The 57,377-nt window shown below is 69.6% G+C and carries 55 protein-coding genes and 2 tRNA genes (1 of these 57 running past the window's edge); 39 read left to right on the top strand and 18 right to left on the bottom strand.

Features of this window, described 5'->3' with window-relative positions; genetic code table 11:
* Positions 1–27: the 3' end of an Lrp/AsnC family transcriptional regulator gene (locus AS25_RS00400; RefSeq protein ID WP_035959259.1), read on the top strand. It extends 1,014 nt beyond the left edge of the window; the window shows 27 of its 1,041 coding nt (coding positions 1,015–1,041); its start codon lies beyond the left edge, outside the window; the stop codon is at positions 25–27.
* A gap of 133 nt (positions 28–160) precedes the next feature.
* Here AS25_RS00400 and AS25_RS00395 read toward each other — a convergent pair whose 3' ends face one another.
* The 3 genes from AS25_RS00395 to AS25_RS13680 all read right to left on the bottom strand — a co-directional run bounded on the left by AS25_RS00395 (position 161) and on the right by AS25_RS13680 (position 3,112).
* Complete coding sequence (locus AS25_RS00395; protein ID WP_035959255.1) at positions 161–1,789, bottom strand: amidohydrolase; 1,629 nt, start codon at positions 1,787–1,789, stop codon at positions 161–163.
* Between the two features lie 214 nt (positions 1,790–2,003).
* Positions 2,004–2,594, bottom strand: coding sequence for an aminotransferase class I/II-fold pyridoxal phosphate-dependent enzyme (locus tag AS25_RS13685; protein ID WP_253270425.1), 591 nt, complete (start codon positions 2,592–2,594; stop codon positions 2,004–2,006).
* A 53-nt stretch (positions 2,595–2,647) separates the two neighbouring features.
* Positions 2,648–3,112, bottom strand: coding sequence for an aminotransferase class I/II-fold pyridoxal phosphate-dependent enzyme (locus tag AS25_RS13680; protein WP_052160577.1), 465 nt, complete (start codon positions 3,110–3,112; stop codon positions 2,648–2,650).
* Between the two features lie 37 nt (positions 3,113–3,149).
* Between AS25_RS13680 and AS25_RS00385 the strand changes: the two genes are divergently transcribed.
* The 4 genes from AS25_RS00385 (at position 3,150) to AS25_RS00370 (ending at position 6,382) form a co-directional block, all read left to right on the top strand.
* Entirely contained in the window at positions 3,150–3,545 is a 396-nt protein-coding gene (locus tag AS25_RS00385) for a hypothetical protein (protein WP_035959252.1), read from the top strand.
* A gap of 103 nt (positions 3,546–3,648) precedes the next feature.
* Positions 3,649–3,984 (top strand): rhodanese-like domain-containing protein, encoded by a 336-nt coding sequence (locus tag AS25_RS00380; protein ID WP_035959249.1) that lies wholly within the window; start codon positions 3,649–3,651, stop codon positions 3,982–3,984.
* Complete coding sequence (gene pheA, locus AS25_RS00375) at positions 3,981–4,982, top strand: prephenate dehydratase (protein WP_035959247.1); 1,002 nt, start codon at positions 3,981–3,983, stop codon at positions 4,980–4,982. Before AS25_RS00380 ends, pheA begins: the two co-directional genes overlap by 4 nt.
* 5 nt (positions 4,983–4,987) lie before the next feature.
* Positions 4,988–6,382: a GntP family permease gene (locus AS25_RS00370; RefSeq protein WP_035959240.1), complete on the top strand. Its 1,395-nt coding sequence runs from the start codon at positions 4,988–4,990 to the stop codon at positions 6,380–6,382.
* A gap of 123 nt (positions 6,383–6,505) precedes the next feature.
* Here AS25_RS00370 and AS25_RS00365 read toward each other — a convergent pair whose 3' ends face one another.
* Entirely contained in the window at positions 6,506–7,447 is a 942-nt protein-coding gene (locus AS25_RS00365; protein WP_035959238.1) for a diacylglycerol/lipid kinase family protein, read from the bottom strand.
* Positions 7,448–7,573: 126 nt separating this feature from the next.
* On the opposite strand from AS25_RS00365, the gene serS reads away from it, so the two are divergent.
* The 3 genes from serS (at position 7,574) to AS25_RS00350 (ending at position 10,565) form a co-directional block, all read left to right on the top strand.
* Positions 7,574–8,878 (top strand): serine--tRNA ligase, encoded by a 1,305-nt coding sequence (gene serS / locus AS25_RS00360; RefSeq protein WP_035959235.1) that lies wholly within the window; start codon positions 7,574–7,576, stop codon positions 8,876–8,878.
* 87 nt (positions 8,879–8,965) lie between these two features.
* Positions 8,966–9,880, top strand: a complete 915-nt coding sequence (locus AS25_RS00355) for an HAD family hydrolase (protein WP_035959232.1) — start codon at positions 8,966–8,968, stop codon at positions 9,878–9,880.
* Between the two features lie 73 nt (positions 9,881–9,953).
* On the top strand, positions 9,954–10,565 hold the full coding sequence (locus AS25_RS00350; RefSeq protein ID WP_035959229.1) for a hypothetical protein: 612 nt from the start codon (positions 9,954–9,956) through the stop codon (positions 10,563–10,565).
* Between the two features lie 120 nt (positions 10,566–10,685).
* Here the strand turns inward: AS25_RS00350 and AS25_RS00345 are convergent, their stop codons facing one another.
* Together AS25_RS00345 and AS25_RS00340 are read right to left on the bottom strand one after the other, a co-directional pair.
* Entirely contained in the window at positions 10,686–11,480 is a 795-nt protein-coding gene (locus tag AS25_RS00345) for a hypothetical protein (protein WP_253270421.1), read from the bottom strand.
* A 224-nt stretch (positions 11,481–11,704) separates the two neighbouring features.
* On the bottom strand, positions 11,705–12,220 hold the full coding sequence (locus AS25_RS00340; protein WP_035959224.1) for an inorganic diphosphatase: 516 nt from the start codon (positions 12,218–12,220) through the stop codon (positions 11,705–11,707).
* 219 nt (positions 12,221–12,439) lie between these two features.
* Here AS25_RS00340 and dacB point away from each other — a divergent pair, with 219 nt between their 5' ends.
* The 20 genes from dacB to AS25_RS00240 all read left to right on the top strand — a co-directional run bounded on the left by dacB (position 12,440) and on the right by AS25_RS00240 (position 33,008).
* Positions 12,440–13,945: a D-alanyl-D-alanine carboxypeptidase/D-alanyl-D-alanine endopeptidase gene (gene dacB, locus AS25_RS00335; RefSeq protein ID WP_156960852.1), complete on the top strand. Its 1,506-nt coding sequence runs from the start codon at positions 12,440–12,442 to the stop codon at positions 13,943–13,945.
* 85 nt (positions 13,946–14,030) lie between these two features.
* Positions 14,031–15,125 (top strand): zinc-dependent metalloprotease, encoded by a 1,095-nt coding sequence (locus tag AS25_RS00330; protein WP_035959219.1) that lies wholly within the window; start codon positions 14,031–14,033, stop codon positions 15,123–15,125.
* 53 nt (positions 15,126–15,178) lie between these two features.
* Positions 15,179–15,640, top strand: a complete 462-nt coding sequence (locus AS25_RS00325; protein ID WP_052160576.1) for a DNA-binding protein — start codon at positions 15,179–15,181, stop codon at positions 15,638–15,640.
* Between the two features lie 4 nt (positions 15,641–15,644).
* Positions 15,645–16,847 (top strand): tRNA lysidine(34) synthetase TilS, encoded by a 1,203-nt coding sequence (gene tilS, locus AS25_RS00320; protein ID WP_035959215.1) that lies wholly within the window; start codon positions 15,645–15,647, stop codon positions 16,845–16,847.
* Positions 16,844–17,395 (top strand): hypoxanthine phosphoribosyltransferase, encoded by a 552-nt coding sequence (gene hpt / locus AS25_RS00315; RefSeq protein ID WP_035959210.1) that lies wholly within the window; start codon positions 16,844–16,846, stop codon positions 17,393–17,395. The genes tilS and hpt overlap by 4 nt, the downstream gene beginning before the upstream one ends.
* Positions 17,396–17,629: 234 nt before the next feature.
* Positions 17,630–19,750, top strand: coding sequence for an ATP-dependent zinc metalloprotease FtsH (gene ftsH, locus AS25_RS00310; protein WP_035959205.1), 2,121 nt, complete (start codon positions 17,630–17,632; stop codon positions 19,748–19,750).
* A complete protein-coding gene (folE, locus tag AS25_RS00305) occupies positions 19,750–20,406 on the top strand; it encodes a GTP cyclohydrolase I FolE (protein ID WP_084117912.1) in 657 nt (218 codons plus the stop codon). The genes ftsH and folE overlap by 1 nt, the downstream gene beginning before the upstream one ends.
* Positions 20,403–21,350, top strand: a complete 948-nt coding sequence (gene folP / locus AS25_RS00300; RefSeq protein WP_084117911.1) for a dihydropteroate synthase — start codon at positions 20,403–20,405, stop codon at positions 21,348–21,350. The genes folE and folP overlap by 4 nt, the downstream gene beginning before the upstream one ends.
* Before the next feature lie 7 nt (positions 21,351–21,357).
* Positions 21,358–21,774, top strand: a complete 417-nt coding sequence (gene folB, locus AS25_RS00295; protein ID WP_035959202.1) for a dihydroneopterin aldolase — start codon at positions 21,358–21,360, stop codon at positions 21,772–21,774.
* On the top strand, positions 21,771–22,295 hold the full coding sequence (folK, locus tag AS25_RS00290) for a 2-amino-4-hydroxy-6-hydroxymethyldihydropteridine diphosphokinase (RefSeq protein WP_035959198.1): 525 nt from the start codon (positions 21,771–21,773) through the stop codon (positions 22,293–22,295). The genes folB and folK overlap by 4 nt, the downstream gene beginning before the upstream one ends.
* Complete coding sequence (locus AS25_RS00285) at positions 22,283–22,837, top strand: DUF3180 domain-containing protein (protein ID WP_035959195.1); 555 nt, start codon at positions 22,283–22,285, stop codon at positions 22,835–22,837. The genes folK and AS25_RS00285 overlap by 13 nt, the downstream gene beginning before the upstream one ends.
* Positions 22,821–23,336: a PH domain-containing protein gene (locus AS25_RS00280; protein WP_035959190.1), complete on the top strand. Its 516-nt coding sequence runs from the start codon at positions 22,821–22,823 to the stop codon at positions 23,334–23,336. The genes AS25_RS00285 and AS25_RS00280 overlap by 17 nt, the downstream gene beginning before the upstream one ends.
* Positions 23,336–25,198, top strand: coding sequence for a PH domain-containing protein (locus tag AS25_RS00275; RefSeq protein ID WP_052160575.1), 1,863 nt, complete (start codon positions 23,336–23,338; stop codon positions 25,196–25,198). The genes AS25_RS00280 and AS25_RS00275 overlap by 1 nt, the downstream gene beginning before the upstream one ends.
* A gap of 51 nt (positions 25,199–25,249) precedes the next feature.
* A complete protein-coding gene (locus AS25_RS00270; protein ID WP_035959186.1) occupies positions 25,250–26,239 on the top strand; it encodes a Rossmann-like and DUF2520 domain-containing protein in 990 nt (329 codons plus the stop codon).
* Positions 26,236–27,078 (top strand): pantoate--beta-alanine ligase, encoded by an 843-nt coding sequence (gene panC / locus AS25_RS00265; RefSeq protein WP_035959181.1) that lies wholly within the window; start codon positions 26,236–26,238, stop codon positions 27,076–27,078. Before AS25_RS00270 ends, panC begins: the two co-directional genes overlap by 4 nt.
* A gap of 24 nt (positions 27,079–27,102) precedes the next feature.
* Complete coding sequence (gene lysS, locus AS25_RS00260) at positions 27,103–28,635, top strand: lysine--tRNA ligase (RefSeq protein ID WP_035959178.1); 1,533 nt, start codon at positions 27,103–27,105, stop codon at positions 28,633–28,635.
* Between the two features lie 61 nt (positions 28,636–28,696).
* Positions 28,697–28,972, top strand: coding sequence for a hypothetical protein (locus AS25_RS00255; protein ID WP_253270420.1), 276 nt, complete (start codon positions 28,697–28,699; stop codon positions 28,970–28,972).
* Between the two features lie 224 nt (positions 28,973–29,196).
* Entirely contained in the window at positions 29,197–29,538 is a 342-nt protein-coding gene (locus tag AS25_RS00250; RefSeq protein WP_035959173.1) for a histone-like nucleoid-structuring protein Lsr2, read from the top strand.
* Positions 29,539–29,755: 217 nt separating this feature from the next.
* Positions 29,756–32,374 (top strand): ATP-dependent Clp protease ATP-binding subunit, encoded by a 2,619-nt coding sequence (locus tag AS25_RS00245; protein ID WP_035959171.1) that lies wholly within the window; start codon positions 29,756–29,758, stop codon positions 32,372–32,374.
* Between the two features lie 115 nt (positions 32,375–32,489).
* Positions 32,490–33,008, top strand: a complete 519-nt coding sequence (locus AS25_RS00240; protein ID WP_172644382.1) for an amino-acid N-acetyltransferase — start codon at positions 32,490–32,492, stop codon at positions 33,006–33,008.
* Here AS25_RS00240 and AS25_RS00235 read toward each other — a convergent pair.
* Positions 32,992–34,002, bottom strand: a complete 1,011-nt coding sequence (locus tag AS25_RS00235) for an HhH-GPD family protein (RefSeq protein ID WP_156960851.1) — start codon at positions 34,000–34,002, stop codon at positions 32,992–32,994. The two genes, AS25_RS00240 and AS25_RS00235, sit on opposite strands and share 17 nt — an antisense overlap.
* On the opposite strand from AS25_RS00235, the gene AS25_RS00230 reads away from it, so the two are divergent.
* A complete protein-coding gene (locus AS25_RS00230) occupies positions 34,001–34,726 on the top strand; it encodes a DUF4232 domain-containing protein (protein ID WP_035959164.1) in 726 nt (241 codons plus the stop codon). The genes AS25_RS00235 and AS25_RS00230 overlap by 2 nt on opposite strands.
* Before the next feature lie 153 nt (positions 34,727–34,879).
* On the opposite strand, the gene disA is transcribed toward AS25_RS00230, so the two are convergent.
* From disA to AS25_RS00215, 3 genes are all read right to left on the bottom strand, one after another.
* Complete coding sequence (gene disA / locus AS25_RS00225; protein ID WP_035959163.1) at positions 34,880–35,956, bottom strand: DNA integrity scanning diadenylate cyclase DisA; 1,077 nt, start codon at positions 35,954–35,956, stop codon at positions 34,880–34,882.
* A gap of 189 nt (positions 35,957–36,145) precedes the next feature.
* Positions 36,146–37,537 (bottom strand): DNA repair protein RadA, encoded by a 1,392-nt coding sequence (gene radA / locus AS25_RS00220; RefSeq protein WP_035959309.1) that lies wholly within the window; start codon positions 37,535–37,537, stop codon positions 36,146–36,148.
* Positions 37,538–37,594: 57 nt separating this feature from the next.
* Entirely contained in the window at positions 37,595–38,752 is a 1,158-nt protein-coding gene (locus tag AS25_RS00215) for an FUSC family protein (RefSeq protein ID WP_035959161.1), read from the bottom strand.
* Positions 38,753–39,004: 252 nt separating this feature from the next.
* Here AS25_RS00215 and pstS point away from each other — a divergent pair, with 252 nt between their 5' ends.
* The 4 genes from pstS (at position 39,005) to pstB (ending at position 43,145) form a co-directional block, all read left to right on the top strand.
* Complete coding sequence (gene pstS / locus AS25_RS00210) at positions 39,005–40,117, top strand: phosphate ABC transporter substrate-binding protein PstS (protein ID WP_035959158.1); 1,113 nt, start codon at positions 39,005–39,007, stop codon at positions 40,115–40,117.
* 149 nt (positions 40,118–40,266) lie between these two features.
* A complete protein-coding gene (gene pstC / locus AS25_RS00205; protein WP_035959156.1) occupies positions 40,267–41,214 on the top strand; it encodes a phosphate ABC transporter permease subunit PstC in 948 nt (315 codons plus the stop codon).
* The gene (gene pstA / locus AS25_RS00200) at positions 41,214–42,329 is read left to right on the top strand and encodes a phosphate ABC transporter permease PstA (protein WP_035959152.1); all 1,116 of its coding nucleotides are present in this window, start codon (positions 41,214–41,216) and stop codon (positions 42,327–42,329) included. Before pstC ends, pstA begins: the two co-directional genes overlap by 1 nt.
* Before the next feature lie 36 nt (positions 42,330–42,365).
* On the top strand, positions 42,366–43,145 hold the full coding sequence (gene pstB, locus AS25_RS00195) for a phosphate ABC transporter ATP-binding protein PstB (RefSeq protein WP_035959148.1): 780 nt from the start codon (positions 42,366–42,368) through the stop codon (positions 43,143–43,145).
* Between the two features lie 208 nt (positions 43,146–43,353).
* Here the strand turns inward: pstB and AS25_RS00190 are convergent, their stop codons facing one another.
* The 4 genes from AS25_RS00190 to glsA form a co-directional block, all read right to left on the bottom strand.
* Positions 43,354–44,385 carry an inorganic phosphate transporter gene (locus AS25_RS00190; RefSeq protein WP_035959146.1) on the bottom strand — a complete coding sequence of 344 codons (1,032 nt, stop codon included), beginning with the start codon at positions 44,383–44,385 and terminating at the stop codon, positions 43,354–43,356.
* A gap of 6 nt (positions 44,386–44,391) precedes the next feature.
* Positions 44,392–45,009: a hypothetical protein gene (locus tag AS25_RS00185; protein WP_035959144.1), complete on the bottom strand. Its 618-nt coding sequence runs from the start codon at positions 45,007–45,009 to the stop codon at positions 44,392–44,394.
* A gap of 262 nt (positions 45,010–45,271) precedes the next feature.
* Positions 45,272–45,892, bottom strand: coding sequence for a hypothetical protein (locus AS25_RS00180; RefSeq protein ID WP_035959140.1), 621 nt, complete (start codon positions 45,890–45,892; stop codon positions 45,272–45,274).
* 43 nt (positions 45,893–45,935) lie between these two features.
* Complete coding sequence (gene glsA / locus AS25_RS00175; protein WP_035959135.1) at positions 45,936–47,777, bottom strand: glutaminase A; 1,842 nt, start codon at positions 47,775–47,777, stop codon at positions 45,936–45,938.
* A 156-nt stretch (positions 47,778–47,933) separates the two neighbouring features.
* Between glsA and AS25_RS14460 the strand changes: the two genes are divergently transcribed.
* Positions 47,934–48,071 carry a hypothetical protein gene (locus tag AS25_RS14460; protein WP_156960850.1) on the top strand — a complete coding sequence of 46 codons (138 nt, stop codon included), beginning with the start codon at positions 47,934–47,936 and terminating at the stop codon, positions 48,069–48,071.
* Between the two features lie 101 nt (positions 48,072–48,172).
* Positions 48,173–48,248 (top strand) — tRNA-Lys (locus AS25_RS00170).
* A gap of 143 nt (positions 48,249–48,391) precedes the next feature.
* Here AS25_RS00170 and AS25_RS00165 read toward each other — a convergent pair.
* Positions 48,392–48,790 carry an SRPBCC family protein gene (locus tag AS25_RS00165; protein ID WP_035959134.1) on the bottom strand — a complete coding sequence of 133 codons (399 nt, stop codon included), beginning with the start codon at positions 48,788–48,790 and terminating at the stop codon, positions 48,392–48,394.
* A gap of 98 nt (positions 48,791–48,888) precedes the next feature.
* On the opposite strand from AS25_RS00165, the gene AS25_RS00160 reads away from it, so the two are divergent.
* The 3 genes from AS25_RS00160 (at position 48,889) to AS25_RS00150 (ending at position 53,899) form a co-directional block, all read left to right on the top strand.
* Positions 48,889–49,932, top strand: a complete 1,044-nt coding sequence (locus AS25_RS00160) for a hypothetical protein (protein WP_216594089.1) — start codon at positions 48,889–48,891, stop codon at positions 49,930–49,932.
* Between the two features lie 595 nt (positions 49,933–50,527).
* A complete protein-coding gene (locus AS25_RS00155) occupies positions 50,528–52,684 on the top strand; it encodes a RecQ family ATP-dependent DNA helicase (RefSeq protein ID WP_035959123.1) in 2,157 nt (718 codons plus the stop codon).
* 81 nt (positions 52,685–52,765) lie between these two features.
* Entirely contained in the window at positions 52,766–53,899 is a 1,134-nt protein-coding gene (locus AS25_RS00150) for a glycosyltransferase (protein ID WP_052160574.1), read from the top strand.
* Between the two features lie 22 nt (positions 53,900–53,921).
* On the opposite strand, the gene AS25_RS00145 is transcribed toward AS25_RS00150, so the two are convergent.
* Positions 53,922–55,421: a lipopolysaccharide biosynthesis protein gene (locus tag AS25_RS00145; protein WP_035959120.1), complete on the bottom strand. Its 1,500-nt coding sequence runs from the start codon at positions 55,419–55,421 to the stop codon at positions 53,922–53,924.
* A 13-nt stretch (positions 55,422–55,434) separates the two neighbouring features.
* The gene (locus tag AS25_RS00140) at positions 55,435–56,556 is read right to left on the bottom strand and encodes a glycosyltransferase (protein WP_035959119.1); all 1,122 of its coding nucleotides are present in this window, start codon (positions 56,554–56,556) and stop codon (positions 55,435–55,437) included.
* Positions 56,557–56,756: 200 nt separating this feature from the next.
* Here AS25_RS00140 and AS25_RS00135 point away from each other — a divergent pair.
* A tRNA-Ser gene (locus tag AS25_RS00135) sits at positions 56,757–56,845 on the top strand.
* Between the two features lie 111 nt (positions 56,846–56,956).
* Here AS25_RS00135 and AS25_RS15425 read toward each other — a convergent pair.
* Positions 56,957–57,377: integrase core domain-containing protein (locus AS25_RS15425; RefSeq protein WP_035959118.1), on the bottom strand; the 421-nt coding region annotated here is incomplete at its 5' end.

The raw sequence follows: 57,377 nt of genomic DNA, 5'->3' as shown, positions 1-57,377 counted from the left end.
GTGGCCCCGCACCTACACCTGAGCTGAGCGCGCGGCCAGTCCGCGCGATTTCGGGGTACGATGCCGGCGGGTCGCCCGCCCGGACGACATCGCCCGGGGACGCACGCGGGCGACGTCGTCCGTGGAACGTGCGTGAGCGACGTCGTCGTGCCCCGCGCGGTCAGTCCTCGCGCTGGTAGCGGATCTGGGCGCCCACCACGGTGGCCTCGACCACGGTGTCCTTCACGGCCTCGGCGTCCTCGGAGAAGATGTCGCGGTCCACGCTCACGAAGTCCGCGAGCATCCCCGGGGCCAGGCAGCCCTTGAGGTTCTCCTCGTAGGAGGCGCGGGCCACCGCGTGGGTGTAGTAGTACACGGTCTCGGCGCGCGGGAGCCGCTCGTGGGGTTGCCACCCGCCCTCGGGCGCTCCGTCCCGGGTGCGGGTGATGGCCGCGTGGATGCCCTGGAACGGGTTGGGGTCCTCCACGGGGCCGTCGGAACCGAACACGAGCTCGGCGCCGGCCTCGCGCAGGCTGTTCCACCCGTAGGCCACGAGGTCGCGCTCGGCCAGGAAGTCGTTCATGGGGATGTCCGCCGTGCAGTGCATGGGCTGCATGGACGCGGTGACCCCCAGCTCACGGAACCGGGGGACGTCCGAGCGCTTCATGTACTGGGCGTGCTCCACACGCTGACGCAGGCCGAAGACCCGGGCGATCGACTGACTCTTGGCGAACGCGTCCAGCACCTCCGTGGTGGCCTGGTCACCGATCGCGTGGACCGCCGTGGCGATCCCGGCGGACGCCGCCAGGCCGATCCAGTGCTCGAGCTCCTGGGGGGACGTGACCGTCATGCCGTGGTTCTCGGTGCCCGGCCACGCCTCGGACATGTGGCACGTGTGCGAACCCAGGGCGCCGTCCGCGAAGAGCTTGAGCGGGCCGATCGAGACCCATTCGTCCCCGGAGGCCGTGCGGATCCCGCGCCGGATGAAGTCGTGGACCTGTTCCTGGCGCAGCACCTTGTGGATGCGGATGTCCAGCTCACCGCTTTCGCGCAGCTTCTGGTACGCGTACAGGCAGTCCGCGCCGTCGATGTCGTGGATGGACGTGATGCCCCGCTTGAGCAGTTCGCGCTGACCCAGGGGCAGGTAGTCGTCGATGTTGCCGGAGACGTCCGACTGCATGAGCCCGTCCCGGATGGGGATGGCCGCGGCCTCCCGGATCACGCCGGTGAGCTCACCGTGCTCGTCCCGCACGAACTCGCCGCCGTCCGGGTCCTTGACGTTGCGGTCCAGGCCCAGTTCCTGCAGGGCCTTGGAGTTCAACCACAGGGTGTGCCAGTCCAGGGACCCCAGGGCCACGGGGATGTCTGGGGCCACGGTGTCCAGGGCGTGGCGGTCCGGCAGCTCGGGGACGTCCCACGCGTTGACGTTCCACTGCCCGCCGAAGATCCACGTGATGGACTCGTCCGCCATGCCCCGCTCCACGAAGGGGCGCAGCACCTCGAGCGCGGACTCCAGGGACGTGCAGTGGCGCATGTCCGGCTCGATGAGCGAGCGGGAGTACATGGCCGAGTGGATGTGGCCGTCGCCCATGCCCGGGAGCACGTAGGTGCCGCCGAGATCGGTGCGTTCGGTGCCGAGCGGCGCGAGGTCCTTGAGCCGCTGGTAGTCGCCCACGGCCACGATGCGGTCGTCGGAGGTCAGGATGGCGTCCGGGTGGGGCATGTCGTGGGAGTGCCACTGGGCCTGGGGGGTCCATCCGGTGGCCGGATTCATGGCGTGCACCGTGGCATTGTGGAAGAGACGGAACATGGAACGGGCTCCTAACGGCCGGCCCCGGCGCCGACACAGTTGCGTGATGGTGCGCCGACCCCCGCGACGGCGCCCCCACGGAGCGGGGCGCAAGGATCGGGCAACCGCGGTCCTCGATCCATCAGTCTAGGTCGCAGCGGATACGGCCCGGCAGAACGACGGCGCCGGGCCACAGGATTGTTGACACCGGCGCCGTGGCGTTCGGGCGAACCGATCAGGCGTTCATGGCCTTCTTCAGGGTGATGGTGAAGATCTCCGCACCCTTGTCGATGCCCTTCATGCACAGGTCGTAGGAGTCCACGTCCTGCGGCAGGGTGATCCACGAGTAGAAGCCGCCCTCGGGGCGGGTCCAGGTCACACCGTCGGGCATGTGCTCGTCGAACGCGTCCATCAGGGCCTGGGCCCACTTGCCGTACAGCACGCGGTACTCGTCCCGCACGGAACGCCAGTCGTACTTCTCGAGGCACCCGGCGACCACTTCCTGAGCGAAGACCGAGGGATTGAGCGCAGCGGCCTCACTCTGCAGACCCAGGATCGTGGCGAGCGAATCGGGGGCCACGGTCCAGCCCACGCGCAGACCCGGCGTGAACATCTTGGACGCCGAGCCCAGGTAGACCACGTTCTCGTCGTCCGCGCGCACGGCACGGGCAGTCTGACCCTCGAAGCCCAGCAGGCCGTAGGGGTTGTCCTCCGCGATCAGCACGTGGTGCGCGGCGCAGACCTCACAGATCCGGTCGCGGCGCTGTTGCGGCATCATGGTCCCGCCCGCGTTCTGGAAACTCGGGATGGTGTACAGGAACTTGATGCGCCGGCCCTGGGACTCGAGCTCCTCGATGGTCTCCTCGAGTTCGTCCGGGGTCAGCCCTCGTGGTCGATCGCCACGTGGACGACCTCCGCTTGGGCGCCCGCGAACACGGCCACGGCGCCCGAGTAGGAAGGCGCTTCCACGAGGATGACGTCCCCCGGATCGATCATCACTCGGGCGAGGGTGTCCAGACCGTTCTGGGAACCGGTGGTCACGAGCGCGTTCTCACGCGTGACGTTCTCGATGCCCTCGATCTTCATGAGCTCGATGAGCGGGTCCTTGAGGTGGTCCGCGCCGGTGAACGTACCGTACTGCATGACCTCGTTGCCGCGGTGGCGCATCAGATCGGACGCGATGTCCGCGAGCGCGTCCAGCGGCAGGGAGCGCAGTTCGGGCATGCCCGAGGCGAACGAGATCATTCCAGGTTTCGCGGACATCGCGAAGCCCTTGCGGACCACGGACGGCTTGGCGCTGCGCACGCCCGCCGAACAGTCGTCGATGGTGAATTCCTGAGTCATGTGAACTTCCTGGAGAAAGCGTACGAAGCGCCGGTCGGTGCCCCACAGGGACGGGGCACCGACCGGCGGCGTGCTCGTGCTCGTGGTGCTGACCGCCGCTATCTCCGGCGTGAACGCCACGCTGTACGCGTGCCCCCGCTCGCTGCGCAACCTCGCGGCCCACGGTCAGGTGCGCGGCGTGTCCTTCAAGCTGCCCGACGCTCCCGTGACCACCTACGGGTGCCTCGCGTTCCTGATCCTGCTGAGCCTGTACATCATGTTCGGCATGACCAACCCGCACTGGTACTACAGCCTCATCGCGGGCATCGTGATCCTCGTGGGCACCAACATCGGCTACGAGATCTCCACGCGTCACGTGGCCAAGCACGGCCTGTCCGAGCTGGGGCGCTCGCACCCGTCCGAGCACGACAAGACCGGCGCCGACGTGCGCTGAGCGACGTCGCCCGAGGCACCCCGCGCCGTCGGCGCCGAACACCGCGCCCTGCCGCTATGGTGGGGGTCCGAGTGAACTGAGCAGTCGAACGACGAGGGACGCCATGGACAACGTGAACAACTTGCCGTCCGCCACCGTGGACGAGATCCCGGCGGGCGCACCCATCCTGGACGTGCGCGAACAGGACGAGTGGGATGCCGGGCACATCGACGGTGCCCAGCACCTGCCACTGTCGCAGCTCGCGGAGCGCACGGACGAGGTCCCGCTGGACCAGGACGTCTACGTGATCTGCCGTTCCGGCGGCCGCTCGCTGCGCGCCACCGCGTACCTCGCGCAGTACGGGTACGACCCCGTCAACGTGTTGGGCGGCATGGGCGCGTGGGCGGACGCGGACAAGCCCATCGTGTCCGAGACCGGGGAAACGGCGCGCGTTCTGTGAACGCAGCACTGTCCGGCGTGGCCTCGGGTCCTGTGGACCCGGGGCCATGCGCTCGTGAGTACGCCTTCCTGGGCCCCGAGGGCACGTTCACCGAGGCGGCACTGAGGCAGGTCCCGGGGGTCGACGACGCCGCGTGCACCCCCATGAGCTCCGTCCCGGCCGCGCTCGCGGCCGTTCGAGAGGAACGTGTGGACGCCGCCGTGGTGCCCATCGAGAACTCGGTGGAGGGCGGCGTGACCGCCACGCTCGACGACGTCTCCTTCGGTGCCGAACTGCGGATCCTGCGCGAGATCCTGGTGCCCATCCAGTTCGTCCTCGTGGCCCCGCCGGGCGTGAGCCTGTCCGACGTCCACGCCGTGGCGACCCACAGTCACGCCTGGGCGCAGATCCGCGGCTGGGTCGAGCAGAACCTCCCAGGCGTGAGCTACGTCCCCGCGTCCTCCACGGCGGCCTCGGCCATGGACATGCTGGACGGCGCGGGCGGGGTGAGCACCGAGGGCCTGGGCTACGACGCCGGCGTGTGTTCCCCCGTGGTCGTGCAGCGCCACCCCGAGCTGAACGTGCTGGCCGAGGACATCGGGGACAACAAACAGGCGGTCACCCGTTTCGTGCTCGTGGCCCGACCGGACGCCCCCATGCCCGAGCCCACCGGGGCGGACAAGACGTCCCTGGTGATCCCCCTGTGGGAGGACCGTCCCGGGGCCCTGCTGGAGATCCTCGAGCAGTTCGCCGCGCGCGGGGTCAACCTGACCCGCATCGAGTCCCGCCCCACGGGCACCCACCTGGGCGACTACTTCTTCTCGGTGGACATCGACGGCCACATCCGGGAGGACCGGGTCTCCGAAGCCCTCATGGGTGTGCGCCGGATCTGCCCCCGCACCCGATTCCTCGGGTCCTACCCCCGCGCCGACGGGCGCGCGGTCCACGTGGCCAAGCACTACACCGACGCCACCTTCATCCAGGCCCGTTCGTGGGTCAACAACCTGAAAGGACATTGACGTCCATGGAGATCGAGGGCTGGAGTCAGACACTGACAGCCGGGCCGTTGCTGCTGATCGCGGCGGCGGCCATCGCGGTGTTGTTGGTGCTGATCATCAAATTCCGCGTGCACGCCTTCCTCGCGCTGATCATCATCTCGGCGCTCACGGCGTTCGCCACGGGCATCCCCACCTCCCAGGTGGTGCCCGTCCTGCTCTACGGCTTCGGTAACACGCTCGCCAGCGTGGCGCTGCTCGTGGGGCTGGGGGCCATGCTGGGCCGGTTGCTCGAGACCTCGGGCGGTGCCCAGGTGCTCGCGGACCGGCTCATCCGCGCGTTCGGGGAGAAGCGCGCACCGCTCGCACTGGGTGTGGCCTCCCTGCTGTTCGGCTTCCCCATCTTCTTCGACGCCGGTCTGGTGGTCATGCTGCCCGTGGTCTTCTCGGTCGCGCGTCGACTGGGCGGCAGCGTGCTCACGTACGCGCTGCCCGCCGTGGGTGCGTTCTCCGTGATGCACGTGTTCCTGCCGCCCCACCCGGGTCCGGTCACCGCCGCCACGTTCTTCGAGGCGAACGTGGGCTACATCATCCTGGTGGGCCTGATCTGCGCGATCCCCACGTGGTACGTCTCCTCCTACCTCTTCGGCAAGTTCTCGGGGCGCCGGATCAAGCTCCCGGTCCCCGCGATCCTGGGTCAGGCCGAGGACGTCCGCAACCCCCCTGCGGTGGGCACCGTGGTGGCCATGCTGTTGCTGCCCATGCTGCTGATCTTCCTCAACACCGGCCTGGGCACGCTCGCCAAGTCCGGAGCGGTCTCCGAGGAGACCTCGTCCCGGTTGTGGTTCGAGCTGCTGCGCGCGATCGGTGAGACGCCCATCGCCCTGACGCTCACGCTCATCATCGCGGCGCTGACCATCGGCAAGGCCCGCGGGGTCAGCGGTTCCGCGATCGAGAAGACGTTCGAGTCCGCCCTGGGCCCCGTGTGCTCGGTCATCCTGATCACCGGCGCCGGCGGCATGTTCGGCGGTGTGCTGCGCACCTCCGGGATCGGCAACGCCCTCGAGGACGTGCTCGCGGACCTGGGCATCCCCGTGATCATCGCGGGCTTCCTGATCGCCGCGGTCATGCGCGTGGCGCAGGGTTCCGCCACGGTCGCGCTGACCACGGCCGCGGGTCTGATCGCCCCGGCGGTGCTGGCCGCCGACTACAACGTAGTGCAGCTCGCGGCCATGGTCGTGGCCGTGGCCGCCGGTTCCGTGGTGCTCTCCCACGTCAACGACTCCGGGTTCTGGCTCGTGGGCCGGTTCCTGGAGATGGACGTGCGCACCACGTTCAAGACCTGGACGGTGCTCGAGACCATCATCGGTGTGCTGGGCTTCGCGATCGCCGCGGCGATCTTCGGACTCGCAGGCGCGGTCTGAGCCGGCGCGGTGCGTGGCGCCTGTGCGGGGCGTGGCGCCCGTGCGGCGTCCTCGGCCCTGAGGCCCGCCTGAACGAACGGCCCGGTCCCTCCGAGAGGAGGGACCGGGCCGTTCGCGTGCGGATCAGTCGGCCTGGGTTGGTGGCACGCGGACCTGCAGGGACTTGTGGTGCATGGTGGTCTCGAACGCCTTGATCCGCCCCAGAGGATCGCCGTCCACCTGGTACTCGATGGGTTCGTGGAACTCCACCCGGACCTTCTTGCCGCTGCGGTAGTCGATCACGGGCAGCTCGTGGCGGTGGCGGAACGCGACCTTGGCAACCATGCCCAGCCAGCCCACGAGCGAGCGCGGGGTCATCACCACGAGGTCCAGCACGCCGTCGTCGATCTTGGCCTCCGGCACCAGGATCAACCCGGCGGTGAGTTCGCCGCAGTTGCACACCATCACGGAGCGTACGAGCTTGGACTCCCAGGGGCCGTCGTCGATGCTGTAGCGCGCCCAGCGGGGCCGGTTGAACAGGTGCCGGAAGCCGGCTTCGCCGTAGGCGGCCCACCCCACGAGGTCCTTGAGGTCGTCCTTGGTGTCGGCCATGATCTGGGCGTCGAAACCCGCGCCGCCCATGACCAGGAAGCGGTGGTCCTCGGTGCGGTCGTCGTCCGTCTCGAGGTGCACGGCCACGGTGTCGATGGCCTTCTGGGACCCGAACAGCGCCACGTCCACGGAGTGGTGCGGGTCCGCGAGGTCCGCCTTGAGGTTGCGCGCCAGCAGGTTGCCGGTGCCCAGCGGCACGAGCCCCAGCGGGACGTCCCCGCCGGCCAGCGACTCGCCCACGGCCCGGATGGTGCCGTCACCGCCCGCGGCGAGCACGACGTCCGCGCCCTCCTCGACGGCGCGGCGCGCCATGGAGAACCCGGGATCGTCCTCCTCGGTCTCGTAGAAGACGGGATCCGCCCAACCACCCTTGCGGCACGCGATGATCACCGCGTCCCGTGCTGCGTCTGCCTGGGCCTTGATGGGGTTGATCACCACGGCCACTCGCTGGGGTTCCACTGTGTACTGCGGCACGGGAGTCCCCTTCCTGGATCGTTCGAAAGGCGGCTGTCGGACGTGGCCAGTCTACTGGCGCGCGGGCCGGGCGCCGCCCCGACGTCGGATCGCGCACCCGCACGTTTCGTTGGATACCCTGGACGGGTGATCGACATCAACGACCTGCGCGCCGACCCTGAGACCTATCGTGCTTCCCAGACCGCCCGGGGGGCGGACGCGGGACTCGTGGACCGCATCCTCGAGGCGGACGAGCGGCGTCGCGGGGCGATCACCGACTTCGAGTCCCTGCGCGCGGAGCAGAACGCGTTCGGCAAGAAGGTGGCCAAGGCCCAGGGTGAGGAGAAGCAACAGTTGCTCGCCCAGGTCAAGCAGCTCGCCGCGGACGTGAAGTCCGCCCAGGCGGAGGCCGACGCCGCCCAGCTCACCCAGCAGGAGCTCGTGGCCCAGTTCCCCAACGTGATCGTGGAGGGCATCCCGTCCGGCGGCGAGGACGACTTCGTCCTGCTGCGCACCGAGGGCACCCCGCGCGACTTCGAGGCCGAGGGCTTCGAGCCCCGCGACCACCTGGAGCTGGGGGAGTTGCTGGACGGGATCGACATGGAACGCGGGGCCAAGGTCTCCGGCTCGCGCTTCTACTTCCTCAAACGGGACGTCGCCCGGCTCGAGACGGCCCTGTTGCTCGCGGCCCAGGACCTCGCCCTGGACAACGGGTTCATCCCCATGTCCACGCCCAACCTGGTGCGCCCGGCCATCATGAACGGCACGGGATTCGACGTGGAGCACGACGACGAGATCTACCGCGTGGGCAAGGACGACCTCTACCTCGTGGGCACGTCCGAGGTCGCGCTCGCGGGCTACCACGCGGACGAGATCCTGGACCTCAGCGACGGGCCGCTGCGCTACGCCGGCTGGTCCTCGTGCTACCGCCGCGAGGCCGGTTCCGCGGGCAAGGACACCCGCGGGATCATCCGCGTGCACCAGTTCAACAAACTCGAGATGTTCGTCTACTGCCACCCCGAGGACGCCGCCGCCGAGCACGAGCGGTTGCTCGCGTGGGAGGAGCAGATGTTGCGGGCGTGCGGGCTGAGCTACCGCGTGATCGACACCGCGGCCGGGGACCTCGGGACCTCCGCGGCCCGCAAGTTCGACTGCGAGGCGTGGATCCCCACCCAGGGCAAGTACCGCGAGCTGACGTCCACCTCCAACTGCACCACGTACCAGGCGCGCCGGCTCAACATCCGGGAACGCCTGCCCGAGACCACGGATGCCCAGGGCAGGACCAAGAAGGGTGGGACCCGCGCGGTGGCCACGCTCAACGGGACGCTCGCCACGACCCGCTGGCTCGTGGCGATCCTCGAGACCCACCAGCAGCAGGACGGTTCCGTGGTCGTCCCCGAGATCCTGCGCCCGTACCTGCGCGGCCAGGAGGTCCTGCGCCCGGTCGGGTGACGCACATCGCCCGGGAACTTCACGTTCCCGTCACCGGGCGGTCCATCGCAAGACATGCACCGATGGTGATGTGACACCATGACTGTCATGACTGATATCCAGGCCGGCATCGATGACCGGCACACCGACGAGAAGGCGCAGAGTGCCGCAGCGGCGTTCGCGCCCATGGAATTGCAGACCCCCCGTTCGAGTTCCTGGACCAGGGAAGAGGGCGTCCAGTACCTCGTGGCGCTGGACGTGGACGGGACCCTCGTGGACCACGACGGCCACATGTCCCGCGGCGTGAAGGACACCCTGCGCGCCGTCGTGGGCGCAGGCCACCACGTGGTGATCGCCACGGGCCGATCCAAGGGCGCCACGCTGCCCGTGATCCGCCAGGGCCACATCCACTCCGGGTTCGCGGTGTGCTCCAACGGGGGCGTGACCCTGCGCTTGGACCCGCAGCTCGAGCAGCGTTATGAGATCACCGACCGCGTGAGCTTCGACCCCTCCAATGCGCTGCGGGCGCTGTCCAGCAAGCTGCCCACCGCCAAGTTCGCCCTCGAGGGCGTGGACGGCCAGTTCTACTCGACCGAACGCTTCCAGGACTCGTCCTTCGGGATCGAGGCCGTGGGCGTGGACCTCCAGGAGCTCTCCGAGATGCCCGCGGTGCGGCTCGTGGTCTACAGCGCCACGGACGCCCCCGGGGACTTCGCCCAGGCCATCGAGCAGGCCGGTCTGCACGGCGTCGCGTACTCCGTGGGCTGGTCCTCGTGGCTCGACGTCGCCGCGAACGGCGTCTCCAAGGCCAGCGCCCTGGAGCAGATCCGCAAGCAGCTGGACGTGGACCCCGCGCACACCGTGGCCATGGGGGACGGGCGCAACGACATCGAGATGCTGCAGTGGGCCGCGCGCGGCGTGGCCATGGGTCAGGCCCCGGACGAGGTCGAGCAGGTCGCCCGGGAGGTCACAGGCAGCGTGTACGACGACGGCGCCGCGGCCATCCTGCGCACGCTGCTCTGAGCGGGACGTCCGGTTCGGGAAGCACGCGGCGTCGTCGCCGGGTTGCCGGGTGCGGAACTGCGATACTGGAACCGTGTTCGTCCTGACCCTGACCCAGCGTGTGGCGGACGCGTCCCGCCCCGACCCCGCCATGGACCACGAGCTGTGTCGGCGCCTGCGTGACGTGCCCGCGCGCGCCCCGTTCCAGCCCACGGCGCCGGGTGAGGTGCGCGGTCTGACCGAGGACGCCCACGCCGCGGTCGCGGCGGCCATGATCGCCGTGCGCGAGGACCGCTACGCGGTGGGCATCGGCGTGGGGGACGTGTTCCTCACGCGCGTGGACCATGAGGACGGCCGCGTGGCCGTGACCGCCGAGGGGCCGGGCATGAGCCACGGTCACCTCGCCGCGCAACCGGGCCGTGACACCGAGCGGGCGGCCGTGCGGGTCAGCGCGGCGGACGCGACGGCCGCCGAGCAGGCCCAGGCGGTGCTCAAGCTCGTGGGCCGGATCGTGAGCGAGCGCAGTGAGGCCGAGTGGCGCGTGGTGGACCTGTTGGTCCCCGGAGCCAGAGGTCAGCAGAAGACCGTGGCGCAGCAGCTCGGGATCACACCCCAGGCGGTGTCCAAGGCCGTGGTGCGGTCCCTGTGGAACGAGGAGTGGCAGGCCCGTCCGGCGGCCGCGACGCTGTTGCGCCTGTGCGAGTGAGCCGTGGGCCAATGGGTACCCGCGCTATAGGCGTCCGAGGCGATGCCCGGTCGGGGAACGGCGGCCGGGTCAGCGGTCGAACACGTCAATGCCCGCTCGCGTGAGCGGGTGGCTGCGGCGTCACCACCACGTGTCCACGGCATAACCCGCGCTCGCGAGGTCCGCTTCCAGGACGGGCAGGCACGGGGACGGCAGCCGCAGTGACCCGGCGACGTCCCGGACGTCGAAGTACCCGGTAAGCCACGTGAAGGCGGGGTGGTCGGTGGCGAGCGCTTCGCAGCGCGCCATGATGTCCGCGACGTCCGCCTCGGGGGCGAAGACCCAGAAGGACTCGAGGTCCGTGAGCTGGAACAGCCCCACGCCGGTGCCTCCGGGCTCCGGGCGGGCGGGATCACCGGGCCGGTCAGAGGGGTCGCGGGGAACCGCGGGCTCCCCGGAACCCCACGCCCGCGCGGGACTGCGTACCCACCCGCCCGACGCCGCGGGGCCGAGTGCCGGAGCCAGGGGATCGAGTTCCCATCGCGGGGCGCGCACGAGCCAGTCCGGTGCGCTGGGCGGGAACAACGGTCCCCCCGGGGGATCGGGCCAGCGGTCCTGCCACGTGGCCCAGCTGCCCTTGTCCACCCGGTCCCAGAAGGCGTCCGCCCCGAGGTCCACGGAGACTTCCGTGACCGTGCTACGCACGTGCATCCAGTGTTCGGGTGCCGGGTCACCGGGATCCTGCTGGGATTCCGAGGTGTAGGGGCGCGGGACGATGTCCGGGTGCAGGGACGGCTCGGGCGCCGGATCGGTTCCGGCCGCCGACAGCAGCGTGCGCACCTGACCCATGAGGTGCTCGGGGCCCAGGACCTGCGTGGACTCGGTGCCGTGGAAGACGTAGACGTGCCCGTGTTCACGTGCGTGCGGATCGAACACGGGTACCACCTTTCCGAAGCGCAGGGGACCGCCGGGTTCTCGCGGCCGCGTCCCGCAGGATAATCCCACCACGGCCCGCCGACAGGCATAAGCGCCCGCGGTTCCGAGGGGCGCGGGATGCGCAGTCACCGGGCGTGACCGTCCCCGAGCCGGTGTGCGCGGGTGAGGTCCCCGTGCTCGGTGCGCGCACCGGCCACGGGGACCCCGGGTGGGGGAGACCGGACTCAGTCGTCCTGCTCGGCCTCCGCTGCGCTGTCGTAGTGGGACTGCTCGAAGCGCTGCTGGGCCTCCACGATGAGCCGCTCCGCGGCCTCCTTGCCGTCCCAGCCCTCGCCCTTGACCCACTTGTTGGGCTCCAGGTCCTTGTAGCGCTCGAAGAAGTGCTGGATCTCCTTCTGCTTGAACTCGTTGACGTCCTCGAGACCCTGGATCTCGTCGTAGCGCTTGTCCGTGGACACGCACAGGATCTTGGCGTCCCCGCCGGCCTCGTCCGTCATGTTGAACACGGCGATGGGCCGGGCCTCCACGATCACACCGGGAACCACGTCCACGTCCAGGATGACCATGGCGTCCAGCGGGTCGCCGTCCTCGCCCAGGGTGTTCTCGAAGTAGCCGTAGTGCGTGGGGTACTGCATGGAGGTGAAGAGCACGCGGTCCAGGCGGAGCCGACCGGTCTCGTGGTCGATCTCGTACTTCACACGGGAATACCGCGGGATCTCGATGGTGACGTCCAGCTCCATGGTCAAACTCCTCGGGTCGTTGTGCTGTGTGCCGGGCGGTTCGCGCACCCGGGCACCGCGCGGGACAGCGCCGAGCCGCCGCGCGTTCGATCGGATGCTCCCACGATACCGGCCGCGGCCGCGCCGTAGGGCAGCGCCCGCTCGCAGCGGTCCGGTGTTCGGCGTACGACGGCGCTCGGTGCGTTGTCCGTGTCGGGCGGGTACGGGAGAATGAGGGCCATGCCCGCACCCCCACCGAGCACCGCCGCGCGTCGCCGATTCTGGCCCCTCGCGTGTGCACTGCTCGCGCTCTCGGTGCTCGTCGCGGCAACGTTCGCGGTGCCCGCGGTCGTCGCGGAGCTACGACCGGCGTGGCAGCACGCGCAGGACGGCCCGGGCGCCGGGGCGCCGGGCGCGTCGTCGGCGGAGGACGCCTCGGAAAGAGAGGCGCACGGCGCGGACGACGCCGCGGCGTCGCCCGATCCCGCTGCGGCCGGTCTGGCGGCAGCGTCCGGGACGGTGGATGCCGCGGGCGTGACGGAGGCCCTGGACGCGGGTCTGACCGGGGCCCCGGGAACCGTGGCAGCCGCCGTGGCGGTGGCGGGGGAGGACACCGTGGTCGCGGGGCGGTCGCAGGAGCGGCCCATGGTGCCGGCGTCGAACCAGAAGGTGCTGACCGCCCTGGCGCTGGCCGCGACCGTGGACCCGTACGAACGGTTGGAGACCACCGCGGTCCGGGGGGATCAGCCGCGGGAACTCGTCCTCGTGGCCGGTGGTGACACCCTGCTCGCTCCGGGCGAGGGGCGGGCGGATGCGGTCAACGGTCATGCGGGACTGGGGACGCTCGCGGAACGCACCGCGCAGGCACTGCGACAGGACGATCCCGACGCCGCGGCCTCCGGGCAGTGGACCGTGGAACTGGACACGGACCTGTTCGCCGGACCGGAGCTGAACCCCGCGTGGGAGGGGGAGGACATCGCCGCCGGGGAGATCACCCGTGTGGCGCCCGTGGCCCTGTATTCCCACCGGGTGCCCACCGCGGACGGCGCGGACCCGGGCTCCCGGGGCGAACGGCCCGAGGACCCCGCGGCCGCTGTCGCGAGGGAATTCGCGCGCCAGCTCGAACAGCGCCTGGGTTCCGGGGCGAGCGTCACCGTGGGAGGCACCGCGAGCGCCCCGGAGGACGCCGTGGAGCTCGCGCGCGTGGAATCCGCGCCGGTGTCCGAACAGAGCGCCTACATGCTCGCGCACTCGGACAACTCCCTCGCCGAGACCCTCGCGCGGGTCGCCGCGGTGGCCTCCGGACGCGAGGGCAGCGTGACGGGTGTGCAGGAGCTGATCCCCGCCGCCCTGGCCGAGCACGGGATCGACACCGGGGGCCTGCGGGCCGTGGACGCGAGCGGGATGGCGCAGCAGGACAGGGTCAGCGCCACCACGCTCGCCCGCGCGGTGGACACCCTGGTCACGGATCCCCGCTACGGTCCGTACGGCCGGGGGCTGCCCGTGGCGGGGGCGGAGGGAACGCTCTCGGAGCGCTTCGACGACCCGGCGGAGGCCGCGGCGCGCGGTGTCACCCGGGCCAAGACCGGGACCCTGCTGGACGTGGTGGCGCTGTCCGGGTACGTGCAACGCGCGGACGGCAGCGTGCTCGTGTACTCCCTGGTGCTCAACGGGGTCAGCGGAGGCACCACCCGGGCCAAGGACACCGTGGACCGCACGGTGGCCGCGCTCGCGGGATCTGGGTGAGCCGGCCGCGCGGAACGCGCCGTGCCCCGGGAGTTTCCAGCCTTCGCCCATTCGCGTGACCGCCCGGGTGTGATTGAGTGAGCGCATGAGCCAAGAACTGACACGTCGTTCGCTCGTGGACTGGGACGCAGCCGCCCAGATCGCCGCCAAACTGACCCCGCCGGGCCCCACGCCCGGGCCGCGTGAGATGTCCCGCGCCGTGGAGTCCCTGCGCTACTTCGCGCACGAATCGGTGCACCACGTCCACGCGATCACGCGTCTGGACGCCGCGGAGAACCTGCGGGACTCCACCGTGCTCGTGGTGGACCGCGCGGGCTGGGCCAAGGCCAACACGCAGACGTTCTCCGTGCTCGTCCAGCCCGTCTTCGACCGGTTGCGCGCCAAGGACCCGGCCAAGTTCGACGCCGCCCTGCGGGGCGTGGCACCCACGGCGACCGCCGCGGAGATGGGGGCCCTGGTGGGCTTTCTCTCCGCCAAGGTCCTGGGGCAGTACGACCCCTACGCCGGGCTCGTCTCCGAACAGGCGGCCCGTTCCCACCCCGGGGGCCGGCTCATGTTCGTGGCACCCAACGTGTTGTGGACCGAGCACGAACTCAACGTGGCCCCCGAGGACTTCCGGTTGTGGGTGTGCCTGCACGAACAGACCCACCGCGTGCAGTTCGCGGCGGCGCCGTGGCTGCGTGATCACATGCTCGAGCAGATCTCCCGCCTGGGTTCGCTGGACGCCTCCGCGTGGGATCGCGTGCGCGCCGCCGCGGCGTCGATCACGGGCCGCTCCGCCGGCCGCCCGGACGCGGGCCTGGGCCCCATGACCCATCTGCTCACGGACGCCGAACGTGACACGGTCTCCCACGTGACGGCGGTGATGTCCCTGCTCGAGGGCCACGCCAACGCCGTCATGGACGCCGTGGACTCGTCCATCGTGCCCTCCGTGAAGACCATCCGCCGCCGCTTCGACGACCGCTCCGCGACCCACGGCGCCCTGGACCGGTTCATCCGTTCCCTGCTGGGCATGGACGCCAAGATGCGCCAGTACAGCAACGGTCAGAGGTTCGTGGAGTACATCGTGGAGCGTGCGGGCATGGACCGCTTCAACACGGTGTGGACCTCACCCGAGACCTTGCCCACCGAGACGGAGATCCACGACCCGCAGGCCTGGATGGATCGCGTCCTGGGCTGAGTCCGGCACGTGCTCTCGGGTTTTCCCCCGGTTGTCTGTGCCAAGATGACCGTGTGAGCTCTGAAAACATCAATCAACAGATCCGGCTGTACGGTCAGCCGCTGTCAGAGCGTTTTGGCGCCGTGGTGGGGGCCTACGGTATTACGCAGCGCAGGCTGGCCCAGGTCCTGGGCCTGTCCGCGCCCATGCTCTCCCAACTCATCAGCGGCAGACGCATCAAGATCGGTAACCCGGCGGTCTACGAACGCCTGGTCATGCTCGAGGACAGCGCAGGGTCCTCGGACCAGGAGGCCGTCCTGAACAGGGTGGAGGCATCCCAACCGGTGCTGTCCACGTCACAGATCCGCACGGGGATCACCACGGACACGGATGCCGTGTCCGCGCTCGCCTCGGTGGTTCCGGTGGGGGAACTGGAACGCGCCCTGGTCATGCTCGGTGACACCACTCCTGTGCTGAGCAAGGTCCTGGGGATGGCCGAGGAAACGGCGCAGCGCGCCAAGTCCGCCCAGGACTGACGGGGTGCAGCACGGACGGGCCGGTCGCCTCAACCCCGTGGTCGCCCGCGCCCGGCGCGCGGTGGCCCGCGCCGTCGACCACCTACCCCGTGAGACGTCGGCTGGGGGAGCGGACGCACGTGATCCGATGCGTCCGGACCCCTCGACGACCCCGCGGGAAACGACTACCGAGCACGCGGGGGCGGGCACTGATCCCCGCCCGCCCCTCGTGCTCGTGGCATGCAGCGGTGGCGCCGATTCCCTCGCGCTCGCCGCGGCCGCCGCGCACCTCGCGCGGCGCGGCCGCGTGCGGGTGGGCGCCGTCGTGGTGGACCACGGACTCCAGGAGGGCTCGGCCGAGGCTGCCCGTGACGCGGCGCGCACCGTGCGGGAGCTCGGGCTCGAGCCCGTCGCGGTCGAGCGGGTCACGGTGGTGCGCGAGCACCACGGCCCCGAGATGGCCGCGCGCCTCGCCCGCTACGGCGCCCTCAACGACGTCGCGCGCCGCACCGGTGCTGCCGCCGTCCTGCTCGGTCATACGCGGGACGACCAGGCGGAGACCGTGCTGCTGGGCCTCGCTCGGGGCTCGGGAACGCGCTCGCTGTCCGGGATGCCCGAGCGGCATCATGTCGACGACGTGCTGTACCTGCGTCCGTTCCTCAACGTCACGCGCGCTGAGACCGAGACGATGTGCGCGGCCGAGGGGCTGTCGCCGTGGCACGACCCCACCAATGCGGACACCGCGCTGACCCGCGGGCGTGTGCGCCACGAGGTGCTGCCCTATCTCGAGTCCCAGCTGGGCCCGGGGGTGGGCAGGGCGCTGGCCCGCACGGCATCGGTGCTCGGCGCGGACGCTGACTACCTGGACGAACAGGCGTCCCTGGCGTTCGACGCCGCCCTGGTGCCCGCGGCCTCGTCCGGCTCGTCGGTCGTGCTGGACGGTGCCGCCGTCCAGGGGACCCCGGCGGCACTGCGTCGACGCATGCTCGCGAAGGCATGCGTCCTCGCGGGCGGGGAGACGCCCACGTTCGAACGGTTGAGTGCGCTCGAGCAGTTCGCGCTCGGGTACGGGGCGGCCGGGCCGGTGCAGATGGCGGGTAAGGTGGCAGCGTGGCGGCACCGCTCGGACGCGACCCATGCGCGAGGGTGCCTCGAGCTGCGCGGTGAGCGCGGACCTCGCCCGCAGGAGACAAGTCCACCCACGAACGACCCCGGGAGTGCACAGTGAAGGCCGAACACGTCCACGACGACCTGAGCAACGTCCTGTTCACCAAGGAACAGATCGCGCAGAAGGTCCGTGAACTCGCCCAGCAGATCGACCGCGACTACGAGGGGCGGGACGTGCTGCTCGTGGGGGTGCTCAAGGGTGCGGTGATGGTCATGGCGGACCTCATGCGCGAGCTCGAGGGGCAGTACCCCATGGACTGGATGGCGGTGTCCTCCTACGGTTCGGGCACCAAGTCCTCCGGTGTGGTGCGCATCCTCAAGGACCTGGACACGGACCTGCACGGCAAGGACGTGCTGATCGTGGAGGACGTCATCGACTCGGGCCTCACGCTGTCCTGGCTGCGCACCAACCTGGAGTCGCGCGGACCCGCCTCGGTGGAGATCTGCACGCTGCTGCGCAAGCCCGACGCCGCCAAGACGGACATCGACGTGCGTTACGTGGGCTGGGACATCCCCAACGAGTTCGTGGTGGGTTACGGCCTGGACTTCGCCGAGCAGTACCGCAACCTGGACTGCATCGCCACGCTCGCACCGCACGTCTACGAGTGAGTCGCGCACGGACCCGCACGCACAGCCAATGTCGGGCAGAGGCGTGTACCGTGGCCCAATCGTGTGCGCTGTGAAAGAACGGACCGCACGCACGGCGTCGCAGCGCCATTCGAAGCGATAGATTGTGCCATACACGTCACGGCCACCGTTCCCCACCCCTCCACCCCATGGAGACAGGTGCACATGTGAGCGGGCCGTGACGAAACGTGTCACGTCCACGGGAGGATCAACGGCTTGGCCACGGCAAAAAAACCCACGAGTTTCTTCAAGGGTCCACTCTTCTGGATCCTGCTGGCCATTGTGGTCCTGGTGCCCGTGGGCGCCAGCGTGTTCAGCCCCACCTCGTCCCGCGTGGACACCAACGTGGGTCTGGAACTGCTCAGGGACCACAAGGTCAACGAGGCCAAGATCTACGACGGCGAGCAGAAGGTGAAGCTCTCCCTCAAGGACGATCTGAACCGGGACGGCCAGAACCTCGGTAAGGACGTGGAGTTCTTCTACGTCCAGCCCCGCGCGGAAGAAGTCGTGCGGACCATGAACGACGCCCAGCTGAGCGGCTTCACGGATCAACCCGTGGAGAACAACTGGTTCCTGTCGCTCGTACGCTTCCTGCTCCCGTTCCTGATCATCCTGGGTATCTTCTGGTTCATCTTCGCCCGCATGCAGACCGGCGGGCAGGCCATGAAGTTCGGCCGGTCCAAGGCCAAGATGTTCAACAAGGAGAACTCCGAGGTGACGTTCGCGGACGTGGCCGGCGCGGACGAGGCCGTCCAGGAGCTCGACGAGATCAAGCAGTTCCTGGTGGAGCACGACCGCTTCACCGCCGTGGGCGCCAAGGTCCCCAAGGGTGTGCTGCTCTACGGCCCTCCGGGTACCGGTAAGACCCTGCTGGCCAAGGCCGTGGCGGGTGAGGCCGGCGTCCCGTTCTACTCGATCTCCGGTTCCGACTTCGTGGAGATGTTCGTGGGCGTGGGTGCGTCCCGTGTGCGCGACCTGTTCCAGCAGGCCAAGGAGAACTCCCCGGCCATCGTGTTCGTGGACGAGATCGACGCCGTGGGCCGCCAGCGCGGTGCCGGTATGGGCGGCGGCAACGACGAACGCGAGCAGACCCTCAACCAGTTGCTCGTGGAGATGGACGGCTTCGACGCCAACACCAACGTGATCCTGATCGCCGCGACCAACCGCCCGGACGTCCTGGACCCCGCGCTGTTGCGCCCGGGCCGCTTCGACCGCCAGATCGGCGTGGACGCCCCGGACATGAAGGGCCGCGAGCAGATCCTGCGCGTGCACTCCCAGAACAAGCCGCTCGCGAACAACGTGGACCTGGCCTCCGTGGCCAAGCGCACGCCCGGGTTCACGGGTGCGGAACTCGCGAACGTGATGAACGAGGCCGCGTTGCTGACCGCCCGCTCCCACGCGCAGCTGATCGACGACCGCGCGGTGGACGAGGCGATCGACCGCGTGATCGCCGGCCCGCAGAAGCGTTCCCGCGTGATGAAGGAACTCGAGCGCAAGGTCACCGCGTACCACGAGGGTGGCCACGCGCTCGTCGCCGCGGCACTGCGCAACACGGACCCCGTCACCAAGATCACCATCCTGCCGCGCGGGCGCGCGCTGGGCTACACCATGGTGATGCCCTCGGACGACAAGTACTCGACCACCCGCAACGAGCTGTTGGACCAGATGGCCTACGCTATGGGCGGCCGCGCGGCGGAGGAGATCGTGTTCCACGACCCCTCCACGGGTGCGTCCAACGACATCCAGAAGGCCACGGACACCGCGCGCAAGATGGTCACCCAGTACGGGATGAGCTCGCGGATCGGCTCCGTCAAGATCGGCGGGGACAACTCGGACCCGTTCGTGGGCCGCGAGATGGGCTCCGGCTCCAAGGAGTACTCGGACCACACGCTGGCCGTCGTGGACGACGAGGTGCGGGCGCTGCTCGACCAGGCCCACACCGAGGCGCACCAGATCCTGCTCGAGAACCGTCCCGTTCTGGACCGCCTGGCCCTGGAACTGCTCGAGAAGGAAACCCTCAACGAGGCCCAGATCCAGGAGATCTTCCGGGACGTCACCAAGCGGGACCTGCGCCCGGTGTGGCTCTCCGGGGAGGAGCGCGAGGTCTCCGACATCCCGCCGGTGGTCACATCCGCCGAACGGGAGGAGGCCCGCCGCAAGAACCTCCAGGACCCCAGCACCATGGCACCGCAGGACCAGGCCGTGGCCGCCAAGCCGGAGCACCCGCTCGAGGTGCCCGAGCACCAGGACCCGCAGCCCGGGGCCGACGCCTCCGGCACGGGCCCGGACGGGCCGTCCGGACAGGGACCGGGCGGTGTGCGGCGGGAGAACCGCTGATGCACGGCACACACCGGGACGATCCGCACGAGCCGGTGTCGGGGTCCTACGCGGACTACGCCGATGCCCCCCAGCTCGATCCCGCGATCGACCAACCCCGGATCGCGGCCGCGGTGCGCGAGATCCTGTTGGCCGTGGGGGAGGACCCGGACCGCGGTGGTCTGCGGGACACCCCGGCCCGGGTGGCACGCGCGTACGCCGAGGTCTTCGCGGGTCTGCACCAGGACCCCGTGGACCTGCTGGCCACGTCCTTCGACATCGGCCACTCCGAGATGGTGCTCGTGCGGGACATCCCGTTCTACTCCACGTGTGAGCACCACCTGGTGCCGTTCCACGGGCTCGCTCACGTGGGGTACATCCCGGGCCCGGAAGGCAAGGTCACGGGCCTGTCCAAGCTCGCGCGGCTCGTGGACCTCTACGCCAAGCGTCCCCAGGTCCAGGAGCGGCTCACCACGCAGGTTGTTGAGGCCCTGAGCGAGCACCTGCACCCGGCCGGGGCGATCGTGGTGATCGAGTGCGAGCACCTGTGCATGTCCATGCGGGGGGTTCGTAAACCCGGTGCCAAGACCGTGACGTCGGCCGTGCGCGGTCAACTGCGTAACCCGGCAACCCGCGCCGAGGCCATGAACCTGATCCAGGCGGGGCGCGCGCAATGAGCGCGCCGCACGACGCCGCGAGCCCGCCCGACGGCGCTCTGGACCACGACGCCGTGCCCGCTCGGCACGCGCTCGGCTGGGGTTCGTTCGACGCGCTGCCCACCGGACGCACACTCGTCATGGGGATCCTCAACGTGACCCCCGATTCGTTCAGCGACGGCGGTCGCCACGACACCGAGTCCGCCGCCGTGGCGCACGGGCTGCTGCTCGCCGAACAGGGCGCGGACATCGTGGACGTGGGCGGGGAGTCCACCCGGCCCGACTCCGAGCGGGTGGATCCGCGGGAGGAACAGCGGCGCGTGCTGGCCGTGATCCGCGAACTGAGCGACCGCGGCGTCGTCGTGAGCGTGGACACCCTGCACCCGGACACGGCCGAGGCCGCCCTGGACGCCGGGGCGCACATCATCAACGACGTCTCCGGGACGAACCTGGACCCCCGCATGATCGAGCTGGCCGGGGACCGGGGCGTGCCGTACGTGCTCATGCATTCGCGCGGGACCCCGCAGACCATGACGTCCCTCGCGCACTACGACGACACCGTGACCGAGGTGCTCGCCGAGCTCGAGCAGCTGCGGGAGCGCTGCCTCGCCGCGGGGATCAGCCCGGAGCACCTGATCGTGGACCCGGGACTCGGCTTCGCCAAGGCGGGGGAACAGAACTGGGAACTGCTGCGTGCCCTGCCCCGGCTGGCCGGTCTCGGCAAGGTCCTGATCGCCGCATCCCGTAAACGCTTCGTGGGCGCCCTGCTGGCCACGCAGGACGGACCGCGCCCCGTGGCTGAGCGGGACACGGCCACGGCAGCCATCAGCGCACTGTCCGCGTTCGGGGGGGCCTGGGCCGTGCGCGTTCACGACGTCCCGACCACGGTGGACGCGGTGGCCGCGGCCCACGCGTGGTGCGGCGTCGCCCCGCCCGTACTGCACCCCCGGGATATGGGAAACTGAGCCCGCCATGAACACACCCGCCCCTGACAAGAACCATCGCGATCGGATCACCCTCACCGGCCTGGGCGCGGTGGGCTATCACGGCGTGTTCGAGAAGGAACGCCGCAGCGGTCAGCCGTTCTTCGTGGACCTCGTGCTCTCCGTGGACCTGCGACCGGCCGGGACCACCGACGACCTCACCCGCACCGTGCACTACGGGGAGGTCGCGGAAATGGTGCGGGAGATCATCATCGGGACCCGGTTCCAGCTGATCGAGGCCCTCGCGGAGGAGATCGCGCGGGCGCTCGTGGAGAATTTCCCCGCGGTGGCCGAGCTCGAGGTCACGGTGCACAAACCCAAGGCGCCGATCGACGTGACGTTCTCGGACGTGGCCGTGAGCATCCACCGCCGCCGAGGACACTACGAGGCGGGCGCGGACGGATGACGGCCCGGTGTGTTGTGGCCCTGGGGGCGAACCTGGGGCAGCGGTTGACGGTGCTGCGGCAGGCCGTGCGGGCGCTGGACGCGACACCCGGGATCAGTGTCACGGCGGCCTCACCGGTCGTGGAGACCCGCGCGGTGGGTGGACCGCAGGACTCCCCGGACTACCTCAACGCGGTCGTGGAACTGCGCACCCGGCTCACGCCGTTCGAGGTGCTCGCGGTGTGCCAGCGCATCGAGGCCGAGCACGGTCGCACGCGTGATGTGCGCTGGGGGCCGCGCACCCTGGACCTGGACGTCGTGTGGTTCGAGGGCGCCCACAGCAACGATCCACGCTTGCAGTTGCCGCACCCGCGGGCACACGAACGCGCGTTCGTGCTCGAACCGTGGGCCCTCATGGATCCGCAGGCCCACCTCGACGGCCGTCCCGTCCGCGAGCTGGCCCGTGAGGCCCCGGACTTCGCGGATCTGATCGTGACCGAGCACCGCGTGCGACCGGAGGTGGAGTCCCCGTGCGATACCTGAACGTGTTGTCCCTCGTGGCGGCCGCCGCGGTCGCCGCGGCCGTGGGGTGGAGCCTCAATCACGTGGTGAGCGGGCGGCACCAGAGCCTGCTCATCCTGCCGTGGCTCAGTCTGTTCGCCGAGCTCGCGGCCGCGCTCGTGGTGGGGTACCTGGGGCTGCGGTTGCGCGCCTACCGGGACCCCGAACGCGGGGCCGGGCGACGTGGCGACCCGGCTCGGCGCAAACCGTACGATCCCGTGTGGGCCGTGGGTACGGCAGCGGCGGCGCAGGCGATCGCGTACTACGGTGCCCTGACCGCCGGGTGGCACGCCGGGATCGGCGTGGACCAGCTGACCCTGCTCGGGGTGCGTTCCACGCAGGAACCGTTGTGGCTGTGCGTCGCCCAAGTCGTGGCGGGGATCGTGCTGGCGGTCGTGGGCTGGATCGTGGAGAAATCGTGTCGGCTCCCACCCGATGACCCGGACGCGGAGGAGGAAACCCCCTACGGTGGACGGCGGGACCCGTACGCCCCAGGAGAGGGAGGATATGCCCGCCACCGATGAACTGTCACCCCCGGGACTGACCTGGCAGCGGGTGTCGCCCAAGTACGTCTCCGTGCGCCTGATCAGCTCCGCCATCTCCACCCTCGTGTGGACCGCGATCTTCTCGATCCCCTTGATCCTGGGTCTGCTCGGGACCTGGGGCGACCGCCCGCAGTGGTGGATGTGGGTGCTGTCCGGGGTCGTGCTCGGGCTGGGTCTCGTGAACCTGGCCCTGATCCCGCGCCGGGTCCGGGCCATCGGTTACGCGGAAGCCCCCACCGAACTGTGGCTGCGCAAGGGCCTGTTCTTCCGCAGCGTGACCGTGGTTCCCTACGGGCGGATGCAGTACGTGGACATCAAGACCGGCCCGGTGCTCAACGCGTTCGGGCTGGCCACGCTCACCCTGCACACCGCGTCCGCGGCCACGGACGCCGTGCTGCCCGGGTTGCCCCGCGCGGAGGCGGACCGGTTGCGTGAGCAACTCACGGAGCGCGGGGAAGAGCACATGGTGGGGTTGTGATGAGCCCGGACCCGTCCCACCGCCACGCGCAACCGGGGCCGTCGGCGGACCCGGGCTCCGGCCCGCTCCCCGGGCCCGCCCCGGGCGCTGGCACGGGCTCACGCCCCGGAGCGGACGCCGACGGCGCGTGGCACCGGGTGCACCCCCTCACGCCCTTCGTGCGCAGCTGGCTGCTCGTGGTGGCCCTCGCGTGGGGCTTCGGCAACGTGTTCCTGGACGACCTTGTCACCGCGGTGCTCAACGGGGACCCCATCGAGATGGACGTGGGCGGGGCGGTGCAGCTCGCGGGCGCGGGTCTCGCGATCGCGATCCTGTGCGGTGTGCTCGGTCTGCTCATCGGCCTGGGCCTGCTCTCGTGGTGGTTCATCCGTTACCAGATCACGGACGAACACGTGCGCCTGCGCACCGGGTGGCTGTTCCGCACGCACCGCCAGGCCCGCCTGGACCGGGTCCAGGGCATCGACATCGAGCGCAAGTTCGTCCCCCGGATCCTGGGTCTCGCGTCCTTGAAGTTCGACGTCGCCGACGGCGGGTCCAGCGTCCTCGAACTGTCCTACCTGCGCCGCGACCACGCCCGCCAGCTGCGGCAACAACTGCTCGTGGCCGCGCACCACGCGTTGGACGCGCCGATCCCGCGCACCGCCCCGGACGCCCACGAGGCGCCGGCCCCTCATGACGGCCGGGCGACGGGGGAGACCCCGGCCGGCCGGTACCGGGATCCGCACGTCACCCGCCCCGGGCGCGTGGCGCCGTGGGACCGCTCGGCGGCGAGCGCCGTCGCCCCCGCCGTGGACTCCGGCGCGACCGACCGGGACCCCGAGTACCCGGGGGACCCGGCGCACCCGGCGCACCCGGGGGACCCCGCGGGCGGTACGGGCGAGCGCGGCCGGCGCGACGCCGTGGACGTGCGGGCCGCCCGGAAGTACGGCCTGTTGGGCGAGCAGGACGAGCTGCGGCGCGTGTTCACGGTGCCCACGAGCCGGGTGCTGCTGTGCCTCGTGTGTTCCCCGCCCGCCGTGATCCTGCTGCTCATGGCCGTGGCGGCGGTGATCGCCGCGTTCTGGAACGCCCAGGTGCTGCGGGTCATGATCCCCAGTTTCGTCCCCCTGCTGCTCGGCGTGCTCTCCACGGTGTACTCGCGGCTCGAGAAGAGCTGGGGGTTCACGCTCAGCGTGGTCCCCTCCGGGGTGCGCACCCGATCCGGGTTGTTCAACGAGCGCTCCTCCACGATTCCCACGGGCAGGGTGCAGGCCCTGGAGGTCGGTAAGCCCCTGATGTGGCGCGGTTTCGACGGCCATCACGTCCGGGTGATCACCGCGGGCAAGGGCGGTTCCGAGGGCACCGAAGGGCTCGGTTCCACCGTGCTGCCCGTGGGCACGCTCGAGAACGTGCACGAGATCCTCGACCTCGTGCTGCCGCTCGAGCACGCGCCCACCGAGCTCGTGGACCAGGGACTCACGGGGATCGGCGACTCGGAGGACTTCACCACGAGCCCCCGGAGGGCCCGCTGGCTGGATCCGCTCACGTGGCGCCGCACGGGCTTCGCCCTGAACACGTCCGCGCTCGTGCTGCGGTGGGGCAGACTCGCCCGGCACGCGAGCGTGATCCCGCACCACAAGACGCAGTCCGTGGCAGTGACCCAGGGCCCCGTGGACCGGCGGTTGCGGCTGAGCGGTTTCGCGGTGCACGTGACCCCCGGATCGGTGACCACGTCCGTGCACCACCTGGACACCGCACAGGTCCGCGAGCTGCAGGCACGCCACACGGACCTTGCCCGCGCGGCGCGCGACCGCGTCAACGGTCGGGGCCGCGAACAGCACGCCACTGCGCTGGCTGGCACGCCCGACCCGCGGGGGAGCTGACGTGCGTGCGCTACTCTGTGCGTGCCGTCGTCCCCGTCGAGGAGAATTTCCGTGAGCCAACCCAGTGACCGCCCGGGCCGGTTGGGCGTGGGCGTGATCAGTGCCGGCAAGGTGGGCGCGGTGCTGGGCGCCGCGCTGCGGGCCGCGGGGCACGCCGTCGTGGGTGTGCATGCGTCCTCCGAGCAGAGCCGGGAGCGCGCGGGCGCCCTGTTGCCGGACGTGCCCGTGTTGGACGTCCCCACGATCGTGGAACGCAGTGAACTCGTACTGCTCGCGGTCCCGGACGACCAACTACCAGGTCTGGTGAGCGGGCTCGGTGCCACGGGCGCGTGGCAACCCGGTCAGCTCGTGGTGCACACCGCGGGGCGTTACGGCACGGATGTGCTCGAACCCGTGCGCCGCGCCGGGGGGATTGGCCTGGCCGTGCACCCCGCCATGACTTTCACGGGGCTGAGCCTGGACCTGCACCGGCTCGCGGACTGCAGCTTCGGCGTCACCGCCGCGGCACCCGTCCTGCCCATCGCGCAAGCCCTCGTGGTGGAGATGGGCGCCGAGCCCGTGGTGATCGCGGAAGCGGATCGCCCCCTGTACCACGCGGCGCTCGCCCACGGTTCCAATCACGTGATGACCCTGCTGGGCGAGTCCATGCAGGTGCTCGGGCAGATCGGGGTCAGCCACCCGGAGCGCGTCCTGGGCCCCCTCGCGCGCGCCACGGTGGACAACGCCCTGGCCTCCGGGGAGGACGCCCTGACCGGTCCCGTGGCCCGCGGGGACGTCGCCACGGTGGCCGCCCACGTCGCCGCCCTGCGGGAGCTGTCCCGGGACGGGGTCTCCGCCGCCGACGCCGCCCGCTCACCCGAGCGCGCGGCACCCGACGCCTCCGGGCGGGGAGCGCGCCAGGCGGACGTCGGGGAACAGTTGCTGGCGGGGTACCGCGCACTGGCGCGGCAGACCGCGGCCCGCGCGGCGTCGTCGGGCCGGATCGACGAGACGACCTATCGCGCGGTGCTCGCCGCGCTCGACGGAGAGGAACGCCCGTGACGGGACCCGTGGTGTGCACCACCGTGGCGCAGCTGCGCGAGGAGATCGGGGCGCGCGTGACCCGCGGCGCCCGCACCGTGGGGTTGTTCCCCACCATGGGTGCCCTGCACGAGGGGCACGTGCGGATCGCCCAGTGCACGCGTGCGGAGAACGACCTCGCGGTGGTGTCCGTGTTCGTCAACCCGCTGCAGTTCGGTCCCGGCGAGGACTTCGAGAACTACCCGCGGGACCTGGACGGGGACGTGGCGCGGCTCGCCGAGGTGGGTGTGGACCTGGTCTTCGCGCCGTCTGTCGAGCAGATGTACCCGGACGGGACACCCGTGGTGTCCGTGACGTCCGGGCGGGCGGGATCGATCCTGGAGGGGGCCACGCGCCCCGGGCACTTCGACGGCGCCCTGACCGTGGTCAATAAGCTGTTGACGATCGTGGCCCCGGGCCCCGCCGCCGAACTGCGGGCCTATTTCGGGGAGAAGGACGCGCAGCAACTGCTGCTCATGCAGCGGATGGTGCGTGATTTCGATCACCCCGTGGAGATCCGTGCGGTGCCCATCGTGCGCTCGGAGCAGGGGCTCGCCCTGTCCTCGCGCAACCAGTACCTCTCCGCCGAGCATGCCGGCCACGCCCTCGTGCTGCACCGGACGTTGCGCGCGCTCGCGGCGGGGGAGCTCACGCTCGAGCAGGCGCGCAGCGCCATCGACGCCGAGCCGGAGGTGCGCCTGGACTACCTCGTGACCGTGGACCCGGGAGATCTTTCCCTCGTGGAACCCGGCCCCGGGACCCTCGCGCTCGTGGCGGCGTGGGTGGGCCCCACCCGCCTGATCGACAACATGCGGATCTGAGCGCGGGCGGTATCCTGGTCCATTGTGACCGAGCAGCCCGAATCCACCGTTCCCGCAGACCCCGCCAGCACCGATCCGGAGCTGAGCGCCCACGAGCTCAACGACCAGATGGCCGTGCGCGCCGCCAAGCGCCAGGCCGCGCAGGACGCCGGGATGGCGCCCTATCCCGTGGACGTGCACCGCACCACGACCCTCGCCGCGGTCCGTGAGCAGTTCGGTCAGCTCGAGGCCGGGGAGGAGACCGAGCACGTCGTGACCGTGGCCGGGCGGGTGGTCCACGTGCGCAACACCGGCAAACTGTGCTTCGCGACCCTCCAGGAGGGGGACGGCACCCGGCTGCAGGCCATGCTCTCCAAGGCCAACGTGGGGGACGACTCCCTCGCGCAGTGGAAGGCCCTCGTGGACCTCGGCGACTTCGTGGCCATCACCGGCCGCGTGATCAGCTCGCGGCGCGGGGAGCTGTCCGTGATGGCGGACTCGTGGACCATGGCCTCCAAGGCCCTGCGCCCCCTGCCCACCATGCACAAGCAACTCAACGAGGAGACCCGGGTGCGCCAGCGCTACCTGGACCTGATCGTGCGCCAGGAGGCCCGCGACGTCGTCCTCACGCGCTCCACGATCACGCGCACCGTGCGCCGGGTCATGGAGGAACAGGGGTACGTGGAGATCGAGACCCCCATGCTCCAGCTCGTGCACGGCGGGGCCGCGGCGCGCCCGTTCGGCACGCACCTCAACGCGTTCGACCAGGACATGACGCTGCGCATCGCCACCGAGCTGTATCTCAAGCGCGCGGTCGTGGGCGGTATCGACAGGGTGTTCGAGATCGGCCGGGTCTTCCGTAACGAGGGTGTGGATTCCTCCCACAGCCCGGAATTCACCACGCTCGAGGCATATGAGGCCTATGCCGATCAATTCGTCATGGCGCAGCGGATCCAGGAGATCATCCAGGAATGCGCCCGCGCGCTCGGTGTGGACGGGGTGGACACCGAGGACGGCCGCATTGAATTGTTCGGGGAATGGGCATGGGTTTCCGTGTATCCGGGACTGTCCGAGGCCGTGGGGCGGGAGATCACCCCGGACACGGATGTCACGGAACTGCGGGAGATCGCCGCTCAGCGCGATATTCAGGTGAATCCCGCATGGGACGCACAGAAACTCGTCATGGAACTCTTCGAGGAAATCGTGGAGCCCACCCTGATCCAACCCACGTTCGTGTACGACTATCCGCCGGCCGCACAACCGCTCGCCCGGCCCCACCGCGAGAAGCCGGGGTTGATCGAGGCGTGGGACCTGATCATCGGCGGGATGGAGCGCGGCACCGCGTTCTCCGAGCTCGTGGACCCGGTGGTGCAGCGCGATCGGCTCACGGAGCAGTCCCGGCTCGCCGCGGCGGGGGACGACGAGGCCATGCAGTTGGACGAGGACTTCCTGCGGGCCCTCGAGTACGGCGCGCCGCCCATGGGCGGGCTCGGCCTGGGGCTGGACCGGCTCATCATGCTGTTCACCAACCTGGGCATCCGGGACACCATCCTCTTCCCCCTCATGAAGCCCGAGTGAACCGGCCCGGCGCAGTACCGCGTCCAGCCGCCGTCCAGTCCCGGAGAGGATGATCACCGTCATGGATTACCTGGCCGTCTTCGTACCCTCACTCGGTGTGGGTGTGATCTTCTACCTCGTGATGCGCTGGTTGCTGCGCGGGGACAGGACCGAGCGCAGTGCGCAGGCACAGGCCCGCGACGACGCCGAGCAGTGGTACCGCTCGGTACGCGAACGCGAGGGGGACAAAGCCCCGTTCGGATATCAGGAGGATAAGCCCCGGCAACAACGGGGTCTGGGCTTACGCAACAGCATTCCTATTCGTGAATCCCCGGAAGATCCCAATCGTCCGCAATAGCTCGTGATGACAATTATTCGAATATCTGCCATGATAGGACCGTGAATCCGCGGTCCCTGCATTTCATTCCGGGGACGTTCCCATGGGTGAATCCGAACAGTTTCCACGGGGAATGGAGATCGGAATCACACGGGGACAAATTCCTGTGTTTCACCCCACAGCATGAATTTGCTAGCGCGAATAATTGATCGACGAGCCCGTAGGGCGTTTGGAGGAGCTGGACCATGGCTCAGACCGTGAAAATCATTCTCGAAGACGATATCGACGGCGGCGAGGCCAATGAGACCGTGCGTTTCGGTCTGGACGGCGGCCAGTACGAGATCGACCTGAGCTCGGCCAATGCCACCAAGCTGCGCGACGCCCTGCGTCCCTACGTCGCGGCCGGTCGCCGCGCGTCCGCCAAGAGCGGGCGCAGCCAGAACACCACCACGCGCCCGAACCGCTCGGGCAACCCCGAGACCCCCAAGATCCGCGCGTGGGCCAAAAAGCAGGGCCTGCAGGTCTCGGACCGCGGCCGCATCCACCAGGACATCCAGGACAAGTACTACGCCGCTCACAACGACTGAGTTCGTAGCACACCCCGGCATCACGGCCGGAACACGCCGCAACAGGCGTGTTCCGGCCGTTGTCGTCGGTACCGGGGAGCACGGGACGGGGAGTTGCGAAAGGCCCCCCGGGGGGAATTTTGCTGAGGGCTGGATACCGTGCGCCAGTGGCGAACAGTGCCGGAAACGCCGCGCGGGATGCCTAGCATCGTTGACAGAGATCAATGAAGGAGTATCCATGTTCGAACGCTTCACCGACCGCGCCCGCAGGGTCGTCGTGCTGGCCCAGGAAGAGGCCAGGATGCTCAACCACAACTACATCGGGACCGAGCACCTGCTGCTCGGCCTGATCCACGAGGGTGAGGGCGTCGCCGCCAAAGCCCTCGAGTCCATGGGCATCACCCTGAGCGCCGCCCGCGAGCAGGTCCAGGACATCATCGGCCCGGGCCAGCAAGCGCCCTCGGGTCACATCCCGTTCACGCCCCGCGCCAAGAAGGTGCTCGAGCACTCGCTGCGCGAGGCCCTGCAGTTGGGGCACAACTACATCGGGACCGAGCACATCCTGCTCGGGATCATCCGCGCCGGCGAGGGCGTGGCCTCCCAGGTGCTCGTCAAGCTCGGCGCCGATCCCGGCAAGGTCCGCGCCACGGTGCTGGAACTGATCTCCGGTTACCAGTCCGGCAACGCCGGCGGGGAGAAGGAAGCCGCCGGTGTCGGCACCGGTGGCCGCGCCGAGGGCGCTCCCGCGGGTTCGGCCGTGCTGGACCAGTTCGGTCGCAACCTCACCGCCGCCGCGCGCGAGTCCACGCTGGACCCCGTGATCGGGCGCTACCGCGAGATGGAGCGCGTGATGCAGGTGCTCTCCCGGCGCACCAAGAACAACCCGGTGCTGATCGGTGAACCCGGTGTCGGTAAGACCGCAGTCGTGGAGGGCCTGGCCCAGGCGATCGTGCGCGGGGACGTCCCCGAGACGCTTAAGGACAAGCAGCTCTACACGCTGGACCTGGGATCGCTCGTGGCCGGTTCCCGTTACCGCGGTGACTTCGAGGAACGCCTCAAGAAGGTGCTCAAGGAGATCCGTACGCGCGGGGACATCATCCTGTTCATCGACGAGATCCACACGCTCGTGGGTGCGGGTGCCGCGGAAGGCGCGATCGACGCCGCGTCGATCCTCAAGCCCATGCTGGCGCGCGGTGAGCTGCAGACCATCGGTGCCACCACGCTGGACGAGTACCGCAAGCACATCGAGAAGGACGCCGCCCTCGAACGGCGCTTCCAGCCCATCCAGGTGGACGAGCCCTCCGAGGCCCACGCCGTGGAGATCCTCAAGGGCCTGCGCGACAAATACGAGGCGCACCACCGCGTGTCCATCTCGGACGACGCGCTGGAGGCCGCGGTGCACATGTCCGCGCGCTACGTCTCGGACCGGTTCCTGCCCGACAAGGCCATCGACCTGATCGACGAGGCCGGTGCACGTCTGCGCATCAAGCGCATGACCGCGCCGCCGGAGATCAAGGCCCTGGACGAGAAGATCGCGGACACCAAGCGTGTCAAGGAAGCCGCGATCGAGGGCCAGGACTACGAGAAGGCCGCGTCCCTGCGCGACACCGAGCAGAAGCTCATCGCCGAGCGTGACGAGAAGGACACCGCGTGGCGCGAGGGCGACGACCAGATCTCGGAGGTGACCCCGGAGGTCATCTCGGACGTCCTGTCCGCCTCCACGGGTGTGCCCGTGTACAAGCTCTCCGAGGAGGAGTCCGGGCGGCTGCTGCACATGGAGGACGAGTTGCACAAGCGCGTCATCGGGCAGAACGAGGCCATCAAGGCCCTGTCCCGCTCCATCCGCCGTACCCGAGCTGGTCTGAAGGACCCGCGCCGCCCGGGTGGCTCGTTCATCTTCGCCGGGCCCACCGGTGTGGGTAAGACCGAGCTGGCCAAGGCGCTCGCGGAGTTCCTGTTCGGTGACGAGGACGCCCTGATCACGCTGGACATGTCCGAGTACCAGGAGAAGCACACCGTCTCCCGGCTCTTCGGTGCCCCTCCGGGGTACGTGGGGTACGAGGAGGGCGGCCAGCTGACCGAGAAGGTCCGCCGCAAGCCGTTCTCCGTGGTGCTCTTCGACGAGGTCGAGAAGGCCCACCAGGACCTCTTCAACTCGCTGCTGCAGATCCTCGAGGACGGTCGCCTGACCGACTCGCAGGGTCGCGTGGTGGACTTCAAGAACACCGTGATCATCATGACCACGAACCTCGGTACCCGGGACATCTCCCGCACGGTTCCCGTGGGCTTCCAGGCCAGCGGGGACGCGGCCACGTCCTACGACCGCATGCAGGCCAAGGTGCAGGAGGAGCTCAAGGAGCACTTCCGTCCCGAGTTCCTCAACCGCGTGGACGAGATCATCGTGTTCCCGCAGCTGAGCGAGAGTGAGATCGTGCAGATCGTGGACCTGTTCGTCGCGCGCCTGCAGCGGCGGTTGCGTGAGCAGGACATGTCCATCTCGCTGTCCGACGCCGCCAAGCAGTTGCTCGCCAAGAAGGGCTACGACCCCGCGATGGGTGCCCGGCCGCTGCGCCGGACCATGCAGCGCGAGATCGAGGACCAGCTCTCCGAGCGGATCCTGTTCGGCGAGATCGCCTCGGGTGAGAAGATCTCGGTGGACGTCGAGGGCGACGGCGACGACGCCACCTTCACCTTCTCCTCGACGCCCATGTCCGAGCTCTCCGACGACGAGATCCGGGAGATCGAGAACACCCCGGCGTTCTCGGACGACGCCGACAGCCAGTCCGGCAAAGACGTGCCGCGCTCGCCCCACTCGGGGCCCGACAGCGGCGGGGGAGCGGCCCAGGCGCAGGCCTGAGCCACCCCGCGCGGTGCCCGGCACCGCGGCGCCTCCGCGAGCGGGCGGCGTCGTCGACCACAACGGTCGGCGACGCCGCCCGCCCGCGTTCGCACGGACGCGTACAGTCGTGGGCATGGTAGAGATCCGCATCCGCCCCGCCCGGACCTCGGACGTCCACGGCATCAAGGAGCTCGTGGCGCCCATGGCGGCCGAGCGCATCCTGATCACCAAGGACACGGTGACGTACTTCGAGAGCATCCAGGAGTTCGTGGTCGCGGAGGACGACGCCGGGAACCTCGTGGGCTGCGGGGCCCTGCACGTGATGTGGGAGGACCTCGCGGAGGTGCGCACCCTGGCCACGTCTCCGGCGGCGCGCGGTCACGGCGTGGGCGGGCTGATGATCGAGGAACTGCTGGCCCGTGCGGCCCGGCTGGGGGTCGGCCGGGTCTTCTGCCTGACCTTCGAGGTGGCGTTCTTCGCGCGGCACGGATTCGCCGTGATGGAGAACCAGGAGACCATCGAACCCGAGGTCTTCGCCGAGCTGTTGCGCTCCCATGACGAGGGCGTGGCGGAGTTCCTGGACCTGGCCCGGGTCAAACCCAACACGCTGGGCAACACGCGGATGATCCGCGCGATCACCCCGGAAGTCTGACCGCGCCGTCGTCCGCGGTGGCCAGACCGTCCGCGAGCAGTCCGTTCAATGCGCGCTCCCGTTGTTCGGCGGGCGCGGGCAGCCGCCACAGGGCTCCGAGCCGTTCGATCACCACGGCGGGCGGGGCCGCGTGCGCCCCGGCGATCTGTTCCGAGCCCGCGAGGTCCGCGAGCAGCAACCGCGCGGGCACGGGCTCGTCCGCGGCGCGCAGCACCGCCATCATGGCCCCGCGGACCTGGCGGTCCGTGCCGTGCCACGACTGGCCCCTGGGCGTCTCCTGCGCGGGAGGGCTGCCCGCCGCGACCCACGCGCAGTCCCGCCGCACGGGGCACTCGTCGCAGCGCGGGGAACGCGCGGTGCAGATCAGCGCCCCCAGCTCCATCACGGCCTGGTTCCACGCGACCGATTCCGCGACGTCCTGCGGCAGGACGTCCTGCGCCAACCGGGTCTCCGCCGCGGTGAGGGAACGGGACGGCAGGGCCCGCCCGGAGAACACCCGGGCCTCGACCCGGCGGATGTTCGTGTCCACGACCGTGTGGCGCTGACCGAACGCGAACACGGCCACTGCCGCCGCGGTGTACGCGCCGATCCCGGGCAATGCCAACAGCTGTGCGTGGTCCTCGGGCACCCGCCCGTCGTGCTCCGCGGCGATGTTCTGGGCAGCCGCGTGCAGCCGCAGCGCGCGGCGCGGGTAGCCGAGCCTGTCCCACGCGCGCAGGACCTCCGCGGGCGACGCCGCCGCGAGATCGCCCGGTTCCGGCCACTGTTCGAGCCACCGGCGCCACACCGGCAGGACGCGCCCCACCGGGGTCTGCTGCAGCATGATCTCGCTCACGAAAACCTGCCACGGTGTGCGTTCGGGCGCGCGCCACGGCAGGTCGCGGGACGCCCGCCGGTACCACTCGATCACGGCTGCGTGAATGCCGTGAAGTCGCTCGTCGCGGGCTGATGTGCGGCTCGAGTTCATAACTGTCCACGGTAGCCTGGAGACCATGGCTTCCGGTTCCGAACAGCACGATCCCCCCACGTCCCCCGCGGAATCCGCGGACACCGGGGGCAGGCTCCCGGAGCACGTCTACCGGCGACGCCGCATGGTCGCGCTCGCCGTGATCGTCGCCCTGGTCTTGGCCCTGCTGTGGGCAGTGGTCTCGGGCGTGCGCGCACTCACGGCACCGGACGCCGACGACGCGAATGCCACGCAGCAGCCCGACGCTGCGGCGCAGCCGAGCACGGATCCCCAGAACAAGTTCGCGGACTTCACTGCCCGGCCCACACCGTCCGGGTCTGGTGCACCCCGCGCGTCCGGCAGCCCGAGTGCGAGCAGTACGGCGGCGCCGGAATGCGGCGCGGATCTGGCGGTGAGTGCTGCGACCGACGAACAGAGTTACGCGGCGGGCCAGAACCCGGTGCTCGAACTGACCCTCGAGAACACGGGCCAACACCCGTGCCGCGTGGATGCCGGTAGCAATCACATGGCCTTCGTGGTGACTTCCGGTGCGGACACCGTCTTCGATTCACGGCACTGCGCGGCGCCCGGCGAAAACCGCCAGATCACCCTGGACACGGGGCAGAAGGAGACCGCACGGCTCACGTGGAACCGGGTACGCACGGCGGAGGGCTGCCCGGCCGGCCAGTCCGAGGCGCTCGCCGGGTACTACAACCTCACGACGTCGCTCGGGGACATCACGAGCCAGCAGGCGGCCTTCAGCCTGCAGTGAGCGAGCAGCGGATCGTTCACGGTGCGGCATGCGGCATGCGGCACGCGACACGTGGCCGGATATGGCGATCGCTGGGCTCGGGCAGTCTTGGGCGATCCCCGGTGATGAGCGGGCAGCACGCGGGTTGCGTAGGAGACCGGGCCACCCGGACTGCTACATGAACCGTTCCAGCAGGCTCGTCTCCGCCATACGGGACAGGGACTCGCGCACGGTACGGGCACGCTGCTCGCCGATGCCCTCAACGGACATCAGATCCTCGAGGTTGGCGGCCATCAACGACTGCAGGCCGTCGAACTGGGCCACGAGCCGTTTCGCCACCGCACGCGGCATGGACTTGATGCCTTCGAGCAGCCGGTAACCGTGGGGGTGCAGATCCACCTCCAAGTTGCCCTGCGGCCCGGTGAGACCCGCGGCCACAGCGACCCGCTGCAGATCGATCAGTTCGGTGGAGGACAACCGGGCGAGGCGGTCCAGGGACTCCGTGATGACCTCGGTCGTGGTGGCCTCGGGCAGGTAGTCCCGCAGCACGACGCCGGGACCCGGCCCCGTGCCGGCCGTGAGCTCCTCGAGTTGCAATGAGATGAGGCGCCCGTCCGAGCCGAGTTCCAGGACGTACCACCCGATCTCATCCGAGATCCGGCGCACCATCTCCATGCGCTGCAGCGTCAGGGCCACGTCCCGGGCGGTCACGGCGGCTTCGATCTCGAGCGCCGAGAGGCTGCCCAGGACCTGCTCGAGGCGGTTGCTGTAGTGCTCCAGGGTCTGCAGGGCCTGGTTCGCGCGGGCCATGATGGCCTGGGAACCGTCGATCGCGTAGCGGTAATCGGCCACGTAGATCGTGATGACGCTCATGGACTGGCTGACCGAGATCACGGGCACACCGGTCTGCTTGGCGGTGCGTTCGGCGGAACGGTGACGCGTGCCGGACTCCTGGGTGCGGATGGACGCGTCCGGCATGAGCTGGACCCCGGCCTTGAGGATGCGGGTGGCGTCCTTGTCGCACACGATCGCCCCGTCCATCTTGGCGAGTTCGCGCAACTTGGTGGGGGTGAATTCGGTGTCGATGTCGAACCCACCCGAACACAGCGACTCCACGGAGCGGTCGAAACCGAGCACGATGAGCGCGCCCGTTCGGCCCCGGAGGATGCGCTCCAACCCCGTCCTCAGTTCGGTACCGGGGGAGACCCTGGCCAGGGCCCGTCTCAGGGCAGTCTCGTGCGATTTCACCACGGCCTCATTCTATGTGCGCTCGCACGGCCCGAATGCCAACATGCCCCGCGCGGCATGTGTGCTCGGGCTCGGCCCTGCCGCGGCGAGCTCGTCCCCTGCGATGTCGCCTGCAGTCCTGCCGCGGCGGACTCGGCCGTACCGCGCCGGACTCAGCCCTGCCGCGCCGAACTCGGCCGTACCGCGTCGGACTCAGCCCTGCCGCGGCGGGAAGAGCAACTCCATGGCCTGTGAGACGGTGGTGACCTCACGCACGGAGAAGCCCGGCGGGATCTTGCCGGGTCCGTTGGGGGACGCCGGGACCACGGCGTGGGTGAAGCCCAACCGGGCGACCTCCTGGATCCGGCGATTGATCTCGGGCACGGGGCGGACCTCACCGGCCAGTCCGATCTCCCCGAAGCACACGAGCCGCTGGGGCAGTGGCCGGTCCTGCGCGGCCGACGCGAGCGCCATGCACACCGCGAGGTCCGTGGCGGGTTCGGTGAGCCGCACACCACCCACCGTGGACACGTAGCAGTCCATGGTCGCGAGGGCCACGCCCGCCCGGCGCTGCAACACCGCGAGCAGCATGGCTACCCGGGAACCATCCAGGCCGGAGGTGGCCCGGCGGGGTTGCGCGGTGCTGGACTTGTCCAGCAGGGCCTGGACCTCCGCGAGCAGCGGCCTGCGCCCCTCCACGGTGACACTCAGGCACGTGCCCGCGACCGGGACGGGGGTGCGGGAGACGAACAGGCCGGACGGGTCCGAGACCGAGCGGATGCCGTTCTCCTCGAGGTCGAAGCAGCCCACCTCGTCCGTGGGGCCGAACCGGTTCTTCACGGCCCGCAACAAGCGGATGCGCGAGTGCTTGTCCCCCTCGAACTGACACACGACGTCCACGAGGTGTTCGAGCAACCGGGGACCGGCGATCGAACCCTCCTTGGTCACGTGTCCCACGAGCAGGGTGGTCATGTTCCGGGTCTTGGCGGCGTGGATAAGGCTCGCGGCGACCTCCCGCACCTGGCTCACCCCGCCCGCCGACCCCTCGATCTCCGGGCTCGCCAGGGTCTGCACAGAGTCCACGATCAACAGTTCCGGTTTCAGGGCCTCGACCTGCGCGAGCGCCGCGGAGAGGTCGGTCTCCGCCGTGAGGTACAGCTTTTCCGAGAGGGCATCGATGCGTTCGGCCCGCAGTTTGACCTGCGCCGCTGACTCCTCCCCGGTCACGTACAACACGGTGCGGGGATCGGGCCCGCCCGCGACCTTGGCGGCCGCGTCCAACAGCAGCGTGGACTTGCCCACACCGGGTTCCCCCGCGAGCAGGATGACCGCACCGGGCACGAGTCCTCCGCCCAGGACGCGGTCGAACTCGGTGACGCGCGTGGGGGTGAACCGGGCCACCGAGGAATCCACCTGGCCGATGGGTTGCGCGGGCACCGCGACCGTGGCCGCGGCCCGGGTGCGCCCGTGTTCCTGGTCCGTGGAGATCTCCTGCACGGTGCCCCAGGACTGGCACTCACCGCACCGGCCCACCCATTTGGCCGTGGTCCAGCCGCATTCCGTGCACCGGTAGGAAACGGACGGCTTCCGGGTCTTCGCGCTCATGCTGTCACCGTAGGGGGCGGATCCGACGCGCATAAGCGGCACGGATCCGTGGCTTGGTCACCGACCGCCCAGCGTGGGCAGGTACCGGATCGCCTCCTCGTGGGTGAGCCCGGTGGACTCCAAAAGGTCCACGACCAGCGGGCGGATCAGCAGCACTAGCGCCTCGCCCTCCATGGTCCGCACACCCATGAGCCCGGGTTCCAGGCGACCGGCCACGGAGATCAGTTCGTTGCGCGTCTGGCGCAGATAGCTCTCACGGGTCTGGGGATGACTCACGGAGAACGTGTGACCCAGGCTGAGAATGGCGTCGGAGAGATCGGCGAGGGTCTCGGAGAGGGAGGCCACGGCGTCGTCGGACAGGGAGACGCGGTTGAGGACGGACGCGAGGCGGCGGGCGAACACGCGCGAGTTACGCACGGCAAGGTCTACGTACCGGATGCTCTCGCTCAGGTCGTCGATCTCGCGGCGGTGCCGGCGGTGCAGGGGGGAGGCGTGGGCGATCTCCCGGGAGGCCGTGAGCCCCGAGCGCACCGAGTCCACGAACGGCTGCGTCTGACGAGCCCGCACGAGGGCGTGCCACGCGAGGCGCGAATCGGTGTCCGAGACCGCGCGGGAACAGTCCGCGAGCACCTGGGTGAACTCCACGATGAGCTTGCTGAGGTCCTGGCGCGGCTCGCGGCGCGGGTCCTGGGGGATCACGTACGCGAGGAGCAGTGCGCACAGACACCCCACCACGGCGTCGAGGGACCGCGCGAACACGCCGTCCTGCGACGGCGGGAGGAGCACCACCAGCACGGACTGCAGCCCCATCTGCGTGGTGAAGATCGCGCCGTTGTCCAGGAACCGGGCGAGCAACAGGGACAGGAGCAACACGATGGCCGCTTGCCACTCACCGTGGCCCAGGACGTGGATGAGCAGATCGCCCATCACGATCCCCAGGGTGCACCCGATCGAGACCTCCAGCACCCGGCGGTAGCGCAACCCGCCCTTGGCGTACCCCAGGGACACGAGCGCGGCGGTCGCGGCGAAGATGGGGCCGTGATGGCCCAGCAGCCGTTCCGCGATCACGTACGCGCCCACGGCCGCCACGGTCATCTGCACGGCCTGGAAGAAACCGGACGTCATGCGTGCCCAGCCGGAGCGCCCGCGCTTGCCCACGACCTCGGGAACACGGCGGAATCGGGAGCGGTGCTGAGCTGCTTCCGAGGACGCCATGGCTCCCATCCTAGGCGGGCGCATCGGACGGACGTGTACCGTGCGGGACGCGTGACCGGGCGGCGTCGTGGCACGGGGTGGCGGCGGTCACGGGGGTTGTTAACCGCCAGTTCACCTTCCCGGCCGAATCTGTCAATATCGCCTGCCTACGGTGATTCCCGGGCGCGTTGCGGACGCAGCGGCGATGGACGCCATGACCCGGCCGTCCACACCCACCGGGTTAGCCGGTTCACGCTTTCGAAGGGAAAAACAGTGAAGGTTTCGCATGTCGGCCGTTCGGCCGCAGTCCTGGCCATTGGTGCCCTCGCTCTGACCGCTTGCGGTTCCGACAACGCCACCGGCAACGCCAACAGCGGCGGGGGCTCGGGCGAAAGCAGCGGCGTGTCCGGCACGCTGACCGGCATCGGGGCGTCCTCCCAGCAGGCCGCCATGACCGCGTGGCAGAACGGCTTCCAGTCCGCCAACAGCGGCTCCACCGTGCAGTACTCCCCGGACGGCTCCGGCGCCGGGCGCAAGGCCTTCCTGGCGGGCGGCGCGAACTTCGCCGGCTCGGACGCCTACCTCTCCGACGACGAGGTCGAGCAGGCCAAGCAGCAGTGCGGCCCCGACGGCGCCATGGACCTGCCGGTCTACATCTCCCCGATCTCCGTGGCGTTCAACCTGCCCGGTATCGAGTCCCTGAACCTGGACGCCCCCACCATCGCCAAGATCTTCAAGGGTGAGATCAAGCGCTGGAACGCGGAGCAGATCAAGCAGCAGAACCCGGACGCCGACCTCCCGGACACCCCGATCACCGTGGTCCACCGCAGCGATGACTCCGGGACCACCGAGAACTTCACCGACTACCTGCACAAGGCCGCTCCGCAGGAGTGGACTAAGGACCCGGCTCAGGCCTGGCCCTCCGAGTACGCGGCGGAGAACAACAAGGGCACCTCCGGCGTGGTCTCCACGACCTCCGGCACCGAGGGTGCCGTGACCTACGCGGACTCCTCCGCCGTGGGCGATCTCGGCACCGCCGCGATCAAGGTGGGCGACCAGTACGTGACCCACTCGCCCGAGGCCGCCGCGAAGGCCGTCGAGGTCTCCGCCCAGGCCGAGGGCCGCGGCGAGCACGACCTCGCGATCGACATCGAGCGCGACACCAAGGAATCCGGTGCGTACCCGCTCGTGCTGATCTCCTACCACATCGTGTGCTCCCAGTACGACTCCCAGGGGACCGCGGACCTGGTCAAGGCCTTCGAGAACTACGTGATCTCCGAGGACGGGCAGAAGGCCGCTGCGGACTCCGCCGGTTCCGCCCCGCTGAGCCAGACCCTGCGCGACCAGGCCAAGGCGGCCGTGGACTCCATCACCGCGAAGGGCTGATCCGCCCCGACGACGTGTGAGTGCGGCGCCGGCGTGTTATCGCGCGTCGGCGCCGCAGCCACGCACGCGGTCATCTCGGACCGTCACGTCCTATGCTGTCCGAGGCCACCGCTCAGCTCGTTCCACACCTTGATCGAAGGGACTGGTCCATGTCCACCACCATCAGCGCACAGAAACCGGGGACCCGGCAGTCCTCGGCCGGACGTGCCGGTGACTCCGTCTTCTCCGGACTCAGCCTGGCCGCGGGCATCCTGATCTTCGCGGTGCTCGCGGCCGTCGCACTGTTCCTGTTGCTGCAGGCGCTGCCCACGTTCGCCGCCCCCGCCGAGGAGATCACCGGTGGGCAGGGCTTCTTCCACTACATCTGGCCGCTCATCGTGGGCACGCTCATCGCCGCGGTGATCGCCCTGCTGATCGCCACGCCCGTGGGCATCCTGGTGGCGCTCTACATCTCCCACTACGCACCGGCCAAGGTGTCCAAGCCGGTGGGCTACGTGATCGACCTGCTCGCGGCCATCCCGTCCGTGATCTACGGTGCGTGGGGTGCCACGGTGCTGGCACCGGCGCTGGTGCCGCTGTACAACTGGCTCGCCGAGAACCTGGGCTTCATCCCGATCTTCGACGGGCCCGCGTCCCAGACGGGTAAGACCATGCTCACCGCGGGCATCGTGCTGGCCATCATGATCCTGCCGATCATCACGTCCATGTCCCGCGAGATCTTCACGCAGACCCCCAAGCTCCATGAGGAGGCCGCGCTGGCCCTGGGCGCCACCCGTTGGGAGATGATCCGGATGTCCGTGCTGCCGTTCGCGCGCCCCGGGATCATCTCCTCGATCATGCTGGCCCTGGGCCGTGCGCTCGGCGAGACCATGGCGGTGGCCCTGGTGCTCTCCTCCGGGCCGATGATCGCGTCCCTGATCAAGTCCGGTAACCAGACGATCGCCGCGGAGATCGCGCTGAACTTCCCCGAGGCCTACGGCCTGCGGTTGTCCGAACTGATCGCGGCCGGTCTGGTGCTGTTCCTGATCACCCTCGTGGTCAACATGATCGCCCGCGCCATCATCGCTCGCTACAAGGAATTCTCGGGGGCCAACTGATGACCACGTCCACCCAACTCGGAACCTCACCCGTCCGCCAGTCCAAGCTCACCCGCGGTCAGCGCCCCAAGTGGCTCGTCCCGGTCATCGGTGTGGCCGCGATCGTGGCGGGTGCGGCGCTCGCCGCCCTGGTGGGCTTCAGCATCGCCCTGTGGGCCCTGTTCGCCGCCGTGATCTTCCTGGTGGTCGGCCCGTTGGCCGTGGGCCTGATCGAGGGCTCTCGTTCCGGCACCGACTCGCTCATGACCTTCCTGGTCTACGCCGCCTTCATCCTCGCCGTGATCCCGCTGATATCGGTGATCTGGACGGTTCTCGTCAACGGCATCCCCGGACTGACCTCCAACATGTTGTTCACCTCCATGAACGGGGTCACGGGCTTCCATGACAACCAGGCGGATGCTCCCGGCAGCGTGATCGGTGGTGCGTACCACGCGATCGTCGGCACGGTGTCCATCACCTTCTGGGCCACGCTCATGTCCGTGCCCGTGGGTCTGCTCACCGCGATCTACCTCGTGGAGTACTCCCGCGGTGGCTGGCTCGGCAAGGCCATCACGTTCTTCGTGGACGTCATGACCGGCATCCCGTCCATCGTGGCGGGTCTGTTCGCAGCCGCCTTGTTCGGCATGATCTTCGGCCCGTCCACCCGTACCGGGTTCGTGGCAGCGGTTGCGTTGACCGTGCTGATGATCCCCACGGTGGTCAAGAACACCGAGGAGATGCTGCGGATCGTGCCCAACGAACTGCGCGAGGCGTCCTACGCGCTGGGCGTGCGCAAGTGGCGGACCATCCTCAAGGTGGTCATCCCCACGGCCATCTCGGGTATCGCCTCGGGTGTCACCCTCGCGATCGCCCGTGTGATCGGTGAGACGGCGCCGCTGCTCGTGACCGCGGGTTTCGCCACGGCCATCAACTGGAACTCGTTCTCCGGCTGGATGACCACGCTGCCCACGTTCATCTACTACCAGATCATGACGCCCACCTCGCCCACGAACCCCGATCCGTCCCTGCAGCGGGCCTGGGCCGCGGCGCTGATCCTGATCGTGATCGTGATGCTGCTCAACCTCGTGGCACGCTTGATCGCCAGGGCCTTCGCTCCCAAGACCGCCGGCCGCTGAGCGCCGACCGACCACCCGATCTAAGGAAACACACCCATGTCGAAACGCATCGACGTCGAAAACCTCAACGTCTACTACGGCGATTTCCTGGCGGTCCAGGACGTCAGCATGAACATCGAACCCCGCTCGGTCACCGCGTTCATCGGTCCTTCCGGTTGTGGCAAGTCCACGTTCCTGCGCACCCTCAACCGCATGCACGAGGTGATCCCGGGTGCCTACGCCCAGGGCAAGGTGCTGCTGGACGGGGACGACCTCTACGGCAAAGGCGTGGACCCCGTGACCGTGCGCTCCATGGTGGGCATGGTGTTCCAGCGCCCCAACCCGTTCCCCACGATGTCCATCCGGGACAACGTGCTCGCGGGCGTGAAGCTCAACAACAAGCGCATCTCCAGCAAGGACGCGGACGATCTCGTGGAGAGCTCCCTGCGCGGCGCGAACCTCTGGAACGAGGTCAAGGACCGCCTGGACAAGCCCGGTTCGGGTCTCTCCGGCGGTCAGCAGCAGCGTTTGTGCATCGCCCGCGCGATCGCGGTCAAGCCGGACGTGATCCTCATGGACGAGCCGTGCTCCGCGCTGGACCCCATCTCCACACTCGCGATCGAGGACCTGATCAACGAGATCAAGACCGATTACACCGTGGTGATCGTGACCCACAACATGCAGCAGGCGTCTCGTGTGTCGGACAAGACCGCGTTCTTCAACATCGAGGGCACGGGCAAGCCCGGCCGTCTGATCGAGTACGCGCCCACCACGGACATCTTCAACAACCCGCAGAAGAAGGACACCGAGGACTACGTGTCCGGCCGCTTCGGCTGATCCGCGTCCTCGCGCACGCGAACGGTGCCCTCCAGGACGGAGGGCGCCGTTCGTGTTCCGGCCCCGGGGGTACGACGGCGCTCCGGCCGGACCCGGGGGTACGACGACGCACGCACCGGGAGCGCGCAGCGATCCGCACCGTGCGACGTCGTCAGCCTCCGCGTGCCCCCGATCGTGACGCGTGCCCCGAGCGAACCGCGGGTACGGATCAGGCCGCGGGGACCTGGATCAGCGGGGAGGCCGCCAGGAACAGGATGGCGGAGACCAGGCCGCACACGGGGACCGTGGCGACCCACGAGGCGATGACCCGCAGCACGGTGGCGTGATACACGGTGCGGAACTTCTGGGCGGAACCCGCGCCCAGGATCGCTGCGGTGGTGGTCTGGGACGTAGAGAGCGGAATGGGGGAGAGGAACCCCCCTACGAACAGCAGGGCGCCGGACACCGTTTGCGCCGCCGCTCCGCGCAGGGGATCCAGCGTCACGATGCGTGCGGAGAGGGTGTAGGAGATCCGCCAGCCGCCCAGCAGGGTACCGAACGCGAGACACGCCCCCACGAGCACCGTGAGCCACACGGGGATGCTGTCCCGGGAGAGGTTGGGGTTCACGATCAGCAGGAGGACCAAGAGGATCCACAGCGTGCGCCGGGCGTGCTGGATCCCGTGTCCGAAGTGAATGGCCGCGGCACCCGTGGCCTGCACGACCCCGGCGCGGAAGTTCACGCGTCCCGGGGTCTCGTGGCGTACCAGGTACACGATGGGCACGACCAGCAGGAACGCGAGCCCGAACGCGATCACGGGGGAGATCAGCAGGGGCAGCAGCACGTTCCAGGAGAAGTAGGAGCCCATGGCCAGGTGCTCGTCGTAGAGCCCCGCGGCGCGTGCTCCGAGCAGAGCACCCACCACGGCGCCGCCGATCGCGGCGGTGGAGGACGTGGGCATGCGCCACCACCACGTGAGGAGGTCCCACCCGATGGCCGTGAACAGGGCGCACAACAGGGCCACCACGCCCGCGTCGTTGAGGGGGATGGGGATCTCGAACGAGATCAGCCGGTCCAGGACCAGCCCCACCAGGAGGGCGCCCATGAGGTTGAACACCGCTCCGGTCCACAGGGCCACACGGGGTGTCAGGGCGTTGAACCGTACGGGCAGGGCCACGGCGTTGGAGGCGTCGTGGAAACCGTTGACGACCGTTAAGACCAGGGTCAGGAGGATGCCTACGACGGCCAGTAACTCTGTCACGGCGAGTCAGGACTCTGCCACGAGGATCCGGCCCACCTCTGCGGAGACCTGGCCCAGGGCGCGTGCGGCATCGAAGAGCTGGCGGGCGGCGTCCATGCGGCGGATGGCCTGGGCCGTCTTGAACTGATCCAGCAAGCTCGCGCGGTACACCCGGTGGGTCCGTTCGGCCTGGCGCGTGAGACGGATCATCTCGAACCAGTAGTCGTCCAGCTCGTTCAAGCTGGTCAGCCGGCCCATGGCCTTGGTGGTCATGAGCGACATGTGCTGGATCACCGCGAGCTGCTCGGTCGCGTGCGAGGTGGGCCGCTCCAGCTTGTACAGCTGGTGGGTCTCGGCACTCGCCACGAGGCACTGGACGGCTCGCAACAGCCACTGCCCCAAGATGTAGACGTCCTGACGCGGGATGGGCACCACGTACGAGGAGCGCGTGGTGGTCATCAGGGAGAAGTAAAGGTTGGTGCAGCGGTCCTCGGTGTCCAGGAGGTCCGTGATGGGGCGCTGCCAGGTCTTGTCGATCTGCCCGATGTGTTCGGCGAGCTGATCCACCGCGGTGCCCACGCACTGGGACATCTGGACCAGGAGCTCGGTCACCCGCTCGTCCTCCGGGAAGATCCGAAAGGCCATCCGTTTCGTCCTCCCGTTGAACCGTTCACCTTTCGGCCGTCACTGTACCGAACGAAAGTTAACCGGGGAGACATGTGGATCTTGTTGAGGGGGGGGGCGGTGCCGGACCGGGAGCGCCTCTCGGCGGAAGGCCGCTCGTAGCGGCTAAATGATGGAGCCCGGGGCTGCCACGGCCCGACACCTGCCGCCATCATAATCCCCGACCCCGGGGGTGCCGCAAAGCGGTCCGTCCGGACGAGGACGCCCCGCGGAGGGCAGACCCTTACTCGAGCGCACCCCTGCGCCACGCGGCGGCCGCGGACTCGAGTTCCTCCGCGGTGCGGATCAGGCGGGGGATGCGGCGCCACGGATCGCGCACGCCGAGGCTCGAGATGTCCAGGGTTCGTTCCTGGCCCGTGGCGATCACGCGACAGAACGCGGCGGAACGTTCGAGAGCGACGTCGAACTCGCCGTCGAACGCGCCGGAGAGGATGGCGTCCGCGACCTCGCAGATCTCCTCCGCGCCGGGCGGGTCCGCGACGCCCGCGACTACGTTGGACACCTGCGCGGTCTGCTTGCCCGCGGCGAACCAGCGGCCCATGCGGTAGGGGTCCTTGCGGGCGGCGGCGCGCAGCGCGTAGAGCCGCCACAGCGCACCCGGGAGGGACACCGCGGGGGCCTGCGCCCACATCTCCGCGATCCCCTCGAGACCCTGCTCGTCCGTGAGCCGAACGAGGCGATCGTGGACCACCGGATCCGCGGATTCCCGGCCCCGCGACACGAGCGCCTGCGCGGCCAGGTGGGCCGCCTCCGACACTCGGGCGGGGTCCGTGCCGCCCTCGTGGGCGTCGAACTTCTCGGGGGAGAACTTCACGGGCGAATGATGCGTGCGGCGTTCGGACATGCGCCCGAGTGTACGCCGCGCACCTTTCACGGGGCTCGGCGGATCAGTCGACCGTGTGCGTCTCCCCGGCCTGCTGACGCCAACGTTCCTCGATGCGCAGCAGGGCCTGCTGGGACACCGCGCGCCACCACCGCAGGGCCAGCCGGGGGTCCTCCTCCTCGATCTCCTGGATCGCCTCCGGGGAGAGCCTGCGCGCGGAGACGTCCGTGAGCGCGGTGAAGCTCACCAGGTGGCGCATATTGGTACCCAGGGCGATCTCACCGAAGCTCATCCCCGGGCCGATCACCTCCAGTTCCACGCGGTCACCCTGCGGTGAGCGCCGGGAGACCTCCACGTTGCCGGACGTGACCATGTACACGCCGTTGAACTTCTGGCCCGTGCGCAACACCGTGGTCCCGGCCTTCCAGTCCACGGACTCGGTGCGTGAGCGGATGCGCTCCACGTCCTCCTCGCCGAGCGTGCTCAGCAGTTCGGAACGGGTGGAGTGCACCTTGTCCGGGGTGCACTCGGGGCCGCCGAAGCGCTCCAGGATCTGGTCCTCGGCCCACGTGAGGGCCTCGGCGCGCGTGGCGAAGACCGTGAGCGGGTGTTCCAGGTTCCGCGTGTTCTCGCCGCTCTTCTCCGCGATGAGCACCATGTGGTGGCCCGTCTTCTCGATCTGTTCGGCGGTGCGGCTGAGCATGGGCAGCACGAAGCGCGCCATGTCGTCCACCTGTCGGATGTCCACGAGCACGTAGCTGGACCGGCGGGCGGCCTCGCGCACCGTGCGCACCGCGGTCTCGGCCCCGGCGAATCGCAGGTCCCCCTGCAGCTCGATGATCCGTGCGTCCTCGCCGTGTTCGTCGAGCACCTCGGTCGCGGCCTCGTTGCGCCGCACCAACGACGGCGCTTCCGCCAGGGTGTACTCGGAGCGCACCGTGGAGTGCCCGTTGCGTTCGGTGCGCGCGAAGTGCAGGTCCAGGTCCTTGGTGAGCCGTTCGCACGCGGCCACGCCCCGCACGGAGTTGCCGTGGCGGTCCAGGGGCGGGGAGAACACCGCGACCGCGAGCTGCCCCGGGAGGACGGTCACCACACCGCCGCTGACCCCGGACTTGGCGGGCAGGCCCACGCGCATGGCCCAGCGCCCGGCGTCGTCGTACATCCCGCACGTGCTCATCACGGACAGCACGTCCGAGACGACCTCAGACTCCAGGACGCGCTCACCGGTCACGGGGTTGCGCCCGCCGGCCGCGAGCGTGGCCCCCATACGGGCCAGGTCCACGCAGTTGAGCATGATCGAGCACTGACCGAAGTAGTCCTCGAGCGCGCCCGTGGGGTCCCCCTCGATGATCCCCCGGGACGCGAGCAGCCAGCCCAGCGCGCGGTTGCGGTCCCCGGCCGTGTGCTCCTGCGACTGGATGTTCTTGTTGATGCGCAACTGCCGGCCCGCGCAGCGGGAATGCAAGCGCAGGATTCGTTCCATGCGCGTGCCGTGGGACGTGTTGCGCACGAGCGACGTCGCGGCGATCGCCCCCGCGTTGATCATGGGGTTCGCGGGGCGCCCCGTCTCCGGTTGCAGCGAGATCTCGTTGAAGGCGTCACCGCTCGGTTCCACGTCGATCTTCTCGAACACGCCCTCCGCGCCGCGGTCCGTGAGCGCCTGCGCGTACGTGAAGGCCTTGGAGATCGACTGGATGCAGAACTCGAGCTTGGTGTCCCCGGCCTGGTAGAGCGCGCCGTCCACGGTGGCCACGGCGATGCCCACGATGTTCTCGTCCGCGCGCGCGAGTTCCGGGACGGAGTCGTTCACCGTGCCGTCCGTGAGGGGGCGCAGGTCCTCCACCACGCGGCGCAGGTACTCGGTGACGGGGGAGGGGCCCAGCTTGGACATCGCGACGGTGCTCATGGGTCATTCCTCGAAGGCTCGGCGGGGACCCGGCGGCGGGCTGCGCACGCCCCGGGTGTCGTCTCCTCCCAGGGTCCCATATCGCGGACGGGCCCGGTCGACGATGACGCCGCGCTCGCCCACGCGGCGCTCGCCGACGCCGCGCTCGCCCACGCCGTGCTCGACGACACCGCCGAGGTGCGCTCGCCGAGGACCCCGCCCGAGCGTCGTCGTGCCATGAACTCCGCGGCGGAGCGGGCGACGGCGCGGTGGCTCGTCGCGCCGTGCGGTGCGTACCGCTGGACCCGCCCGTGATTGCCGCCGGTGCCGCGCGGGAGGCCGCTTCCCGAACTGGAAATGCGCCCGCGCTGCGGTAGAGTAGCCGTGCTCGGTGGCGGGAACTCGCGGCCGGGCACGCGCCTTTAGCTCAGTTGGTAGAGCAGTGGACTTTTAATCCATGGGTCGTGGGTTCGAGCCCCACAGGGCGCACCACCTCCCGGAACCGGAGACCATGTGCCCCGTGGCGATCACGATCGCGCGGGGCATTTCCGTGTCAGCTCGCACTCGGGGCCCGGGGCGAGCGGCCTTCGGCGCCCCGGACCTGCCCGCGTGCAGCGCCTCTGGCTGAGCCGCGCTCAGTGCGCCGGGCCGACCCGTACGAGGCGCGCGAGCGCCCAGCCCATGAGTGGGCGGTAGGCCAGCAGGACGGGGGCGGGACCGTGGATCCGGACGTCCGCGCGAGAACCGCCGCTCGGGGTGGGAGCGACGTCGTGCGTGAGCTCGAGTGTCACGGGACCCACGCGTACGCGCCAGGACCACGAATGCAGGGTGGCGCGGACGCTCAACACGCGGAACGCCGCGGGCACCACACCCAGGGCCGTGACCACGCCCGAGGTGCCGGGGGTCAGGGTCTCGGAATCGGCGCGGACGTTCGTGAGATGGGGAGCCCACACGGTCCACAGGTCGAGGTGCTCGTAGTGCCGCCACACGTCCGCGGGGCGAGCGGGGCCGGTGCGGGTCACGGTCATGTCCATGGCACCAGTGTGCCCGGGCATCTGCGCGGGGCGAGTCACGCGACGGTAAGTCCACTGTCGATTGTCGCTCACGCGGACGGGCTGGGATCATGGGGCGCATGGACCCGGCCTATCGCGTAGACGTCTTCACCGATCCCGGGCTGTGCTCCGCGATCTTCAGCAGGTTGCAGCAACGCCACGGCGGGGACGACTTCGGGGACTACCGGCTCGTGCGGCGGGACAGGACCATCCCCCTGCGCCCTGACAACAGCCTGGACGTGGACGCCGTGCGGGCGTGGTCGCGCGAGGGCGAGGCCGACTTCCAGGTGGTGATCACCGAGATCCCGCGGCGGGCGGGCAAGCTGCCCAAGATGGCGGCGCTGCACTTCGAGGACAAGCTCGTGATCATCTCGCTGCCCGCGCTGGGCTGGCTGGGACTCACGACCAAACTCGAACGCGCGGTCTTCGACTCCCTGGACACGCTGGCCCACCAGGACCTCCCGGACGCGCAGGACCGGCGCGTGCGCTTCGGCGTGGTCCACGAGCAGGACGTGGACACCGGGCGTTCCGTGTTCATCGCGTCCCCGTGGTGGTGGCCAGGCCGGATCCGCCTGGTTCTGGGCATGGTGCGCACCAACCAGCCGTTCCATGACGTCACCAAGCTCAAACGCATGTGGGCGGCGGCATCGGCCACCGGCGCGTTCGGCGTGTTCTACTCCTCCATCTGGCAGATGTCCCAGGCGTTGCCCTCGTGGCGGCTCGCGCTGATCTCGCTCCTGGCGGTCGGGGCCATGGTGGGGTGGCTGATGTTCAGCAACCGCCTGTGGGACCAGTCCCGGCGGCTCGGCAGTCGCGTCGAGGCCGCGATGTACAACGCCTCCACGATCGCCACGCTGCTCGTGACGGTTCTCACGGTCTACACCGTGCTCATGGCGGGGATCCTCGTGGCCGCTCTGGTGGTGATCGAAGCCGGATACATGCAATCCGTGATCGGGGTCTCTCCCTCGCTGAGCAATTACGTGGACATCGCGTGGCTCTCCGCATCGCTCGGCACGATCGCCGGTGCTCTCGGGGCGAACTTCGACAGCCACGCGGACATCGAGCGGTTGACTCACGGTCAGCGGGACGCCCAACGGGTCGAGAAGGACGGCGACGAGAGCTGAACAAGGCCCCCGGGAGGGCAGCCCGGGGCCTTTCGGCTGTCCCCATTTTGCGCTACGAATGACCGCCGCTCTCCGCATGATTGTGCGCAATGGACGCGGGGAACCGGCCTCCGACATGGGAGAACATGCGGGTGAGTTGGTTTGTCCACAAAACAGCGATGCGCGCTGCGCGTTCCGACGAGCGCTGGAAATCCCGGTGCCGGCGTGCCAGCATGAACATGTCGCAACACGGGCAAATGAGTGATGCGCGGTCATGACCGGGGGGAATACGGGCCGCACGTCCACCACAGATTCGTACGCGTTCCACGCTGGGGGGCGTGGTGTGTCCGGGTCACCCGTGAGGCGACGGTACGAGGTTCATGCCGGGGGGCATGTGCTTCGAGCGGACCTGATCCGCGCCGGTTCTCCGGCATGTGCGTCCGCTGCGCCGCATGGACTCCTTCGGGGGAATGAGTCCTGGCGCAGCGGACGCAACGCGTTAACGGGTCGTACGCCGGGCCCGGTGCCACGGAGCTGACGCCGAGGGCCGCACCTCGCGCCGTGGTGGGCTTTCCGGTCGCTTCTGCGTGTCCGAACCTGCTGGGACACTCGAGTCATGACCGCGCCCGCGCACGAGAACACCGCATCCCTCCGGGACCGAGCCCTGGATCACCTCCGTGAGCTCACGGGGAACCCGCACGCCGATTTCCACCCCGGCCAGTTCGAGGCCATCTCCGCACTCGTCCAGGAGCACCGGCGGGCACTCGTGGTGCAGCGCACCGGGTGGGGGAAATCGGCGGTGTACTTCTTGTCCGCGCTGTTGATGCGGGCCCAGGGCTACGGCCCCACGCTGATCATCTCCCCGCTGCTCGCACTCATGCGGGACCAGGTCGCGGCGGCCCAGCGCGCGGGTGTGCGTGCGGCGGCCATCTCGTCCGCCAACCCCACCGAGTGGGCGGAGATCTCCGCGGCCCTGGATCGCGGCGAGATCGACGTCCTGCTGGTGTCCCCGGAACGCCTCAACAATCCCCGGTTCCGGGACGAGCAGCTCCCACAGCTCGTCTCCCGGCTCGGACTGCTCGTCGTGGACGAGGCCCACTGCATCTCGGACTGGGGTCACGACTTCCGCCCGGACTACCGGCGGATCAAGGACCTGCTCGCGGACCTCTCGGACTCCGTGGCCGTACTGGCCACCACGGCCACCGCCAACGAACGGGTGATCGAGGACGTCCGGGAACAGCTCGGGGTGGGTTCCGGGTACCGCGGCGAGGTGTTCACCCTGCGCGGTCCGTTGTCCCGCGCGTCCCTGCGGCTCGGCGTGCTGCGACTGCCCTCCACCGCCACACGGCTCGCGTGGTTGCTCGAACACCTGGACCAGCTTCCTGGCAGCGGGATCATCTACGCGCTGACCATCGGGGCCGCGGAGGACACCGCCCGCGCGCTCACGGAGGCGGGCCATCCCGTCGCGGCCTATACCGGTCGCACGGACGCCGCCGAACGTGAGGAGCTCGAGGCCGCGCTGAAGCAGAACCGGGTCAAGGCCCTCGTGGCCACGTCCGCGCTGGGCATGGGGTTCGACAAGCCGGACCTGGGTTTCGTGGTGCACCTGGGGGCGCCGTCGTCCCCCGTGGCGTACTACCAGCAGGTGGGGCGTGCGGGGCGCGCGACCGACAACGCGGACGTGCTCCTGCTGCCGGGTGGCGAGGACCGGGAGATCTGGGAGTACTTCGCCACCGCGTCCATGCCCACCGAGGAGAAGGCCACCGCCGTGCTCACCGCGCTCGCGGAGAACGGCGGCCCGCTGTCGGTCGCGGCACTGGAACCGCGGGTGAACATCAAACGCACCCCGCTCGAACTATTGCTCAAGGTGCTCGCGGTGGACGGGGCGGTGGAACGGGTCTCCGGCGGCTGGCAGAGCACGGGCCGACCCTGGAGCTACGACGCCCCGCGCTACGAGCGTGTGCGCAAGGCCCGGATCGCGGAACAGCAGGCCATGATGGACTACCAGTTCACGGACGAGTGCCGCATGCGGTTCCTCACCCGCCAGCTCGACGACGCCACGGCCGAGCCGTGCGGCCGCTGTGATGTCTGCGCCGGGCCGTGGTACCCCACCACCGTGCATTCCGATGCCTCCGCCGCCGCGGACGCCGCCCTGCACCGGGCCGGTGTCCCCGTGGAACCGCGCGCGCAGTGGCCCACCGGCATGGACCGTTTGGGGTTGCAGGCCAAGGGGAAGATCCCGGAAACGGAACGCGCCGAACGCGGCCGCGCCCTGGCCCGGCTCACCGATCTCGGGTGGGGGCAGCGATTGCGGGAGATCTTCCGCTCGGACGAGCACGGCGACCCCGTGGATTCGGTGGTCACGGCGGATCTGGGACGCGCGAGCATCACCGTCCTGGCGCAGTGGGACTGGCAGGAGCGGCCCACCGCGGTCGTGGCCATGCCGTCACTGTCCCGCCCACAGCTCGTGGACTCCCTGGCCCGCGGGCTCGCCTCCGCGGGGCACCTGCCGTTCTGGGGCTCGCTCGAGCTGAACCCGGACGTCCCCCGCGGCTCCCACGGTGGCAACAGTGCCTACCGCCTCGCTGAGGTGTGGGACCGGTTCCTGGTCCCGGAACACCTCGTAGAGCAGTTGGCGCGGGCGCCGCGGGCGAGCGTGTTGCTCGTGGACGACCTCGTGGACAGCCGGTGGAGTCTCACGGTCGCGGCCCGGCAGTTGCGCCTCGCCGGGGCGGACGCGGTGCTGCCGTTCGTACTCGCCGCCCAGGGGTGAGTCGGTCCGCCGCGGGATGGTGCGGGCACTCTTGAGGGGACACCCAGGCAACGGGAAACGTGTGTGAATTATCCTTGCGACATGGTCGAACACCTGCATCAGCCGCTCGTGGACATCGTCATCCCCGTCCACTCCACCTCGCGGCCGTTGCAGCGGGCCGTGGCCTCGGCACTGCGTGCGGCCCCCGGCGCGGCCCCGGGTCAGTGCCGGGTCACGGTGGTCGCGCATCACCTCACCGCCGAGCAGGTGTACTCCATGCTGAGCGCTGAGCAACGCACCGTGGTGGACGTCATCGAGTCCGAGGACCGGGGGAGTACCGCGGCCGTGCCGCGCAACGAGGCACTGCGACGGACCGCCGCGCGCTACATCACTTTCCTGGACAGCGACGACACCCTGGATCCCGGCGCGGTGACCCGGTGGCTCGGGATCGCCGAGCGGCGCGGTAGCGACCTGGTCATGCCCTTCCAGCACCACGAGAACCCGCGGGTGGACATCACCCCCATCGTCAGGCCGTTCCGTCACTCGGATCTGGATCCCGTCAAGGACCGCCTGGGGTACCGCAGCTCGGCGTTCGGCCTCGTCCGGGTCGACGCCGCTCGGCAGATGGGCGCCCGGTTCGACGAGTCCGTGCGCACCGGGGAGGACCAGGCCTTCGTCATGGCCCTCTACGCGGGTTCCCGCCGGATCGACTCCGCGCCGGGCACGCCCGGTTACCTCGTCCACGCCGATGCCGACGCGCGGGTCTCCCGGCAGTCCCTCCCGATACGCGACGAGGTGGCCGCCGCCCTGGACCTGACACGCGAACCCTGGTTCGCGGGGGTCCCGGACGAGCTGAAGCGGTCCTACATCCTCAAGTACATCCGTGTGAACTTCTTCCCAGCTCTGGAACACGCCGTGCGTTCGGGGGTGTGGGATGCAGACTACGCTCGGTCGGCGAGCGCCGTGTTCGGCGAACTGACGGGGTATGCGCCGCACGTGGCGGACCAGCTCTCGTGCGCGGACCTGCGAGTCGCGCGGTTGTTGTCCCCGGGCACGGGGGAACGGGAGTTGCTCGCGGCCCTGACCGAGCGACGTCGTTTTGCCACACCGGACGCGCTGCTCACCGAACGCTGGACTCGGGTCCTGGGCCGGCAGGCACCCCTGCGGGTGATCGCCGCGAGCGCCGTCCAGATGCTGCGCTACCGCTGGGCGCTCACCGCGGGGACGCGGGACTGAGCCGCCCGCCGTCGCGAACGGGTCAGCCGCGGCGGAACCGGCGCATGACCATGTCCACGCGCGGGACGAGATCCCGCCAGGAGATCGCGCACCACAGCACCAGGAAACCCACGGTCGCCAGGATCGTCACGAGCAGGCTCTGGTGCGTGAACACGAGCCACAGCCCGGCCAGGATCAGCACGTATCCCAGCACCACTCGGAGGACGAGGCCGGACCATTTCATGCGGTCGTAGACCCACACGATGATCAGCGGGCCCAGTGCACTGATGAGGCAACCCACCAGGTAGCCAATGGCCGCGGCCATGACCCCGAGCTGAGGGCCCCACCACAGGACCGTGACCACGCCCAGGACGAGACCGACCGCGTTGCACGCCGCGAGCGCGCGGACCCCCCAGCTCTCCCCGCCGTTGAGCCGCGAGTTGGAGGCGTTGAAGCTCGTGGCGGAGACCGCGAAGAACAGGACGATGAGCAGGGGCACGGCCCCGGTGAACTCGTCGGCGCGTGCGTTGTAGAGCACGTGGATGATGTACGGCGCCCACAGGATGCCCACGCCGAACACGGGCAGGAACATGAGCACCATGACCCGCAGGATGGAATCGAGCTGCCGTTTCATGCCGGCCATGTCCCCGGCGGTGAACATGCGGGCCACGGCCGGCGCGAGTGCCACGAGCATGGAGGAGGAGAGCATGCTGGCCGGCGTCGCGATGCTCACCGCGGCGGAGTACTGGCCCACCGCGGCGGGGGTGTCGTAGTGCTTGCCGAGCATCATGGACAGCTGCAGCAGGCCCGAGGCGGTGAGGATGTTGACCGCGGCCCACGCCGTGAACGAGTTGATCTGCCGTTTCAGGGAGGCGGGCAGCGGGCCGCCGGAACGGCGCGGCCAGCCCGGGATCGCGTAGATCAGGTAGCCCAGGCTCAGGGGCACCAGCAGCAGCGGGGTGTACCCGCCCAGCAGCACCACGAGCAGGAGGGTCAGGGTGATCCCGGAACTGATGCAGTCCCACACGGCCGTGGTCACGAACTGGTTGTTGCCGGTGCGCACGCCCCGCACGAAGTTGTAGGCGGACAGCGCGATCACCAGCAGGCCCGCGGACAACGCGTAGCTCGGGGGCAGGTGCAGGAAGTAGGTGGCCACCACGACCGCCACTACGGCCAGCACCGCGGAGGCCAGCGCCGCGGTGCGGGACGCGTAGACCGCCACGGACAGCTGCTCCTCGCGGTGTTGCTGGCCGCGCGCCATCGCGATGAACTTGGACGCCGCGTTGCCCGAGGCCTGCGGCCACAACAGCACCAGGAACATTGCCAGGGAGATGGCCAGGTTGACCCGCCCCAGGATCTCGCTGCCCAGGATGTTGCCCACCAGCAGGCTGTACCCGAAACGGGAGAGTCCCTGCACGAACACGGCGATCACGGTCAACGCGAACGAGGAACCGAGGGGGTTGTCCCGGTTCTCGTGATTCGGCGGGGGGAAGAGGATTCCCCGCCACCGCCGAGAAGGGGTACCGGGGGCGGGGGAAGTCATCACGCCCAGGAGTTTATCGACTCACGTGTCGACCGGATGCATTCCTCGCCACCGCGCGGTAGAGCCGGGAGAACTGCGCACCGATCTCCGCGCGGGAGAACCGGGCGCGCACCGTGGCGGCGATGGCGGCCGGATCGGCCTCACGGAAGCGGTCCCGTGCGGTCTCGACCGCATCCGCGAGCACGGGAACGTCCCAGCTGTGGGTGAGCACCGAGTTCTCGGGGGTGCAGTAGTCGTCGAACCCGCCGCTCAGGGGGACCGCGGCGGGCCGTCCCGCCGCGATGGCCTCGGCGACCGCGGTGAAGAAGTTCTCCTGGGCGCTCGGGAGGAAGAAGATGTGCGCGTCGGAGAGTCGCTGGGCGATCTCCGCCGGGGGGACCGCCCCGGTCAGCTCTACCCGGTTCTCGATGCCCAGCTCACGGGCGGTCTTCCGCAGGGACTCCATGAGGGGGCCCTTGCCCACCAGGGTGTAGTGCACGTCCACATCGCGGCGCACCAGTTCCGCGACGGTCTCCAACGCCAGGACGGGGCGTTTGCGATCGATGAGTGCCCCCACCCCCACCAGTCGCAGGGGCGGGCTCGCCGGGAACTCGACGGCAGGATTCGGATTCTCCACGACGCACGGCACCACGTGGGTCGCCCCGGGGCGGGAGAAACGCGCCATCTCGGTGCACAGCTCGGCGGTCACGCCCGTGACCGCGTGCGGCAGTCGCAATGCGTGCCGCAGCCACGCCAGCCGCTGCCACAGCGGATTGACACTCGCGGGATTGACCACCCCGTTCCAGTGCTCGGTGTGCACCCACGGCAGTCGGCGCGCGGCCCAGGCCGGCGCGCTCAGCAGGACCGCGGAGAAGGCCATGGTGTGCAGCACGTCCGCGCCACGCAGCCCGGCGGAGAGCACGCGGGTCAGGTGCGCGTAAGAGCGCGGATCCGTCACATCGAGCCACACGCGGGTGACGGGGATGCCCTGGTACACCTCTTGCTCCGTGGCGTGCGAGCGGCGGCCGATGTACACGTGCACCGCAGCGACGTCGTGGCCCGCGTCCTGCAGCGCCCAACAGTGCTCCACGATGAAGGGGGTACGGCTGGGGGTTTCCGCGTCGGGGAACCACGCGGTGACGACGAGTGATCGCACGGGACGAAGACCTTTCGGGAGGAAGCGGACGGAGCACAACGCCCCGCACCATGACTACCACGCCGGGGTGTGCTGCCGCTGCATCCCGGCGGGAACGACGCGCCCGCCGCTTTGACCGCTCGCGCACCGTGCCGATAAGCTGACGTCCGTTGTTTTGGGATGAGCCTGTTCTCATGGAACTGGAGCATCACGAACGACACGGAGACGTGCCAGAGCGGCCGAATGGACTTCACTGCTAATGAAGGGTCCGGGTTAAACCGGACCGGGGGTTCAAATCCCCCCGTCTCCGCGATTGTCCTGAGTCGGGTCATCGTTGACAGATGAGTCGGTAGATGGATGACAGAAGGGTCCTGGAACTTCATGGTTCCGGGGCCCTTTTGTCGTGTCTGGGGGTGTGGGTTCAGGTGCGGGGGTGGGGGCGTTGATAGTTGGTGGTGGGGTTGATGGTGTGTTCAGCGATGATCTGTCCGGTGGTGGCGTTGCTGGTGATGACGTGGTTGTCGTGGATGAGCATCAACACGGGTTCACCGATGTGGGCGCGTCCTACCCCGAGGTGGCGTAGTTTCCCGGCGTAGCGCAGGCTGATTTTTCCCCAGGGGTCGATCACATCGGTGCGGGTACGCCATTCGGTGGTGGTGGTCGTGGTCGGGGTGGCTTTGGGGGTGGCCGTGTAGGCGGTAGCCGGGGTGGCGCGTGCGAGGGCCCGGTGGGGTCGGGCGGTGTTGTACCAGGTGCAGAAACGGTCCAAGAGGTCTTGGAGTTCGGTAGTGGTAGCCGGGAGGGGTCGGGCGGTGAGCCAGCGCTTGAGGGTTTGGTGAAGT

Origin of the sequence: Kocuria marina (assembly GCF_000786655.1) — a bacterium.
GTDB classification, from domain to species: domain Bacteria; phylum Actinomycetota; class Actinomycetes; order Actinomycetales; family Micrococcaceae; genus Kocuria; species Kocuria marina_A.
Note: the sequence above shows the minus strand (reverse complement) of the source record. Positions and strands in the feature narration are given on the sequence as shown.

What these genes read in the sequence shown, in the direction of transcription:
- AS25_RS00330 (WP_035959219.1), top strand. Translation starts at nt 14,031, where the DNA reads ATGAGCCAAGAACTGACACGTCGTTCGCTCGTGGACTGGGACGCAGCC.
- AS25_RS13680 (WP_052160577.1), bottom strand. Translation starts at nt 3,112, where the DNA reads ATGACTCAGGAATTCACCATCGACGACTGTTCGGCGGGCGTGCGCAGC.
- AS25_RS00355 (WP_035959232.1), top strand. Translation starts at nt 8,966, where the DNA reads ATGACTGATATCCAGGCCGGCATCGATGACCGGCACACCGACGAGAAG.
- folE (WP_084117912.1), top strand. Translation starts at nt 19,750, where the DNA reads ATGCACGGCACACACCGGGACGATCCGCACGAGCCGGTGTCGGGGTCC.
- AS25_RS00235 (WP_156960851.1), bottom strand. Translation starts at nt 34,002, where the DNA reads ATGGTCTCCAGGCTACCGTGGACAGTTATGAACTCGAGCCGCACATCA.
- AS25_RS00250 (WP_035959173.1), top strand. Translation starts at nt 29,197, where the DNA reads ATGGCTCAGACCGTGAAAATCATTCTCGAAGACGATATCGACGGCGGC.
- folP (WP_084117911.1), top strand. Translation starts at nt 20,403, where the DNA reads ATGAGCGCGCCGCACGACGCCGCGAGCCCGCCCGACGGCGCTCTGGAC.
- pstA (WP_035959152.1), top strand. Translation starts at nt 41,214, where the DNA reads ATGACCACGTCCACCCAACTCGGAACCTCACCCGTCCGCCAGTCCAAG.
- AS25_RS00280 (WP_035959190.1), top strand. Translation starts at nt 22,821, where the DNA reads ATGCCCGCCACCGATGAACTGTCACCCCCGGGACTGACCTGGCAGCGG.
- AS25_RS00340 (WP_035959224.1), bottom strand. Translation starts at nt 12,220, where the DNA reads ATGGAGCTGGACGTCACCATCGAGATCCCGCGGTATTCCCGTGTGAAG.
- AS25_RS00155 (WP_035959123.1), top strand. Translation starts at nt 50,528, where the DNA reads ATGACCGCGCCCGCGCACGAGAACACCGCATCCCTCCGGGACCGAGCC.
- AS25_RS00230 (WP_035959164.1), top strand. Translation starts at nt 34,001, where the DNA reads ATGGCTTCCGGTTCCGAACAGCACGATCCCCCCACGTCCCCCGCGGAA.
- pstB (WP_035959148.1), top strand. Translation starts at nt 42,366, where the DNA reads ATGTCGAAACGCATCGACGTCGAAAACCTCAACGTCTACTACGGCGAT.
- radA (WP_035959309.1), bottom strand. Translation starts at nt 37,537, where the DNA reads ATGAGCGCGAAGACCCGGAAGCCGTCCGTTTCCTACCGGTGCACGGAA.
- AS25_RS00240 (WP_172644382.1), top strand. Translation starts at nt 32,490, where the DNA reads ATGGTAGAGATCCGCATCCGCCCCGCCCGGACCTCGGACGTCCACGGC.
- folB (WP_035959202.1), top strand. Translation starts at nt 21,358, where the DNA reads ATGAACACACCCGCCCCTGACAAGAACCATCGCGATCGGATCACCCTC.
- folK (WP_035959198.1), top strand. Translation starts at nt 21,771, where the DNA reads ATGACGGCCCGGTGTGTTGTGGCCCTGGGGGCGAACCTGGGGCAGCGG.
- AS25_RS00275 (WP_052160575.1), top strand. Translation starts at nt 23,336, where the DNA reads ATGAGCCCGGACCCGTCCCACCGCCACGCGCAACCGGGGCCGTCGGCG.
- AS25_RS00215 (WP_035959161.1), bottom strand. Translation starts at nt 38,752, where the DNA reads ATGGCGTCCTCGGAAGCAGCTCAGCACCGCTCCCGATTCCGCCGTGTT.
- dacB (WP_156960852.1), top strand. Translation starts at nt 12,440, where the DNA reads ATGCCCGCACCCCCACCGAGCACCGCCGCGCGTCGCCGATTCTGGCCC.
- AS25_RS00255 (WP_253270420.1), top strand. Translation starts at nt 28,697, where the DNA reads ATGGATTACCTGGCCGTCTTCGTACCCTCACTCGGTGTGGGTGTGATC.
- AS25_RS00395 (WP_035959255.1), bottom strand. Translation starts at nt 1,789, where the DNA reads ATGTTCCGTCTCTTCCACAATGCCACGGTGCACGCCATGAATCCGGCC.
- AS25_RS00145 (WP_035959120.1), bottom strand. Translation starts at nt 55,421, where the DNA reads ATGACTTCCCCCGCCCCCGGTACCCCTTCTCGGCGGTGGCGGGGAATC.
- AS25_RS00150 (WP_052160574.1), top strand. Translation starts at nt 52,766, where the DNA reads ATGGTCGAACACCTGCATCAGCCGCTCGTGGACATCGTCATCCCCGTC.
- AS25_RS00165 (WP_035959134.1), bottom strand. Translation starts at nt 48,790, where the DNA reads ATGGACATGACCGTGACCCGCACCGGCCCCGCTCGCCCCGCGGACGTG.
- AS25_RS00160 (WP_216594089.1), top strand. Translation starts at nt 48,889, where the DNA reads ATGGACCCGGCCTATCGCGTAGACGTCTTCACCGATCCCGGGCTGTGC.
- AS25_RS00180 (WP_035959140.1), bottom strand. Translation starts at nt 45,892, where the DNA reads ATGTCCGAACGCCGCACGCATCATTCGCCCGTGAAGTTCTCCCCCGAG.
- glsA (WP_035959135.1), bottom strand. Translation starts at nt 47,777, where the DNA reads ATGAGCACCGTCGCGATGTCCAAGCTGGGCCCCTCCCCCGTCACCGAG.
- AS25_RS00380 (WP_035959249.1), top strand. Translation starts at nt 3,649, where the DNA reads ATGGACAACGTGAACAACTTGCCGTCCGCCACCGTGGACGAGATCCCG.
- AS25_RS00370 (WP_035959240.1), top strand. Translation starts at nt 4,988, where the DNA reads ATGGAGATCGAGGGCTGGAGTCAGACACTGACAGCCGGGCCGTTGCTG.
- AS25_RS00245 (WP_035959171.1), top strand. Translation starts at nt 29,756, where the DNA reads ATGTTCGAACGCTTCACCGACCGCGCCCGCAGGGTCGTCGTGCTGGCC.
- pstC (WP_035959156.1), top strand. Translation starts at nt 40,267, where the DNA reads ATGTCCACCACCATCAGCGCACAGAAACCGGGGACCCGGCAGTCCTCG.
- AS25_RS00185 (WP_035959144.1), bottom strand. Translation starts at nt 45,009, where the DNA reads ATGGCCTTTCGGATCTTCCCGGAGGACGAGCGGGTGACCGAGCTCCTG.